At 61.8% G+C, this 57,671-nt stretch carries 46 protein-coding genes, 1 tRNA gene and 4 pseudogenes (2 of these 51 running past the window's edge); 36 read left to right on the forward strand and 15 right to left on the reverse strand.

The window, feature by feature from the left end; all coding sequences use genetic code 11:
- From KTJ77_RS01030 to KTJ77_RS01065, 8 genes are all read left to right on the forward strand, one after another.
- Positions 1-1,049, forward strand: partial view of a peptide ABC transporter substrate-binding protein gene (locus KTJ77_RS01030; protein ID WP_254367328.1) — the 3' portion only. It extends 769 nt beyond the left edge of the window; 1,049 of the gene's 1,818 nt are visible here — the last part of the coding sequence; its start codon lies off the left edge, out of view; its stop codon occupies positions 1,047-1,049.
- Between the two features lie 26 nt (positions 1,050-1,075).
- Entirely contained in the window at positions 1,076-2,083 is a 1,008-nt protein-coding gene (locus tag KTJ77_RS01035) for an ABC transporter permease (protein ID WP_217336672.1), read from the forward strand.
- Positions 2,080-2,970 carry an ABC transporter permease gene (locus KTJ77_RS01040; protein ID WP_217336673.1) on the forward strand — a complete coding sequence of 297 codons (891 nt, stop codon included), beginning with the start codon at positions 2,080-2,082 and terminating at the stop codon, positions 2,968-2,970. Before KTJ77_RS01035 ends, KTJ77_RS01040 begins: the two co-directional genes overlap by 4 nt.
- Positions 2,971-2,972: 2 nt before the next feature.
- Positions 2,973-4,643: an ABC transporter ATP-binding protein gene (locus KTJ77_RS01045; protein ID WP_217336674.1), complete on the forward strand. Its 1,671-nt coding sequence runs from the start codon at positions 2,973-2,975 to the stop codon at positions 4,641-4,643.
- Positions 4,640-5,377 carry a copper homeostasis protein CutC gene (locus tag KTJ77_RS01050; protein ID WP_217336675.1) on the forward strand — a complete coding sequence of 246 codons (738 nt, stop codon included), beginning with the start codon at positions 4,640-4,642 and terminating at the stop codon, positions 5,375-5,377. The genes KTJ77_RS01045 and KTJ77_RS01050 overlap by 4 nt, the downstream gene beginning before the upstream one ends.
- Complete coding sequence (locus tag KTJ77_RS01055; RefSeq protein ID WP_217336676.1) at positions 5,377-6,288, forward strand: ROK family protein; 912 nt, start codon at positions 5,377-5,379, stop codon at positions 6,286-6,288. The genes KTJ77_RS01050 and KTJ77_RS01055 overlap by 1 nt, the downstream gene beginning before the upstream one ends.
- Positions 6,289-6,431: 143 nt before the next feature.
- Positions 6,432-7,283 carry an alpha/beta fold hydrolase gene (locus KTJ77_RS01060; protein WP_217336677.1) on the forward strand — a complete coding sequence of 284 codons (852 nt, stop codon included), beginning with the start codon at positions 6,432-6,434 and terminating at the stop codon, positions 7,281-7,283.
- Between the two features lie 22 nt (positions 7,284-7,305).
- On the forward strand, positions 7,306-8,355 hold the full coding sequence (locus tag KTJ77_RS01065; protein ID WP_217336678.1) for a biotin/lipoate A/B protein ligase family protein: 1,050 nt from the start codon (positions 7,306-7,308) through the stop codon (positions 8,353-8,355).
- Positions 8,356-8,424: 69 nt separating this feature from the next.
- Here the strand turns inward: KTJ77_RS01065 and pgm are convergent, their stop codons facing one another.
- A complete protein-coding gene (gene pgm / locus KTJ77_RS01070; RefSeq protein ID WP_217336679.1) occupies positions 8,425-10,068 on the reverse strand; it encodes a phosphoglucomutase (alpha-D-glucose-1,6-bisphosphate-dependent) in 1,644 nt (547 codons plus the stop codon).
- Between the two features lie 89 nt (positions 10,069-10,157).
- Between pgm and pheA the strand changes: the two genes are divergently transcribed.
- Positions 10,158-11,114, forward strand: coding sequence for a prephenate dehydratase (gene pheA, locus KTJ77_RS01075; protein WP_217336680.1), 957 nt, complete (start codon positions 10,158-10,160; stop codon positions 11,112-11,114).
- Between the two features lie 17 nt (positions 11,115-11,131).
- Positions 11,132-12,823, forward strand: coding sequence for a helix-turn-helix transcriptional regulator (locus tag KTJ77_RS13635; RefSeq protein WP_217336681.1), 1,692 nt, complete (start codon positions 11,132-11,134; stop codon positions 12,821-12,823).
- 240 nt (positions 12,824-13,063) lie between these two features.
- Here the strand turns inward: KTJ77_RS13635 and KTJ77_RS01085 are convergent, their stop codons facing one another.
- Entirely contained in the window at positions 13,064-14,116 is a 1,053-nt protein-coding gene (locus tag KTJ77_RS01085) for an LLM class flavin-dependent oxidoreductase (protein ID WP_217336682.1), read from the reverse strand.
- 132 nt (positions 14,117-14,248) lie between these two features.
- Between KTJ77_RS01085 and KTJ77_RS01090 the strand changes: the two genes are divergently transcribed.
- The 4 genes from KTJ77_RS01090 (at position 14,249) to KTJ77_RS01105 (ending at position 18,919) form a co-directional block, all read left to right on the forward strand.
- Complete coding sequence (locus KTJ77_RS01090; RefSeq protein ID WP_217336683.1) at positions 14,249-16,780, forward strand: ATP-dependent Clp protease ATP-binding subunit; 2,532 nt, start codon at positions 14,249-14,251, stop codon at positions 16,778-16,780.
- A 78-nt stretch (positions 16,781-16,858) separates the two neighbouring features.
- Positions 16,859-17,362: an amino-acid N-acetyltransferase gene (locus tag KTJ77_RS01095; protein ID WP_217336684.1), complete on the forward strand. Its 504-nt coding sequence runs from the start codon at positions 16,859-16,861 to the stop codon at positions 17,360-17,362.
- Positions 17,363-17,456: 94 nt separating this feature from the next.
- Entirely contained in the window at positions 17,457-18,200 is a 744-nt protein-coding gene (locus KTJ77_RS01100; RefSeq protein WP_254367329.1) for a type II secretion system protein M, read from the forward strand.
- A gap of 326 nt (positions 18,201-18,526) precedes the next feature.
- Positions 18,527-18,919, forward strand: coding sequence for a dehydrogenase (locus KTJ77_RS01105; RefSeq protein WP_217336686.1), 393 nt, complete (start codon positions 18,527-18,529; stop codon positions 18,917-18,919).
- 29 nt (positions 18,920-18,948) lie between these two features.
- Here the strand turns inward: KTJ77_RS01105 and radA are convergent, their stop codons facing one another.
- Positions 18,949-20,313: a DNA repair protein RadA gene (gene radA / locus KTJ77_RS01110; RefSeq protein ID WP_217336687.1), complete on the reverse strand. Its 1,365-nt coding sequence runs from the start codon at positions 20,311-20,313 to the stop codon at positions 18,949-18,951.
- A 137-nt stretch (positions 20,314-20,450) separates the two neighbouring features.
- Between radA and KTJ77_RS01115 the strand changes: the two genes are divergently transcribed.
- The 9 genes from KTJ77_RS01115 to KTJ77_RS01155 all read left to right on the forward strand — a co-directional run bounded on the left by KTJ77_RS01115 (position 20,451) and on the right by KTJ77_RS01155 (position 28,289).
- Positions 20,451-21,521: an alpha/beta hydrolase gene (locus tag KTJ77_RS01115; protein WP_217336688.1), complete on the forward strand. Its 1,071-nt coding sequence runs from the start codon at positions 20,451-20,453 to the stop codon at positions 21,519-21,521.
- A gap of 35 nt (positions 21,522-21,556) precedes the next feature.
- Complete coding sequence (locus KTJ77_RS01120; RefSeq protein ID WP_217336689.1) at positions 21,557-22,621, forward strand: hypothetical protein; 1,065 nt, start codon at positions 21,557-21,559, stop codon at positions 22,619-22,621.
- A gap of 217 nt (positions 22,622-22,838) precedes the next feature.
- Positions 22,839-23,831: a siderophore ABC transporter substrate-binding protein gene (locus tag KTJ77_RS01125; RefSeq protein WP_367948789.1), complete on the forward strand. Its 993-nt coding sequence runs from the start codon at positions 22,839-22,841 to the stop codon at positions 23,829-23,831.
- 54 nt (positions 23,832-23,885) lie between these two features.
- On the forward strand, positions 23,886-24,869 hold the full coding sequence (locus KTJ77_RS01130) for an ABC transporter permease (RefSeq protein WP_217336691.1): 984 nt from the start codon (positions 23,886-23,888) through the stop codon (positions 24,867-24,869).
- Positions 24,862-25,878, forward strand: coding sequence for an iron chelate uptake ABC transporter family permease subunit (locus KTJ77_RS01135; protein WP_367948790.1), 1,017 nt, complete (start codon positions 24,862-24,864; stop codon positions 25,876-25,878). The genes KTJ77_RS01130 and KTJ77_RS01135 overlap by 8 nt, the downstream gene beginning before the upstream one ends.
- Positions 25,875-26,633: an ATP-binding cassette domain-containing protein gene (locus KTJ77_RS01140; RefSeq protein WP_217336692.1), complete on the forward strand. Its 759-nt coding sequence runs from the start codon at positions 25,875-25,877 to the stop codon at positions 26,631-26,633. The genes KTJ77_RS01135 and KTJ77_RS01140 overlap by 4 nt, the downstream gene beginning before the upstream one ends.
- A 204-nt stretch (positions 26,634-26,837) precedes the next feature.
- Positions 26,838-26,927, forward strand: a tRNA-Ser gene (locus KTJ77_RS01145).
- Positions 26,928-27,205: 278 nt separating this feature from the next.
- The gene (locus tag KTJ77_RS13640; protein WP_367948889.1) at positions 27,206-27,541 is read left to right on the forward strand and encodes a GNAT family N-acetyltransferase; all 336 of its coding nucleotides are present in this window, start codon (positions 27,206-27,208) and stop codon (positions 27,539-27,541) included.
- Positions 27,542-27,599: 58 nt separating this feature from the next.
- Positions 27,600-28,289 (forward strand): LPXTG cell wall anchor domain-containing protein, encoded by a 690-nt coding sequence (locus KTJ77_RS01155; RefSeq protein WP_217336694.1) that lies wholly within the window; start codon positions 27,600-27,602, stop codon positions 28,287-28,289.
- 285 nt (positions 28,290-28,574) lie between these two features.
- Here KTJ77_RS01155 and KTJ77_RS01160 read toward each other — a convergent pair whose 3' ends face one another.
- A complete protein-coding gene (locus KTJ77_RS01160) occupies positions 28,575-28,754 on the reverse strand; it encodes a helix-turn-helix transcriptional regulator (RefSeq protein WP_217338277.1) in 180 nt (59 codons plus the stop codon).
- Positions 28,755-28,792: 38 nt separating this feature from the next.
- The gene (locus KTJ77_RS01165; RefSeq protein ID WP_217336695.1) at positions 28,793-29,431 is read right to left on the reverse strand and encodes a hypothetical protein; all 639 of its coding nucleotides are present in this window, start codon (positions 29,429-29,431) and stop codon (positions 28,793-28,795) included.
- A gap of 284 nt (positions 29,432-29,715) precedes the next feature.
- On the opposite strand from KTJ77_RS01165, the pseudogene KTJ77_RS13645 reads away from it, so the two are divergent.
- Positions 29,716-29,964, forward strand: a pseudogene (locus KTJ77_RS13645) (sortase); the annotation flags it as partial.
- A 57-nt stretch (positions 29,965-30,021) separates the two neighbouring features.
- Here the strand turns inward: KTJ77_RS13645 and KTJ77_RS01175 are convergent.
- Complete coding sequence (locus tag KTJ77_RS01175; RefSeq protein ID WP_217336696.1) at positions 30,022-31,266, reverse strand: MFS transporter; 1,245 nt, start codon at positions 31,264-31,266, stop codon at positions 30,022-30,024.
- 111 nt (positions 31,267-31,377) lie between these two features.
- Positions 31,378-33,930, reverse strand: coding sequence for a LuxR C-terminal-related transcriptional regulator (locus KTJ77_RS01180; protein WP_217336697.1), 2,553 nt, complete (start codon positions 33,928-33,930; stop codon positions 31,378-31,380).
- 186 nt (positions 33,931-34,116) lie between these two features.
- Here KTJ77_RS01180 and KTJ77_RS01185 point away from each other — a divergent pair, with 186 nt between their 5' ends.
- Entirely contained in the window at positions 34,117-34,419 is a 303-nt protein-coding gene (locus KTJ77_RS01185; protein WP_217336698.1) for a hypothetical protein, read from the forward strand.
- A 67-nt stretch (positions 34,420-34,486) separates the two neighbouring features.
- Here the strand turns inward: KTJ77_RS01185 and KTJ77_RS01190 are convergent.
- Positions 34,487-35,664: pseudogene (locus tag KTJ77_RS01190) on the reverse strand (IS3 family transposase).
- 69 nt (positions 35,665-35,733) lie between these two features.
- Here KTJ77_RS01190 and KTJ77_RS01195 point away from each other — a divergent pair.
- From KTJ77_RS01195 to KTJ77_RS01210, 4 genes and pseudogenes are all read left to right on the forward strand, one after another.
- Positions 35,734-36,099: pseudogene (locus KTJ77_RS01195) on the forward strand (transposase); the annotation flags it as partial.
- Between the two features lie 601 nt (positions 36,100-36,700).
- Entirely contained in the window at positions 36,701-43,798 is a 7,098-nt protein-coding gene (locus KTJ77_RS01200) for a DUF11 domain-containing protein (RefSeq protein WP_217336699.1), read from the forward strand.
- Positions 43,799-44,143: 345 nt separating this feature from the next.
- Positions 44,144-44,449, forward strand: a complete 306-nt coding sequence (locus tag KTJ77_RS01205; protein WP_217336700.1) for a transposase — start codon at positions 44,144-44,146, stop codon at positions 44,447-44,449.
- Between the two features lie 5 nt (positions 44,450-44,454).
- Positions 44,455-44,655: a hypothetical protein gene (locus tag KTJ77_RS01210; protein WP_217336701.1), complete on the forward strand. Its 201-nt coding sequence runs from the start codon at positions 44,455-44,457 to the stop codon at positions 44,653-44,655.
- Between the two features lie 366 nt (positions 44,656-45,021).
- Here KTJ77_RS01210 and KTJ77_RS01215 read toward each other — a convergent pair whose 3' ends face one another.
- Positions 45,022-45,258, reverse strand: coding sequence for a PLDc N-terminal domain-containing protein (locus KTJ77_RS01215; protein WP_217336702.1), 237 nt, complete (start codon positions 45,256-45,258; stop codon positions 45,022-45,024).
- Between the two features lie 88 nt (positions 45,259-45,346).
- On the opposite strand from KTJ77_RS01215, the gene KTJ77_RS01220 reads away from it, so the two are divergent.
- Positions 45,347-45,904 (forward strand): DUF6434 domain-containing protein, encoded by a 558-nt coding sequence (locus KTJ77_RS01220; RefSeq protein ID WP_367948791.1) that lies wholly within the window; start codon positions 45,347-45,349, stop codon positions 45,902-45,904.
- 167 nt (positions 45,905-46,071) lie between these two features.
- Here the strand turns inward: KTJ77_RS01220 and KTJ77_RS01225 are convergent, their stop codons facing one another.
- Positions 46,072-46,326 (reverse strand): hypothetical protein, encoded by a 255-nt coding sequence (locus KTJ77_RS01225; protein WP_217336704.1) that lies wholly within the window; start codon positions 46,324-46,326, stop codon positions 46,072-46,074.
- Positions 46,327-46,386: 60 nt separating this feature from the next.
- Positions 46,387-46,809 carry an Hsp20/alpha crystallin family protein gene (locus tag KTJ77_RS01230; RefSeq protein WP_217336705.1) on the reverse strand — a complete coding sequence of 141 codons (423 nt, stop codon included), beginning with the start codon at positions 46,807-46,809 and terminating at the stop codon, positions 46,387-46,389.
- A gap of 114 nt (positions 46,810-46,923) precedes the next feature.
- Between KTJ77_RS01230 and KTJ77_RS01235 the strand changes: the two genes are divergently transcribed.
- Positions 46,924-47,187: a MerR family transcriptional regulator gene (locus KTJ77_RS01235; RefSeq protein ID WP_217336706.1), complete on the forward strand. Its 264-nt coding sequence runs from the start codon at positions 46,924-46,926 to the stop codon at positions 47,185-47,187.
- 5 nt (positions 47,188-47,192) lie between these two features.
- On the opposite strand, the gene KTJ77_RS01240 is transcribed toward KTJ77_RS01235, so the two are convergent.
- On the reverse strand, positions 47,193-47,678 hold the full coding sequence (locus KTJ77_RS01240; protein ID WP_217336707.1) for a GNAT family N-acetyltransferase: 486 nt from the start codon (positions 47,676-47,678) through the stop codon (positions 47,193-47,195).
- A gap of 129 nt (positions 47,679-47,807) precedes the next feature.
- On the opposite strand from KTJ77_RS01240, the pseudogene KTJ77_RS01245 reads away from it, so the two are divergent.
- From KTJ77_RS01245 to KTJ77_RS01255, 3 genes and pseudogenes are all read left to right on the forward strand, one after another.
- A pseudogene (locus KTJ77_RS01245) lies at positions 47,808-48,902 on the forward strand (tripartite tricarboxylate transporter permease); the annotation flags it as partial.
- A 173-nt stretch (positions 48,903-49,075) separates the two neighbouring features.
- Complete coding sequence (locus KTJ77_RS01250) at positions 49,076-50,698, forward strand: sodium-dependent transporter (protein ID WP_254367331.1); 1,623 nt, start codon at positions 49,076-49,078, stop codon at positions 50,696-50,698.
- Positions 50,695-50,829 (forward strand): methionine/alanine import family NSS transporter small subunit, encoded by a 135-nt coding sequence (locus tag KTJ77_RS01255; RefSeq protein WP_217336709.1) that lies wholly within the window; start codon positions 50,695-50,697, stop codon positions 50,827-50,829. Before KTJ77_RS01250 ends, KTJ77_RS01255 begins: the two co-directional genes overlap by 4 nt.
- A gap of 118 nt (positions 50,830-50,947) precedes the next feature.
- Here the strand turns inward: KTJ77_RS01255 and KTJ77_RS01260 are convergent, their stop codons facing one another.
- Positions 50,948-52,252, reverse strand: a complete 1,305-nt coding sequence (locus KTJ77_RS01260) for a malic enzyme-like NAD(P)-binding protein (protein ID WP_217336710.1) — start codon at positions 52,250-52,252, stop codon at positions 50,948-50,950.
- Positions 52,253-52,633: 381 nt separating this feature from the next.
- Between KTJ77_RS01260 and KTJ77_RS01265 the strand changes: the two genes are divergently transcribed.
- A complete protein-coding gene (locus KTJ77_RS01265) occupies positions 52,634-53,137 on the forward strand; it encodes a nuclear transport factor 2 family protein (RefSeq protein ID WP_217336711.1) in 504 nt (167 codons plus the stop codon).
- On the opposite strand, the gene KTJ77_RS01270 is transcribed toward KTJ77_RS01265, so the two are convergent.
- Both KTJ77_RS01270 and KTJ77_RS01275 read right to left on the reverse strand, forming a co-directional pair.
- Entirely contained in the window at positions 53,134-54,282 is a 1,149-nt protein-coding gene (locus tag KTJ77_RS01270) for a sugar MFS transporter (protein ID WP_217336712.1), read from the reverse strand. The two genes, KTJ77_RS01265 and KTJ77_RS01270, sit on opposite strands and share 4 nt — an antisense overlap.
- 63 nt (positions 54,283-54,345) lie before the next feature.
- A complete protein-coding gene (locus KTJ77_RS01275; RefSeq protein WP_217336713.1) occupies positions 54,346-55,254 on the reverse strand; it encodes a LysR family transcriptional regulator in 909 nt (302 codons plus the stop codon).
- Between the two features lie 124 nt (positions 55,255-55,378).
- Between KTJ77_RS01275 and KTJ77_RS01280 the strand changes: the two genes are divergently transcribed.
- Positions 55,379-57,671 carry the 5' portion of a bifunctional proline dehydrogenase/L-glutamate gamma-semialdehyde dehydrogenase gene (locus tag KTJ77_RS01280; protein WP_217336714.1) on the forward strand. It continues 1,163 nt past the right edge of the window, so the window shows 2,293 of its 3,456 coding nt (coding positions 1-2,293); its start codon is at positions 55,379-55,381; its stop codon lies beyond the right edge, outside the window.

Here is a 57,671-nt window from a genome sequence, read left to right on the forward strand (position 1 = left end):
GTCAGGTTGTCCTGACCGCAAACGAGGAGTACACCGGTACCGACGTTCCGTCGATCAAGACGGTCACCTTCGTTCCGTTCACGTCGGCTGACGCCGAGGTCAACGCTGTTCGCTCGGGTGAAGTTGACTACGGTTACGTCACCGCTGCCGACCTCGTCAACGAGGCGCAGTTCACCGACCTCGGCTACCGCGTTGAGCCGTGGGCCGGCTGGTCGATCACGTACATGCCTTACAACTTCGCTAACCCGGAGATGGGCGCCGTTTACAAGCAGCTCTACGTGCGTCAGGCACTGCAGCACGCCGTCGACCAGGAGACGATCTCTGACGTGGTCTGGCACGGCGCTGCAAAGCCCGGTTACGGCCCGATCCCGCAGGAGCCGGACTCGGACTACATCTCGGACACGCAGAAGAACAACCCGTACCCGTTCGACCTCGACACCGCGGCCAAGCTCTTCGCTGACAACGGCTGGACCGCTGGCAAGGATGGCACGCTCGAGTGCACGAACGCTGGCGCCGGCGCTGGCCAGTGTGGCGAGGGAATCGCTGCTGGTCAGAAGATGGAAATCGTCGTCACCACCCAGAACGGCTCGCAGGAGACCGACAACATGATGGCTGAGATTCAGTCGTCGCTCGCCAAGATCGGCGTCAAGATGACGATCGACGCTCGCCCGCTGGACGCCGTTCTCACCGAAGCACAGTCGTGCAAGACCGGTGAAGGTGCTTGCACCTGGGAGCTCACCTTCTTCGGCACCGCTGGTTCCTGGTACTTCCCGGCTTACCCGACGGGTGAGCGCGTCTTTGCTAAGGAAACGAAGTGGAACGCAGGCCAGTACGACAACCCGGCTGCGGAAGAAATCATCAACCAGATGACCGTATCGACCGACACCTCGATCTCGCAGGAGTACTCGAAGCTGCTGGCTGAAGACCTCCCGGTTATGTGGATGCCGAACCCGGTTTACCAGGTTTCGGTTGTCAAGGAAGGCCTCGACATCGTTGCACAGGACCCGGGCGCCGAGTTCTTCCCGCAGCGTTGGTCCTGGACCAAGTAATACCCCGCAAGTAAGGCAGTAAAAGCATGGTTACAGCAGCGCGAAGCGCGGTGAAACAAACCTCGAGTGCAGCCAGGTTCTGGCTGTTCCTCGCACGGCGAGTCCTGCAGGGACTGATCGTCATCCTGATTGTGACGCTCATCGTCTTCGCGTTGCTGCACCTTGCTCTGCCTCAAGGCCCGGCACAGGGTGTTCTGGGTATGGCCGCCTCCCAAGAGCAAATTGACGCGTTCAACAAAGAACACGGCTATGACCTCCCGGTGTGGCAGCAGTACTTCAACTTCCTCGGGCAGCTCGCCGTCGGTGACCTGGGCGATTCATTCAAACTGAATCGCCCGGTCGCCGATGCGATCGAGCAGCGTCTGCCCAAGACGCTGATTCTCGCGCTGATCTCCATGGCTGTCGCACTGGTCATCGCGATCCCCATGGGCATCTACCAGGCAACGCGTCGCGGCAAGGCAGGCGACTACATCCTGACCGCGATTAACTTCCTGATCTACTCGACGCCGTCGTTCTTCCTCGGCCTCGTTCTGGTGATCGTGTTCGCGCAGACCTTCAAGCTGGTTCCGGCTCTCGCCCCGCAGGGTGACACCGTCGCTGACGTCCTCAGCCAGCCGGCCAAGCTCATCCTGCCCGTCGCGACCGCCGCCCTCGGCATTATTGCGACGCTGTCGCGCTACATGCGCTCGTCGACAATCGACAACCTGTCAGAAGACTACGTACGCACCGCGCGGGCCAAGGGAACCCCGATGCCCGTCGTGATTCGCCGTCACGTTGTGCGCAACTCGCTGACGAGCGTCATCGCGATGCTCGGCTACTACCTACCAGTCATGTTCGGCGGCATGATCGTGGTCGAATCGCTCTTCAACTACCCGGGTATGGGGCTGCTGTTCTGGACCAGCGCGCAAAACTCCGACTATCCCGTGCTGATCGGCTGCATCCTTGTGATCGCCATCGCCACCGTTGTCGGATCGCTGCTCGCTGACATCGCACAAGCGCTTCTGAACCCCCGCACGCGAGGAGAACTGGCATGACCTCCACCGCCTCCACCCGCAACGACGTGAAAATCGATAAGTCACAGACGCCGTGGCGTCGCGGAATGCGCCGCTTTGTGCGCAACAAGCTCGCGATGTTCGGCCTCGCCATGATCGTCTTCTTCCTGCTGTTCTGCTTCGTCGGCCCGCTGTTTTGGCAGACCGACCAGGTGCACACCGATCTGAAGAGCGCGATGCTCCCTCCGGGAAGTCCTGGACACCCGCTCGGAACCAACGACCTCGGCTATGACGTGCTTGGCCGTCTCATGCAGGGTGGTCAGATCTCGATTCTGATCGGGCTCGCAGCCGGAGTGCTCGCGACCGGAATTGGAACCTTGTGGGGTGCGATTGCCGGTTACGTCGGCGGAGCGACAGACGCCATCATGATGCGCGTTGTTGACGCTGGTATCGCGATTCCCGCCACGTTCCTGCTGCTGATTCTCTCCACGATCCTGCAGCCCTCCGTCGGCCTCATGATTCTCGTGATCGGTCTGGTGTCGTGGCTGGTTCCGGCTCGTCTCGTGCGCGCAGAATCGATCTCGCTGAAGTCCCGTGAATACGTGATGGCGATTCGGGCCATGGGCGGCACCCACTCGCGTGCCGTCATCAAGCACATCGTCCCGAACACCGTCGGCACGATCGTCGTGAACGCGACCTTCCAGGTTGCTGACGCGATCCTCCTCGTCGCGTACGTCTCGTTCCTGGGTATGGGCCTCCAGGCTCCGGCCACCGACTGGGGCGCGATGCTCACGGGCGGCATGACCTACACGTACTCGGGTGCCTGGTGGCTGATCTTCCCCGCCGGTATCTGCATCGTCCTCACCGTGGTCGCGTTCAACGCGATCGGTGACGGCCTGCGCGACTTCTTCGATGTGAAGGGACTCTAACGGTGACTTCTGAAACCACCCAGCCCTTGCTGAGCCTGCGCAACCTTGCGGTGACATTCGCTACCGAACAGGGCCCCGTCGAAGCGGTCAAGGGCATTGATCTCGACATCAACCCTGGCGAAGTTGTCGCCGTCGTTGGTGAGTCGGGTTCTGGCAAGTCGGTCACGGCCATGGCGATTTTGTCGCTGTTGCCGTCGACGGCCACCCGCACGGGCGAAATCATCATGAACGGCCGTGACCTCACGACGCTCACCGAAAAAGAGCTCAACGGTGTGCGCGGGCAGGAAATCTCGATGGTGTTCCAGGAGCCGATGACGGCCCTGAACCCCACGATGCGCATCGGCGATCAGATTGCTGAGGCGCTGCTCAACCACCGCAAGATCAGCAAGAAGGACGCGGCGGCGAAGGCTGTCGAGATGCTCGCACGTGTCGGCATTCCCGACCCCGAGCGCCGCGCGCAGGGCTTCCCGCATGAACTTTCCGGCGGCCAGCGTCAGCGCGTTGTGATCGCCATTGCGTTGGCAAACGAGCCGAGCCTCATCATCGCCGACGAGCCCACGACGGCACTCGACGTCACGGTGCAGGCCGAAATTCTTGACCTGATCCGTACGCTTGCCGACGAGAGCGGCACCGCCTTCATGCTCGTCACCCACAACATGGGTGTGGTCGCCGATATCGCTGACCGCGTCGCCGTGATGTTCCGTGGCGACATGGTCGAGGTCGGAACCACGACCCAGGTGCTGAAGACACCGGAAGACGAGTACACAAAGAAGCTGCTGAGTGCGGTGCCGCGTCTGCCGGAAGGCCCCGGCCTCGGAATGACGCCGCCGCCGGCCAGCGACATCGCGGTGATGGAACTCATTGACGCGAGCGTCATCTATCGCAAGGGCGGCAACTCCTTCGCCGCTCTCGACAACGTGTCGGTGCAGATTGCCCCGGGCGAGATCCTCGGCCTTGTCGGCGAATCAGGGTCAGGAAAGTCGACCCTTGGTCGCTCGGCCCTCGGCCTCACGCCGCTGTCGAGCGGAACCATGCGCCTCTTTGGTGAGACGGTCGGCAAGGGCGGTTTGCGTGGCCGTGCCGAACGTCGCATGCGCGGCCGCATTGGCACGATCTTCCAAGACCCGGGCTCGAGCCTTGACCCGCGCACGACGGTGGGCGAAGCGATTGCCGAACCGCTGATCATTCACCGGGCTGACCGCCCGATGAGCGCGAAGGATCGCGCGGCCCGGGTGCGCGACCTGCTTGAAGCGGTGGAGCTGCCCGCGTCGTACGCACACCGCTTCCCGCACGAGCTTTCCGGTGGTCAGCGTCAGCGCATCGGTCTGGCCCGCGCCATCGCGCTGGAGCCGGAGCTGATCGTCGCCGACGAGCCGACCTCAGCACTCGATGTATCGGTGCAGGCTGCCGTGCTTGACGTGCTGAAGACGCTGCAGGAGAAGATGAACTTCGCGTGCCTGTTCATCAGCCACGACCTCGCCGTTGTGCACGAAATTTCGCACCGCGTTGCCGTCATGTTCGCCGGCGAGATCGTCGAAATCGGCACGACTGATGACGTGCTTCTAAACCCGCAGCACCCGTACTCGAAGAAGCTCCTCAGCTCGGTTCCGGTTCCGGATCCCGCGGTTCAGCAGGCTCGTCGCCTGGAGCGACTGACTCGGAGTGTGGCGTGAGACTGCAGACGGAGCTTATTGCTACCGATGCCGATGCTGTTCGTGTTGCGATCAGCATTGGCGCGCGTCGCGTCGAGCTGTGCTCGGCGCTGGCGCTGGGCGGGCTGACAGCATCGGCCGGAACCATTGCTGACGTCGTCGAGACGGCAGCAGGCGCGGTTGAAGTGCATGCGCTGATTCGTTCGCGTGCGGGTGGATTCCACTACGACGCTGACGAGATTCGCGTCATGACACGCGATATTGAGCTCGCGGTTGCCGCAGGCGTTGACGGCGTCGTCGTTGGTGCTCTCGGCGAAGACGGACTCTTTGATGAGCGGGCGATGCGCGAATTCGTGGCTGCTGCCGGTGGCGCCTCCGTCGCCGCGCACCGGGCGATCGACGTCGCGAGTGACCGCACCACGGCGCTGGAGCAACTCATTGATCTCGGTGTCGTGCGCGTGCTGACCTCGGGCGGTGCCCCGACGGCGCTTGCCGGTGCTGCCGGGCTCCGTGACATGGTGGCGCACGCTGCCGGTCGCATCGACATCATGGCGGGCAGCGGCATTTCCTCTGCCACCGTCGCTGAGGTCATGGCCACGGGCGTGCAGGCTGTGCACTTTTCGGCCAAGCGGCTCGTACCCGACGTGACCGGCATCAGCATGGGCGCGGCGAGTAGCGAAGGCCTGGGCCCGTTCGAAAAGGTTGACGCCGACGAAGCGCGACGCATCGCCACCATTGTGGCCGGTGATCACTAGTGACGACGCGTTACCTGCTCGGGCTGGATGTTGGCGGCTCGAGCATCAAATACCAGTTGGCGATGATCACGGACGATGACCGTCCCGTCGTTGTCAAACAAGACACGTTAGCGACGCCAGCAAGCGATCCGGTTGCTGCCTTCGCCGATATCGCGCGCGACATCGCGGGCGACGACCTCGCTGGTGTCGTCATCGCCATCCCTGGGCTCGTTGACAGCGATACCGGAACCGTGCTGCGGTCGGTCAACCTGCCGCACCTGGACGGCGTGCACCTTGGCGCGCGCCTCGGCGACATTCTCGAGGTTCCGGTCGACATCGTGAACGACGGTCGCGCCGCCGCTATCGCCGAAGCCCGCTGGGGTGCAGGTGACGGCCACAGTGACGTTTTCACCCTCGCGCTCGGCACCGGCATCGCGGGCTGTCACGTTGTGAACGGTTCCGTCGCAGCAGGCGCGCACGGCATTGCTGGCGAGCTGGGACACATCGTGGTCGAACCCGACGGCGAGCTGTGTGCCTGTGGACAACGGGGCTGCCTGGAAACCGTGATCGGGGCACCCGCGCTGCGTCGCGGGTGGCACGCGGCTGGGGGCGAGGGGTCGCCCCGCGACCTGCTCATCGCATACGAGAATGGCGATGCACGCGCACTGCCGATCGTTGACCGCGCTGGCCGTTCGTTGGGCGACGCACTCCTCACGCTGCTCGCGCTTGTCGACCCGGGTTGTGTCGTTATCGGTGGTGGCCTCGCGAGTGCCCCGCACCGCCTCGTGCAGTTGGCGGTCGCTCACGTTGACAAGAAGAAGACGTTCCACACCGTGCCGCCCATCGTCGCCGCTGAACTCGGCCGCTGGGCCGGCGCCGTCGGTTGCGTCGGCATTGCCGTTGACCGCATGGCTCGCACCGTCACCGCGTAGCCGTTCTGCACGAGCAGATGTCCCTTCGGGCTGAAAAGCACGGCGTTTCGCGGCGTTCTTGCCTTTCGATCGTGCACAACAGGAAGTCAGAGCGTTGCCGCCGGTCCGTGACCAATGCGAGTACGCCCCCTAGACTCGCGTGCATGGCTGAATTCATTGACGCACATGGCATCGCAATCGTTTATGACGTTCATCCTGCCAAAGGGGTCGCGCGCGGGGTCGTGCAACTCGCCCACGGGCTGGGTGAGCACGCCGGCCGCTATGGGGCATTGATCAGCGCGCTGACAGCTGCCGGATACACCGTGTACGCCGATGACCATCGCGGTCACGGACGCACCGGCATGAAGCAGCACAACGGCAATGTTGACAAGCTCGGCACGCTGGGCCCCGGGGGACTGCGGGCCACGCAGGCGGCGGTGTGGCAGTTTACGCAGCTGATTAAGGCGGAGAATCCTGGACTCCCCCTGATCCTGATCGGGCACTCGTGGGGTTCGTTCCTCTCGCAGTGGCTCCTCAATCACCATGCCGACGCTTTCGACGCCGTCGTGCTTTCTGGTTCCGCTCGCCTCTCGCCGACGACGCTCAGTCCACTCCCGCTGAACCGCGCATTTGATGGGCCCACCGCTACGGGCCTTGAGTGGCTGTCGACTGACCCAGAGATTTGGGCAGAGTTTCGCGCCGACCCGCTTACCACGGAGAAGCCGTTGCTGAAGCTTTTCGGTCTGGCCGATGCCATGCGCCTGTATGAGCTGCCAGCGAAGCACCTGCCTCGCGACGTTCCTGTGCTGCTGATGGTGGGTTCCAACGACCCGGTGGGTGGCCCCGTCAGCGTTCACAAGCTTGCGAAGGCGTACCGCGAGCGCTCCGGCCTCACCGACGTCACGACGCTGGTGTATCCCGATGACCGCCACGAAATCTTCAACGAAAAAGACCAGGAGCGCGTGCGTGCCGACCTGCTGGCTTGGCTGGATAGGCACATTCAGCCGGCGGGGTGAACCACGGCGCTAGGCTGGGTTTATGCACGGAGAATATAAAGTTCCAGGCGGAAAACTCGTCGTTGTTGACTTCGATGTGATCGATGGCGTCATCACCAACTTTCACCTTGCCGGTGACTTTTTTCTCGAGCCCGACTCCGCGCTGCTCGACATTAACGCCGCCGTAAACGGGCTCGATGAGAAGACGGATGCTTCCGGCATTGCCGCCACGGTGCGCGCAGCGCTCCCCGAGGGCGCTCAGCTGTTGGGATTCACGCCAGAGGCGGTCGGAACCGCGGTGCGGCGTGCGCTGGTTACGGCACCCGGGTGGAAGGACTACAGCTGGGAGATCGTGCACGACGAGGCCGTTTCGCCGCGCATGAACCTGGCCCTCGATGAGGTTCTCACCGGTCGTGTCGGAGATGGCCGACGCCAGCCCACCCTGCGCATTTGGGAGTGGAACGAATCAGCCGTCGTGATCGGCTCGTTCCAGTCGCTTCGCAATGAGGTCGATGCTGAAGGGGCAGCGCGCCACGGGTTTGACGTCGTCCGCCGTATTTCGGGCGGTGGCGCGATGATGATGGGTGCAGGCCAGATCATCACATACTCGCTGTATGTGCCTGCCGAGCTGGTGTCGGGTATGACCTTTGCCGACTCCTACGCGTTCCTTGATGACTGGGTGCTGCAAGGTCTGCGCGCGCTCGGCATCGATGCGACGTACCAGCCGCTCAACGACATCGCCAGCTCGAAGGGCAAGATCGGCGGCGCTGCGCAGAAACGCCTCGCCAACGGTGGCGTGTTGCACCATGCCACGCTGAGCTACGACATGGATGGTCAGATGATGACCGAGGTACTCCGTATCGGCCGCGAAAAGCTGTCAGATAAGGGAACCACGTCAGCGGCAAAGCGCGTCGACCCGCTTCGCTCGCAGACCGGGATGAGCCGTGACGACATCATTACCGCGTTGATTTCGACGTTCCAGTCACTCACCGGTGCGACGATCGGCCAGATCAGCGCAGACGAGTACGCCGACGCTGAGGCTCTCGTCGAGTCAAAGTTCTCCACCGAGGCCTGGCTCAAGCGCGTTCCGTAACAGGCGCTCCGTCCGTCTCGCTTCGCTCGCGGGTCGAGACGAAACGCTCAATGAGTGAACGTGACGGGGCTACGCGCCGTTGAGGGCGGCGGCGACAACCGCGCGGGCTTGCTCCTGTACTTCGGCGAGGTGTGCCGGGCCGCGAAGCGACTCAGCGTACAGCTTGTAAACGTCTTCCGTGCCCGATGGGCGTGCGGCAAACCATGCGTTCGCGGTCTGTACCTTGAGCCCACCAATAGCGGCACTGTTGCCTGGTGCGTGCGACAGTTTCGCGGTGATGGGCTCGCCGGCAAGCTCGACAGCTGACACGGCGTCGGGGGACAGCTGTCCGAGCACCTTCTTCTGCGCAGGCGTGGCTGCCGCATCGACGCGCTGGTACGCACTCGCACCGAAGCGATCCTCCAGCTCGGCATACAGCTGCGACGGCGTCTTTTCCGTCACCGCGATGATCTCGGCGGCGAGCAGACACAGCAAAATGCCGTCTTTATCGGTCGTCCAGACAGAACCATCGGCGCGCAAGAACGACGCACCGGCAGATTCTTCACCGCCGAAGGCAACGGAACCATCAAGCAGTCCAGGAACGAACCACTTGAATCCGACCGGCACCTCCCACAGGCGTCGCCCCAGTGATTCTGCCACCTTGTCAATGATCATGCTTGACACCAGGGTCTTACCGATCGCCGCATCATGACGCCAGTTCGGGCGGTGCGTATAGAGGTATTGAATTGCGACGGCGAGGTAGTGGTTCGGGTTCATCAGGCCCGCGTCCGGCGTGACAATGCCGTGGCGATCAGCATCGGCGTCGTTGCCGGTTAGTACGTCAAACTCGTCGCGGCGGGCGACGAGGGCTGCCATCGCAGAAGGCGAAGACGGATCCATGCGGATCTTCTCGTCCCAGTCGAGGGTCATGAATGCCCACGTCGGGTCCACATCCGGGTTAACGACCGTGATATCGATGTTGTGCACCTCGGCGATGTACGACCAGTAGTCGACGCTCGCGCCGCCCAGCGGGTCAGCGCCAACGCGCACGCCAGCGCCGCGGATCGCGTCGACGTCGATGATCGTCCCGAGGTCACGCACGTACGCATCGCGGAAGTCGTAGGAACCGGTGGCCCCCGTGGCAAAATCGGCGGTGCGCACGCGCTTCACATCGGCAAGACCCGCTTCGATGAGCGCGTTCGCACGGTCAGCGATCCAGCCGGTGGCGTCGGTGTCAGCGGGGCCACCATGCGGCGGGTTGTACTTGAAACCGCCGTCAGCAGGCGGGTTGTGCGAGGGGGTCACCACGATGCCATCGGCGCGGGTGGGATCATCGGCTGCCTTGCCCGCATTGTGGGTGAGGATCGCATGGCTAAGCGCTGGTGTCGGAACATAGGACTCGCGAGAATCCTGCAACACGGCGATTCCGTTGCCCACCAGTACCTCAACGGCGGTGCGCTCGGCTGGCAAGCTCAGCGCGTGCGTGTCGCGGCCGATGAACAGCGGGCCGGTGATGCCCTGCGACGCCCGGTAATCGACGATCGCCTGCGTCGTCGCCAGGATGTGCACCTCGTTGAAGGAGCCGTTAAATGCGGAACCACGGTGACCGCTGGTTCCGAATGACACGCGTTGCGAAGCAACAGTGGGGTCGGGAGCGATGTCGTAGTAGGCCGCAATTAAGGCGTCTACGTCAATGAGATCGGAAGATTGTGCCGGCTGTCCTGCGCGCGTCATGATGCCAGTCTGCCTGTCCTTCGCCTTGGGCGCATCTTCAATGACGCGGATCGTAGGAATGCACCGGGAATTCTCACTAGGCTGAACCCATGTCTGCTGAGTTTGAGCCCGGTCGTCGCACGTACAGCTACCTGGGCCCCGCCGGAACCTTTACCGAGGCGGCACTGCAGCAGGTTCCGGAGGCAAAAGGACAAAATTGGCGCCCCGTTCACAACGCGGGTGAAGCCTTCGCCGACGTGATTGAGGGGCGTAGCGACGCCGCGATGATCGCGATTGAGAACTCGATCGAGGGTGGCGTCTCCACGACGCAAGATGCCCTCGCCACACTGCCGAACCTCCGCATCATTGGCGAGTACCTGGTTCCGGTCAACTTTGTTCTGGTCGCCGCCCCCGGCACCAAGCTGGAAGACGTCACCACAATCGCGGCGCACCCGGTGGCATACGCACAGTGCCACCGTTGGCTTGGCGAGCACCTGCCACAGCACCAACACGTGCCCGCCGCAAGCAATGTGGCCGGTCCGATTGGTGTTCTTGATGGCAGCCTGCCGGCACAAGCGGCAATTGCCCCTCCCGGAATCACCGAACACTATGACCTTGAGGTGCTCGCCACCGACATTGGCGACAACACGAATGCGGTCACCCGCTTCGTGCTCGTGACGCGAACCACAACGCCCGCATCGCCGACCGGCGCTGACAAGACCTCGATCATTGCGGAGCTTCCTGACGACCGCCCTGGCGCCCTGCTTGCGCTGCTCGAACAGTTCTCGGCACGCGGAATCAACCTCAGCCTGATCGAATCGCGCCCGGTGGGCGACGCACTTGGCCGCTACCGATTTGTCATCGACGCTGACGGTCACATTAATGACGCGCGCATGGCTGAAGCGCTGATGGGTCTTCGTCGTTTCAGCCCCCGGGTGGTCTTCCTTGGCTCCTATCCGCGCGCTGACCGCGTCATCGTCCAGCACGAAGACGAGTTCTCCGACGACGTCTTCATCGAGGCGCGGGAGTGGTTGGACGCCCTTATGCGCGGTAAGCCGGTCGAGTAGGCGAAACCGGAGCACGTGTGGAACAACCTGATGAGGCCGTCCGCGATGACGCGATGAAGCCCCTCTCCGTTACGCAGCAGGAGAATGAACGCGACGTTCATGCCAGGCGGTACATCGCCACGATCATTGGTTTTCTCGACGCCGGTGACGTCGCTGGTGCTGAGCACGCGCTGCGCACCATCGCCTTTTCTGAGCTCCTCACCAACGCAAACGAACTTCACGCCGCGTTTCGGCAATTGTCGCTCGCGGTGCCCATCGGCACCCTCGCAACGCCAGAACGTCCAGCGCTCCTGTTAGCGATTGCCTTTGCGCGTCGTGAGGCCACCGGCCATCTGGACGCCCTGGTTCCGCTTCTCGTGGCAGCAGCCGCTGGGCTCCGCAAGCAGAGCGCGATCGCCCCGGAGGAGCGCGCCCGTGACCTTTCGCTCGCGGCGCTTTGCCTCCACCTCGCCCAGCAGACGCGCGAATGTATCGAGGTCACACGCCGCGCGGCCGACCTGGTGCGCGGGTTTACCTTCACACAGGATGACGGCGCGGCTGCCGTTGTCGGCGTTGCCGCAACTGACCTCGCGATTTCGTTCTTCCTCAACGACCGCGTCGCTGAGGCCGCATCGATGTGGCAGTGGGTGCGCGAGCACACGGTTGACCCCCGCGTGCCGAGGCTCATGCAAGCCGACTGGGGCACCTCCGTCGTGGGCGTGCTCATCGGCGACCGGTCGCTGGTATCGCCGCTGGCCGCGTCCACACTGGAGATGCCGCTCACGCCTGAGGAGGTCGTTGCTACTCCTCGCGATCCGTGGTGGCTCATGGTGGCAACGGCACGCGCCTGGACCGCCATTGATCGTGGTGACATCGCCGTGGCGCTCACGCTCACGCAACGCATGGTGTCGGCGTCTCCCACCCCGATGATCCCTGGCCCCCTCGGCCTCGTGCACTGCGCGGCCCTCATCTTCAACGACCGTGCGAGCAGTGCGTTGGTGTTCGTCGATGAACAGCTGACACTCCTTTCCGCACACGGCGCTGCGAACACCGCGCCACGGCTTGCCGCGATCGGAATCGTGGCCGCATCAATCGCCGGCGACCGCGCGTTGCAGACGCGGTTTGCCGACATGATTTCGGAGTACCCGGGCCCGCGGAACCTCGCGCTCGCGATGGCGGCGATGGTCACAAGTGACGAACGTGCCACGGTGAGCGAACCCTCGCAGTACTCCGAAGACGTGTTTGGCCCGCGCTGGCGCGCGCTGTACTGGACGATTTTCGCAGCCATCCACGCGCATCACGGCAACCGCGCCATGGCGATGGAGGGGCTCCGGAACCTGCTGCCGCTGATCGAGAGACATCACCTCGGTGCGTGGTTGCGCCTCATTCCGCAGCCGGCACTCGACACGTTGCACGTCACGGTCGCTGCCAGCGACCTTTCGTTCATCGCTGACCTGCTCCCTGCGCGCGCCACCATCACCGTGGTTCCGTATATCGAATTCACCGCGCGCGAAGAAGAAATCCTGCGCTATATCGGCCAGGGATTCACCAACGCCCAAATTGCCGCCGAGCTCTATATCTCGCCAAACACGGTGAAGTTCCACGTCGCGAAACTGTTGAAGCGCCTCGGCGTCTCTTCTCGAGACGAGGCGGCGACACTCGGCGCTGCGCTGTTGCGGCGACGTGTCGGGCGCATCGGGAAATCCGGCTTCACCACGCCGAAATACTGAAGCGGGTAGTCGGGGCGGGTAGTTTCTAAACGTCCGTGCCGACCGGTGAAATCACCGTGGTGTGATTGACTCACAAACGCGCGGAGAGCATTCCCGAAAGCTCCCGCGCATGCCGGTTCTGTCCCTGGGCTGGCCGGACTTAACAAGTCCAAACCCGATGCCTTCCCCCGCGCATCGGGCTGATCGACCCGCATCAACTCCCCCCTATTTGATGCGGGTCGATCCTCTTCTTCTCGGCGGTCAAACCCGAAGGGCCGACGCGCCGGCGATGAGGCGGAGCGTTTGTTCGCGGCCGAACGATGCCGCCCGGTCTTCTGCGCCGTAAGCGCCGGCAACCGGAACCACCATCACTTCGTCGACGCCGTGTTGCGTGGCAAATTTCGTAAGTTCCGCACGCACCGTCTCTCCGGTTCCGATCATCCAACGGCTTCGCACCAGAGCCATGGCCTCACGCTCGCGGTCGGTCACTGTCTCCAGCGCAGCCGTGGCGGCTTCGACAGTCTCTAGCGCGGTCAATGGCTGGTTCAGACGCAGTTTCGCAAACATGCGCATTTGCGGCAAGGCTCGTTGCTCGGCTTCATCCAGAGTCGGTGCGGCAACAACGTTTGTGGTGAGGAAGGTGCGCGGAGCGTCGAGCACGGCCGACGGCTGGAATTGGGAACGGTACAGCTCGAGCGCACGCTCGAGACCCTGCCCAGAGAAGTGGTTAGCGAAGACATAGGGGAGACCGAACTGTGCGGCCAACGTTGCCGAGTAGTCGCTGGAACCCAGAAGCCAGATCTCGGGAGAGCTCGCGGCATTGGGGGTGGCGTGCACGGCGTACTCGCCGCCGCTCGTGAAGCGCATTGTCGCGCCCTCTGGGCTCATGATCGCCGCGATGTCGGCAATGTGCTGGGGGAAGCGGTCAACATCGCTCGTCGCGCCAGACTGGCGAAGCAGATGTGTTACAACCGGGTCACTGCCAGGAGCCCGGCCGATACCCAGGTCGATACGACCGGGTGCCATCGCCTCCAAGGTCGCGAACTGCTCAGCCACGATCAGTGGCGCATGGTTGGGCAGCATGACACCGCCAGAACCCACGCGAATGCGCTGCGTGCGTGAGGCTGCGGCCGCGATCAATACCGCTGGTGATGTTGACGCCACTGCTGGCATGTTGTGGTGCTCAGCGAACCAGTAGCGCTCGTAGCCCAGGTCATCAGCGAGGGCGGCGAGCGCCATCGACGCGGCGACCGCCTGGGCCGATGTTTGGCCGGTGCGGACAGAAACAAGATCGAGAACAGAGAGGGTAACCATCGATCGGTGCAACGTCGCGGGAGAGGGATTGATTCCCGATCCGTTAGCCGACGGCGAACACCGGCTCAGCGGCTCGTCGGAGTGGTTACCCTCGTCATAAGGCGTATTCCGTTAACGCCCCGAGGAGTGAAGATGTTCGAGAGATTCACCGACCGTGCCCGTCGCGTAGTTGTGCTCGCCCAAGAAGAGGCGAAGATGCTGAACCACAACTACATCGGCACCGAACACATCCTGCTCGGCCTGATCCACGAGGGTGAGGGCGTCGCAGCCAAGGCGCTGGAGTCGCTCGGCATCTCGCTTGACGCAGTCCGTGAGCAGGTCCAAGACATTATTGGCCGAGGCCAGCAGCAGCCGACGGGCCACATCCCGTTCACGCCGCGTGCCAAGAAGGTGCTGGAGCTGTCGCTGCGCGAAGCTCTTCAGCTCGGCCACAACTACATTGGCACCGAGCACATCCTGCTCGGTCTCATCCGCGAGGGCGAAGGCGTTGCCGCTCAGGTGCTCGTCAAGCTCGGCGCCGACCTGAACAAGGTGCGCCAGCAGGTCATCCAGTTGCTCAGCGGATACCAGGGCAAGGAGCCCGTTGGTGTTGCCGCAGGCAGCGAGCAGCAGCAGTCGGCGCCCCAGGGTGGTTCCGCTGTTCTTGACCAGTTCGGCCGCAACCTGACGCAGGCCGCTCGCGACAACAAGCTGGACCCGGTGATTGGCCGCGAGAAGGAAATCGAGCGCGTGATGCAGATTCTGTCGCGCCGCTCCAAGAACAACCCGGTGCTGATCGGTGAGCCCGGTGTCGGTAAGACCGCCGTCGTTGAAGGCCTGGCTCAGGCGATCGTTAAGGGCGAGGTTCCTGAGACGCTGAAAGACAAGCAGGTCTACTCGCTTGACCTCGGTTCGCTCATCGCTGGCTCGCGCTACCGCGGTGACTTTGAAGAGCGCCTGAAGAAGGTCACCAAGGAGATCCGCACCCGCGGCGACATCATCGTCTTCATCGACGAGATTCACTCGCTTGTCGGTGCGGGTGCAGCTGAGGGTGCCATCGACGCAGCGTCGATCCTGAAGCCGCTGCTTGCTCGTGGTGAGCTCCAGACGATCGGTGCCACGACGCTTGATGAGTACCGCAAGCACTTCGAGAAGGACGCGGCTCTTGAGCGCCGCTTCCAGCCGATCCAGGTTGCTGAGCCGTCGATCCCGCACGCCATCAACATTTTGAAGGGCCTGCGCGACCGCTACGAGGCCCACCACAAGGTGCAGATTACGGATGGCGCCATCGTCGCAGCCGCAAACCTTGCCGACCGCTACGTGGCCGACCGTTTCCTGCCAGACAAGGCCATCGACCTGATCGACGAGGCTGGCGCACGCCTGCGCCTGTCGATCCTGTCGTCGCCGCCTGAGCTGCGCGAGTTTGACGAGAAGATCGCCAAGGTTCGCGAAGACAAGGAAAAGGCCAGCGAAGAGCAAGACTTCGAAAAGGCGGCCTCCCTGCGTGACGAGGAGAAGAGTCTGCTCGCTGAGCGCCTCCGCCTCGAGAAGCAGTGGCGTTCTGGCGACGTCGCGACGCACGCTGTCGTCGACGAGGGCCTGATCGCCGAGGTGCTCGCACAGGCCACCGGTATTCCGGTGTTCAAGCTCACCGAAGAGGAGTCCTCGCGTCTCGTCTTCATGGAGAAGGCTCTGCACCAGCGTGTCATCGGTCAAGACGAAGCCATTGCTGCGCTGTCGCGCACGATTCGTCGTCAGCGTGCGGGTCTGAAAGACCCGAAGCGCCCCAGCGGTTCGTTTATCTTCGCCGGTCCGACCGGTGTGGGTAAGACGGAGCTTGCCAAGGCTCTCGCGGAGTTCCTGTTTGACGACGAGGGTGCCCTCATTTCGCTCGACATGAGTGAGTTCAGCGAAAAGCACACCGTCTCGCGTCTGTTCGGTGCCCCTCCCGGATTCGTTGGCTTCGAAGAGGGCGGCCAGCTGACCGAAAAGGTTCGCCGCAAGCCGTTCTCCGTCGTGCTTTTCGATGAGATCGAAAAAGCGCACCCCGACATCTTCAACTCGCTTTTGCAGATTCTGGAAGAGGGTCGTCTGACTGACGGTCAGGGCCGCGTCATCGACTTCAAGAACACCGTCATCATCATGACGACCAACCTCGGTTCGCAGGCTATTGCTGGTGCTCCCGTTGGCTTCCAGATTGAGGGCAACTCGCAGACGACGTACGAGCGGATGAAGGGCAAGGTCGATGAAGAGCTCAAGCGCAACTTCAAGCCCGAGTTCTTGAACCGTGTCGACGACGTCATCGTCTTCCCGCAGCTGTCGAAGGAAGAGCTGCGTCAGATTGTTGACCTGTTCACCAAGCGTCTGGCTGAGCGTCTGCTTGACCGCGACATGACGGTGGAGCTGTCGGCTTCGGCGAAGGACCGCCTGATCGAGATTGGTTACGACCCGGCGCTGGGTGCACGTCCGCTCCGACGCGCGATGCAGCGTGAGGTGGAAGACCAGCTGTCTGAGCGCATCCTGCACGGGCAGCTGCACTCGGGCGACCACATCAAGGTCGACTTCGCTGATGGTGCTTTCGCTTTCGAAACCGGACCGCGTGGTGAAAAGGTCGCGCTTGCGGCCAACACGACGCCGGCGATTTCGGCAACGCCTGACATCATCGCTGGCGGTGACGTCGCGTAACGCGAAATTCATAGAACGGGCCCGACAACGTCGGGCCCGTTCTGCGTTTGTGCGGCATCCGCGTTCTAAACTTGAGGTGTGACTGAAATCATCGTCCGGCCCGCGCGCACTGCTGATGTGAAAGGTATTCGCGATCTTCTCGAGCCGATGGTGGAGCAACGCGTTCTGCTTGGCAAGGAGCTTGTCGCCCTGTACGAGTCCGTGCAGGAGTTCGTGATCGCCGAAACGGATGGCCGTCTCATCGGATGCGGCGCCCTTCACGTGATGTGGAAGAGCCTGGGAGAGATCCGCACCCTGATGGTGCATGATGACTGGGCACGCCGCGGCATTGGGGGCCTGCTTGTGGAATCACTCGAACTCAAGGCACGTGACCTGGGGCTGAAGCGCCTCTTCTGCCTCACCTTCGAGGTTCCGTTCTTCACCCGCCACGGATTCGAGCCGATCGGCGAGAAGCAGGTCGTCAGCGACGAGGTTTACGCGCAACTCCTGCGGAGCCCGGACGCCGGTGTCGCTGAGTTCTTGGAGCTCGCGCACGTGAAGCCCAACACGCTGGGCAACACCCGCATGCTCAAGACGCTGTAGGCGTGATGCATGCCGCGCTGGGCAACATGAGAGTCTCTGCGTTATCCGCCGTGCTGAGCCGGATTTCCGCGGGTCAGCGCGTACGATTTTGATGATGTCTACTCCACGTCCACGTCGCCACTCGCCAGCGGTGTATCGCCGTCGGCGCATTGTCGTGTTCGGTGGACTGCTTGTTTTCATTCTCGCCATCGTTCTGCTGATTTGGCAGCCGTGGAGCTCGGCCACCCCGTCGCCTTCACCGACGACAAGCGGATCGCCGTCTGCCACGGCGCCGGCTGACGCCGCAGCCGCCAATGACGGAACCACGGAGGCAAACGGAACCGCGGAGACAAACGGAACAGCGGATGGTGCGCAAAGCGCAGAATCCGGCGGTGAAGGCGAAACAACCCCCGTCGAGGAACTGCCCACTGAGCAACCCGAGGCTGAAATTGTCGCCTGCGGTCCGCAGGATGTCCGCGTAGATGCCTCGACAGACAAGTCTGAATACGGCGCGGATGAACTGCCGCAGCTGACGCTTTCGCTCACGAACCTTACGGCGCGTGACTGCACGATCGATGTCGGCACCGCCGCTCAATCCTTCACGATCACGAGCGGCAATGACGTATGGTGGCGGTCGACGGACTGCCAGGCCAACCCGACGAACCAAATCGTGACGCTGGCTGCGGGGCAGACCGCCGCAAGCCAGGTTCCGCTCGTCTGGGATCGGACACGCTCCTCGGTATCAACGTGCGCCGATGAAACACGCCCGCGTGCGGGCGGTGGCGGAGCGTCGTACCACCTCACGGTGACGATCGCTTCGTTTGAATCGCAGGGCAGCGCCCAGTTCATGCTCTATTGAGACCGACGTCGTTCTACGCCTGTTCGTCGCGCCGGCCGGGGCGGGGTGGTGCATGATCCCGGTGGTGTCGTATGCGAAAGAATTGAAAAACTTCCGCACAGGTATCGTCGTTTTGCCCTATGCATCCCTCGCCGAGGGAGATAGTCTGGGGGCTGGCTCCCGACGTATCGCAGACACGGTGAGCTGCCTCTAGCAGAGTCATCACGAGCGATCCCCCAACTCTCGTGACGATATCCCGGTCTCCGGGTGAGCCATGGCCCCTTCTGAATGTTTATCCCCCGTGAACATTTTGAGGGGGCCTCCCTTTTGCTCGGTACGCTGGAACCATGGCATCGTCGCGTTCCCGTAAGAAAGAGTTCCGCTCTGAGGCCCTCGCACAGGCCCTTGAGAGGAAGGACATGGCGGCCGTCGCGCTCGCACTTCGTAACGGCAATACCGTGCTTCCGCTGATGAAGCCAGCGGCCAAAGACAACCCGCTCGATCGTGGCGATGTATGGACGTATCGCGATGCTGAGGGAAACGTCGCGCTCCTGATTTTCAGCGACGCAAAGAACAAGCCGGCAAACCTGCCACCGGGGGTTGCGCTGTACTCACCCCTCTGGCTGAAAGACTTTCTCACCCGCCACCAGGGTGTGATCACAACGGTGTTTTTTGACATCGCTGGCCCGCACCCGATGCAGGCCGACCCTGCTGACATTCTCGCCGCGCTCGACGTGTAGCCGTCGCGTCGTTTGGCCTGGCTGGGGTCTTAGAACTGCGGTCCTTGCGGTTCTGCCGCGCGGGTGCGCGTGCGGAGATCGGCGAGTGCACCGCGCAGCGTCTTTGAACGGTCATCAATGAGCATGTCGTAGCCGAGGCGCTTTCCTTCCGCGCGGCGCTGTGCCACTTGCGTCACCGGCCGGATTTCGCCTGCGAGGCTCAGCTCACCAATAGCGGCGAGGTCTGACGGAACCGCGGTGTTCAAGACGGAGCCGGCGACGGCGATCGCAATCGCAAGGTCAGCAGCCGGTTCGGTAAAGCGCACGCCGCCGACTGTGGATACGTAGACGTCAAAGCCGGAGGTGCGGATGCCTGCCCGGCGTTCCAACACGGCGAGCACCATCGCGACGCGTGCGGCGTCGACGCCGTGCACGATGCGGCGTGGCGCCGGCCCGGTGGCTGCGACGGTGAGTGCTTGCACCTCGACCGGAAGTGCCCGGCGCCCCTCCAATGCGATGGCGACACAGGTTCCGGGTTCGGGGAGTCCCCGTGACAAGAACAGCGACGATGGGTCGGTCACTTCGATGATGCCTGCGCCGCTCATTTCGAAGCAGCCCACATCGTCGGTCGGGCCGAAGCGGTTTTTCAACGCACGGATGAAGCGCAGCGACGTTTGCCTGTCGCCCTCAAACTGGCACACCACATCAACGAGGTGCTCGAGCAGACGCGGCCCAGCAACCTGACCGTCTTTTGTGACGTGACCGACGATGATGATGGGTAGCCCGCGCTCTTTCGCAACCCGCACGAGGGTGGCTGCGACTTCACGCACCTGGCTGGGGTGGCCGGCTGCCCCCTCGGAGAGAGCGGAGGCGACCGTCTGAATGGAATCGATGATGACCAGCGCGGGCTGTACTTCGTCGATGTGACCGAGGATTGTCGCCAGGTCAGTCTCGCTCGCCAGAAAAAGCTCGTCGTGCAAAGCCCCGGTGCGTTCGGCACGGAGCCGTACCTGTGCGGGTGACTCCTCGCCGCTCGCATACAACACGCGTCGCCCCGCACGCGCCGACTGTGCGGCCACCTCGAGCAGCAGCGTTGACTTGCCCACACCGGGCTCACCCGACAGCAAGATCGCAGCACCGGGAACGATGCCGCCGCCCAGCACGCGGTCAAACTCGCTCACGCCGCTCGTGCGCCGAGGGGACTCCGTTGTATCAATCTGCGTGATGGGCTTTGCAGCCCGCTCAGCCGACGGTGCGAGAGCCGTCACCTTGGGCTTCGCGATGCCCGCCTGCACACCAAACTCAACGACGGTTCCCCACTGCTGGCATTCGCCGCAGCGCCCCGCCCATTTCATGGTGGTCCACCCGCACTCGGTGCATTTGAAGGAGACCTCGGTGGTTCGTCGGCTTGCCATGATTCCAGGCTAGGCGGTGCCTCCGACATTGCGTTGCGGCCAGGCAACGTGTGATGTCGGCGGCATGTAATCGTGTGATGTCGGTGGGATGTAATACGGTCGTGCATACAGGTTCGAGAACGTGCTCAAGGAGGAGTATGACTCTCAGTGAAAGTGCAATGCGCGCAGCGATTCGCACGCTCGGTGCTTTGCCCGAGCCGATACAACGGGTGATCGCGGGCACACCGACGGTCATCGACGGCAATCAGCTCTTTACCGAAGTGCAAATGGCATTGCGGGTGTTGAATGCGCTTCCAGGCAATGCATTCGAAGACTTACCGCTACCAGAAGCACGTGAACAGATTGACGCCGAGGCACGCATCTTTGGCAGCATGATTGACGTCGATACGGTGCGCGACATGGTGGTGCCCACGCGAAGCGGTTCGGTGCCTGTCCGCGTGTACCGACACGGTGAAAACGACGCACTTCTCGGCGCTGTCACTTACTTCCACGGCGGCGGGTGGGTCGTGGGCAGCCTCGACTCCACTGACGCGGTGTGCCGTTTCATCGCGCACCACTTGCGCGTCGTCGTGATCTCGGTTGATTATCGTTTGGCTCCGGAACATCCCTATCCGGCGGCAGTGGAAGATGCGATCGACGCCTACCGCTGGGTGCGAGAGCAACCCGAATGGGGTGACGTCGTCGCTGTCGCTGGTGACAGTGCAGGCGGAAACCTCGCCGCCGTGGTCGCCAACTTGACGCGCGATGACAATCCGCCCGACGCGCAGCTGTTGTTCTTCCCGGTGACCGACCTCTCCACCGAGCACCCCTCCTACGCGAAGTTTGCCGAGGGGTACTTCCTCACTCGCAAACAAATGCACTGGTACCGCGACCACTACGTGCCCAACCCTGATCAACGAACCGACCCCGCGGTCTCCCCGCTCTTCGAAGATCTCGGTGATGGTTCCGGAATTGCTCCAGCGCACGTCGCCGTCGCAGGCTTCGATGTGCTCCGTGATGAGGGCATCGCCTATGCGAAGGCGTTGCAGGCGGCGGGAGTGCCGACGACGCTCCAGGTCGTGCCCGGCCATATTCACGCGTTCACGAACGCGACGGGTGTTGGTAAGACCGGCAAGGCAGCGTTGGGGGAGGCTGTCAAGGGTCTTGGTCATCTTCTGCAACAAGCGCGTCGTAAAAATGGGGAGGCTGAGACAATGAAACCGCTCTGACCCAGCGCGTAGAACATCAGTAGAAAGAGATCGTCATGTCTCAGCCCCAGGGCGCCCTTCTCGTCGGCTCGGTCAACTACCCCGACGCGGAAACCACCTTCCGCACCGCGGCGACCGTGCTCGGCGGTCACCTGAAGCGCATTCCGGATGGTGAGGTGGGCAAGCGGTTCCACTGGATCATGTTCCAGCCTGACGTGCTGGGCCAGGCTGACGGCATCGAACGTATCGGTGACGAGCGCATTCCGATGCCCGCTGGTCTCGACGCGCGACCACTGCGTCTCGCTGAGGGTGTCGATGCCGCATCGATCGAACTGCCCGCACTCGGCTACGCCGACGCGGCGGTCGAGTCATACGCCGAGTTCGTGCGCTTGCGTGCCGAGGGTGTGATCGCTGAGGGCGTGCGTTTCCAGGTGTCGCTGCCGACGCCCCTCGCCGTGATCAGCTCGTTCTTCTTCGGTGATGACCGCGTTGCGATTGACTCGGTCTACACCGCCGCCATCCTGCGCGAGGTCGAGCAGATTGTGGCCGCGATTCCGTCCGATGACCTGGCGATTCAGTGGGATGTGGCCAGCGAGATGGGCATCATCGAGCGCGACGCAGGCTACGGCGCAACGATGGAGGCGTGGTGGCCAGGTGACCCGTTCGACGGCCTCGTTGAGCGCCTCGCCACCCTGATCGACGCGATTCCGGCCGGCGTCGAAGCAGGTCTTCACCTTTGCTATGGCGATGTCGGCGAAACCCACTTCGTTGAGCCGACCGACACCGCAAACCTCGTGCGTTTCGCCAACGCGATCACCGCTGCCGCCCACCGTGAGCTCACCTGGGTGCACCTCCCGGTTCCGATTGAGCGCGACGATGCCGCCTACTTCGCGCCCCTCGCCGACCTTCGTCTGGGGGAGAACACCGAGCTTTACCTCGGTGTCGTGCACCGCCAGGATGGCGTTGCCGGAACCACGCGCCGCATTGACGCTGCGAAGGCTTTTGCGCCGGTCTTCGGCATTGCCACGGAGTGCGGAATCGGCCGTGCACCGGCCGATGAGACCGCGGGCCTGCTCGCAATCCACGCCGATGTGGCCTCCGCGTGGGGCGAATCGGCGTAACATCCTCGGGAAATTTTCCTGACTTCACTGCCCGGGCGCGTCGTGACACGTTTCACGGCGCGTCCGGGCTTTTTCTTTACTGCCGCGGAATGGTTCCGGAACTAAGAAATACTCGGAGCCGTCACAAATCATCTGACGAAGTTTGCAACTCAGGTAAGGCTTACCTATGTTGGAAGGGTGGCACTCGCCGCACACCCCAACTGAATGGAGTTCACTCGTGTCTGCACGCCCTTCGATCCGTCGCACCACCGTGTTCGGCGTCGCTGTCGCATCGCTTGCTCTGCTTGCTGGTTGCGCATCGACCCCGGCCGCTGCACCCGAGAAGACGGAATCGGAAGCGCCCGTCGCAACCGAGGTGACCATCACCGACAACCACGGTGAGATTACGGTTCCGGTGAACCCGAAGACGGTCGTCGCACTCGATAACACCGCCATGCAGACGCTGTCGGACTGGGGCATCACGCTCGCCGCAGCGCCCAAGGGCGTCATGGGCACCGTGTGGCCCGAGTACACCGACGACGAGAACGTGCTCGACATCGGCAACCACCGCGAGCCGAACTTTGAAAACGTCGTCGCTGCCGCGCCCGAGCTGATCATCGGTGGCCACCGCTTCGCGAGCCACTACGACGCGCTGAAGGATCTGGCGCCCACGATCGAGCTGACCCCGCGCGAGGGCGAGGAGCACATCTCCGAGCTCGTTCGTCAGACCGAACTGCTCGGCCAGATCTTCAACCACGAAGACGACGCTGCCGCGCTTGTTGAGGCGCTCGAGACCGCGGTTGCTGACGCAAAGACCAACTATGACGGCACCGCAACGGTTGCTGGACTCATCACGTCTGGCGGCAAGATCAACTACGCCGCTCCCGGCGAGGGTCGCGGCGTCGGCTCGCTGTTCGCAACCCTCGGCCTGGTTCCGGCGATCGACGCAGAAGGCTCGACCGACCACACCGGTGACGAAATCTCGGTGGAAGCGATCGCTGCTGCCAGCCCCGAATGGCTGATCGTTCTTGATCGCGATGGTGCCTTCCAGGAGGACGGCTACATCGCAGCGAAGGAGCTCATCGAGGGCTCGGAGGCGCTGAAGAACGTTCCGGCCGTGCAGAAGGGCCAGATCGTCTACCTCGACGCCAACTTCTACCTCACCGAGGGTATCCAGGCGTACACCGACCTGTACGCCGCGGTTGCGGAGGCTTTCGCTGACGCGAAGTAATTCCACGATGCTGGCCGGGCAGCTCTCTCTGCCCGGCCAGCGTCTCGGTCTGTCATGAGCACAACACGTACCCCCACTCCGACGCGCCTGCGCCTGCCTTCGTGGCTGCCGTTGACGCTCGGAGTTGTTGGCGTTGCGGGCCTCGCGTGGCTTTCGCTGAACATCGGCGCGTATGACCTCGCGCAAGACGAGTTTGGTCAGGAACTGTTCTTCATCACGCGCGTGCCTCGTACGCTCTCGCTGATTCTCGCCGCCTGCGCAATGAGCGTCGCGGGCCTCATGATGCAGTTGCTGACGCAAAACCGGTTTGTCGAGCCGACAACGATCGGAACCACCGAGTGGGCATCGCTCGGACTGCTCATCGTGACGATCATTGCGCCGCAAATCGGGATTCCCGGGCGCATGTTCGTCGCAAGCATCTTCGCCTTTATCGGCACCATGATTTTCCTCGCGGTGCTGCGCCGCATCAGCCTGCGGTCATCGCTCATTGTTCCGCTCGTCGGCATGATGTTGGGCGCCGTGATTTCCGCGCTCACCGCCTACATTGCGGCATCCACCAACCTGCTGCAAATGCTCGGCACGTGGTTTATGGGCTCGTTTAGCGCCGTGGTGCGTGGCCGGTACGAGTCGCTGTGGATCGTCGCGATCGTTGTCGTGATCGTGTGGATCGCCGCCGACCGGTTCACGGTTGCCGGCCTCGGCAAGGACGTCGCAACGTCGGTCGGGCTCTCGTATGAGCGCATCGTTTTCATCGGAACCGCGTTGGTTGCGATCGCGTCGGGCGTCACCACCGTCGTCGTCGGCTTCCTGCCCTTCCTCGGCCTCGTGGTTCCGAATCTCGTGTCGATGGTGCGTGGCGACAACCTGCGCTCCAACATTGCGTGGGTGTGCATCACCGGGTCGGCGCTGATTCTGGTGTGCGACATCATTGGGCGCTTGATTCGTTTTCCGTTCGACATTCCGGTGTCGATGATTTTGGGCATGGTCGGCGCGGTCGCGTTCATCGCCATGCTGTTGAGGATGCGTCGCCGTGGCTGAGGTTCAGGTGGCTGGTCGCGCGCGGCGTGTGATGGATGCCGAAACGCGGCGGTGGGCGAAGCGGATCACCGCGCTCGCCGTGGTTGCCGTCATCACCGTCGTGCTGGTGCTGACATGGAACATCACGGTGGAACCATTCAGCGCGGGCTTCTACAAGATCGTGGAGATGCGTCTGGCGACGGTCGTGACGATCATCCTGGTCGCGTGCTGTCAGGCGGTCGCCGTTGTGCTGTTTCACACCGCAACAGGCAATCGCATTCTCACGCCGTCAATCATGGGTTTTGAGTCGCTTTATGTGGTGATTCAGACGGCGATGGTGTTCTTCTTTGGCGTCGAGACGCTAAATGCCACCGACGGCGTCGGCAAGGTGCTCGTGCAGAGCGCCATCATGGTGGCGTTTGCGACCGTGCTGTACGGCTGGCTTTTTGGCGGCAAGTTCGGCAACCTGCACATCACACTCCTCGTGGGACTCGTGCTCGGAACCGCCTTCGGAACGCTCTCTGCTTTCATGCAGCGCATGCTGGTTCCGGCCGATTTCGACATTCTCTCTGCGCGCCTTTTCGGCAGCATCGCGAACTCTAACCCGGAGTATCTTCCGGTCGGTTTCACGGTGCTCGCAGCCGCGCTGTTTTTCGTGTTTGGCAAGCGGCACCGCCTCGACGTGCTGGCGCTCGGGCGTGAGACGTCGATCAACCTCGGGCTGTCGTACAAGCGCGAGGTGCTCACGACGCTCATTCTGGTGGCGGTACTGATCTCGATTTCGACGTCGCTGGTGGGGCCGATGACGTTCTTCGGATTCATCGTCGCGACGCTGGCGTATCAGCTTGCCGGTTCGCAGCAGCACAGGCACGTGATTCCGTTCGCGATGCTGCTGGGCGTGGTCACGCTGCTCGGGTCGTACTTTGTACTGCACCACATTTTCCGAGCTGCGGGGCTGGTCACGGTCATCATCGAGTTTGTTGGCGGCATCCTGTTCGTCATTCTTCTGTTGCGAAAGGGATCGCTGTGATTCGCTTCACCGACGTCGCCAAGTCGTACGGAGACCAGCAGGTGCTGGGTCCCGTCACGCTCGATATTCCGGCGGGCGGTGTCACCGCACTCGTCGGACCGAATGGAGCAGGCAAGTCCACCCTGCTGACGATCGCTGGCCGCCTCGGCGACGCGAGTCGTGGTTCCGTGACCGTTGGCGGTCTCGATGTGGCGAAGACGCCGAGCAAGAAGCTCGCGACCGTGCTGTCGATTTTGCGGCAGGAGAACCACTTCATCACGCGGCTGACCGTGCGACAGCTGGTCGGGTTTGGGCGGTTTCCGTATTCACAGGGCCGGCTGACGGCGGCCGACAACGTGGCGATCGACCAGGCGCTGTCGTTCTTAAACCTGGAGGATCTGCAGGACAGGTTCGTTGACGAGCTGTCGGGTGGCCAGCGTCAGCGCGCGTACGTCGCGATGGTGCTCGCGCAAGACACCGAGTACGTGTTGCTTGACGAGCCGCTGAACAACCTCGATATGAAGCACGCGGTCGCGATGATGGGGCAGCTGCGTCGCGCCGCCGATGAGCTTGGTAAGACCGTGATCATCGTGCTGCACGACATTAACTTCGCTGCCGCCTACGCCGACCGCATCGTTGCGCTCGCCGGGGGAGAAGTCACGCACGTTGGTACGCCCAATGAGATCATGCGCCCCGAGGTGCTGGAAGAGATCTTCGGAACCCCGATGCAGGTTTTGCGCGACGGCGACTACCCCGTGGCTGTCTACTTCCGGTAGGCGGCGGGTTGAGGCGTTGGGGCGTTGGGGCGTTGGGGCGTTGGGGCGTTGGGGTGTTTCGGGTGTTCGGGTGTCCGGGTGTTCGGGTGTTCGGCGGTTTGTGAGCGGGCGTAGCGCGACGAAACGGCTGTCGCGACGCGCCCGGGGTGCGGCGCGCGGGGGCTCAGTTTTGAGTGAGGGCTTGAGTGTCGTAAGCTAGTGCGCGGTGACGTGTCCGAGCGGCCGAAGGTGCAACACTCGAAATGTTGTGTAGGTTCACCCCTACCGTGGGTTCAAATCCCACCGTCACCGCCACTGAAAACCCCCGGTAAAACGGGGGTTTTCGCTTTTCCTGGGATGCGCGTGGTGCAGATTTGGTGCACATTTCAGCGGTGATCCACCCAAGTAGAGAAGACAAAGTGACTTCCATTGAGATGCGCAGACTTGCGCAGAGCGATCGCCGAGGCTTTATCACGCGTCTCCAGGAGGCGTTCCAGGTAGGCGCGGCAGCCTATGAGCACGGCCAATCTCAATCGTCGATCCGCGGGGAACAGGATGAGCCCGTAATCTCCGAGGGGGAGGTTGCCCAATCGATGGATCACGCCGGCGCCGACGCCTGGGAGGTTCTGGACGGAGGCCGTGTTGTTGGAGGTGCAGTCGTCGTCGTTGACGGCCAAGGTGACCGTGCCTCTCTGGACCTGCTGTTCATCGACGTGGGCGAACATGGGCGCGGCATTGGCGTGAGGGTCTGGAATGCGATCGAGGCCAAATACCCCGACGTTGAGGTATGGAGAACGATGACGCCGTGCGAGGACGTACGGAACATCCACTTTTATGTGAACAAGTGTGGGTTTCGAGTCGTCGAATTCTTCCATCCCGGCCACCCTGACCCGCATCAGCCTTCGGGGCCAGAGGAGGGTGCGATGTGAAGACCATTGTGACCGGTGCCGGCGAGATGTACCTGGCGCGGACAGTGATCCTGAGCGGATGCTCGAGAACGTTGCGTGTGTCCCCGTGAGTCAGGTGCTGGAAGGCACCGAAGCTTGTGCTGAGGTCATCATCCCGGGTTCAGAACTCACCATGTGGAAGACCTCTGAGGTCTCCGCTGAGCCACTTGTAGCGGGCGATCACGTTGACTACACGCTGTGGTTTGAGAACACCAGCGAAGTCGCTGCAACCGTCACCGCCACCGACTTCCTCGGTTACGTTACTGATGACGCAGAGATTATTGAAGCCCCTGCGGCTGGCCTCGGTGACTTGGATGTCACCGTCGACGGTGAATGGATCTCGATCAATGGCGAAGTACCTGCCGGCGAGCTCTACTCGGTCACCTATCGAGTTCAGGTCAAGGCGGCAGTTGACCGCGGCGACGATCTTCTCGTGAATCACCTGATCCCGAGAGACACCGATACACCGCCTGCACCTCCAGCGCCGGGGGACGTGTGTGAAGACGAGGCTCCGTACGTTACCTGTGACCCAGTCACTGAGGTACCTGACGAGCCTGTTGTGCCGAACGAGCCTGTCGTGCCGAACGAGCCGAACGAGTCGAACGAGTCGAAGCTCGCCACCACCGGTAGCGACAGCTCACTTGCTGCGCTGCTGATCGGATCGGTACTCCTCCTCGGTGGAGGCGCGGCCGCACTCGTTGCCACGAACCGCCGAAAGATCAAACAGTAATACAGCGGCTGACCCGGGCGGGTATCCCTCGTCAGTGTCAGTGTTGTAACGCATAACCGAAACTGCTCGCTCGTAGATCACCAATCTGCAAGCGGGCAGTTTCTGCGTATGTAGGGGTGGACATTTTTAATCGCACTGAGTCCAAGGAAGACCCATGCACAGTGATAACCAGAACTATGCACGACTCCTGCTCGAAATAATAGAGAAGACCTTCCCTTAAACGGATAACGCCAGAACCCCCAGGGCCTCATCGGCCTCGGGGGTTTCTGTTTCTTTATGCGTTCCTCAGGATGCTTCGCGGGTGATGATGTCTCCTGGCTCGCAGTCGAGTGCTTCACAGATCGCGTCTAGCGTCGTGAACCGAATGGCTTTGGCGTGATTGTTCTTCAGGAGGGACAGATTCACTGTCGCAACCCCTACTCTTCGAGACAGCTCCACGAGGGTCATCCCCCGCTTTTCTAGCATCTCATCGAGTCGGAGCCGCACCTTCGTTTGCGCAGCCACTACACCACCCCAAATGAATCTTCAGCAATCTTTCCTGTGCCCCTAAGCGACCAGCCAAATATGACGATCGCGACTCCAACCACCACGGGCAAGAAGCTGACTCCTGAAACAAAACCAGGCTCCATCCAAACCCCGTCACTCACGTTGAGCTCTGTTGCCAGGGACTCCGCTGCCGTCGTGGAGAGGCTCTGCGCGATGAACGACCCGACTGCTACAATTCCTCCGACAATGATCACATTGGTCGACAAGGCATTCCAGTGAAGCTTGCCGCCGAAGAGCGCTACCGCGCTCCATGCGACAAGAACCAAAGTGGCAAGGGCCACGATGGCCGCTACGACTGAGGCGAGCGTGAAGTCAGCGACGACGCCAGGGTCAACGTTTGAGGCACCTACTGTGGCAGACCCGTTGACGATGAAGTCGACTCCAGGGTTCCATTCTGCTGTCATCGACTCGAGGTCAGCGTCTTGGAGTGGGATCTCGGCAACGAGAGTCCCTTCCGCGCCGCTGAGCTTAGAGACTGCAGATATCAGCGCCCGCCCGAAGAACCAAATTCCGGATAGAAGCGCGATGACCGCCGCCGAAATTGTTGCGCGACTGCGTTGAACTAAAACTGAACCATTATGTTTATCGTTATGCATATCATTACGTTAATCGTTACGCTGATGGGTTGTCAACCCGGTATTGAAAGTTTCTTGTCTCACCTGTTCTGTCTCAGAAGGGAAGGAGTGAGCCCCCGGCGCCCAGCCAAGTCATTTCGCACGGAGAGTGCGGACGAGGACTTATAAGGGGTAGGGGCGCCGGGGGCTCAGCTTATGTGCTGGGACTTAATGAATGGCTACACTGACGTAGCGTTCACCTCCTCGTTCTCACGGCGACGGCGCTTAGCGGCCGCTACGAGGAACAAACCCAGCAATGTGAGAACGCCAGCCATTCCGGCTACGCCCCAGGCCATCTACCCGTCGGTGGAGAATCAATACGATCCGTCATCACCGCACAGCGAGGACTGGCAAACTCAACGATGTTCACAAATCTCGACAAGGTTGTCGAGGGCAATCGCTTCGTGATTGAGAACATGGGTGAAGCTTTCGTGTACCAGGTCGTCTCAACCGACGTGATCGAACCTCATAACACTGTGGGCCTTCGAGTGACGCCCAGTCATATGGAGCAATGAAGCGTTCTGAGCTCTTCAGCTACTTTGTGGTTCTGTGCTCCGATCCGCCGATTCTTTCTAGAGATCGGTCGGCATTCTCGTCGTCCCATACACCGATTCTGAAGCTCTGGGCCGAGTCATGGTGGCGACGAGAGTGACCCACACAATTGGGAGAAGCGCGAGAGCGAAGAACAGCGGCCCGTAGCCAGCATCAGGCTCGAGCATCCGGGCAATACCGAGAATGCCGAGACCTGCAAGCGGCCCAATGAGTTGCCCAAGCGCTCCGGCGGCGCTGAACGCACCGATGAACCGGCCTGCCCGGCGAAGTGGGGCGGTTTCAAGCGCCATCGACAACAGTGCGGAACTGTTCAGCCCAACCGCGACGCCGCTCAAGATCGCCGCTGACGCAACCAGCGGAAGCGGCTCGCATACGGCGCGCATCACCAGTGATACCGCAAGGAGCGTTCCGCCAATCAGAATGATTCTGCGGCCATTCGCAAGGAGCTGTGGGTGCCTCAGAAGCGTGACGCTCGCAGCGATAAGCCCCACAATGGCAGCGACCAGCACCCACACGCTGGAGCGTACCGGAAATTCGACGTCGGCAGCGACGCGATCGGCGAGGTCGAGCGGATGGTAACTCAGGAACGCGGCCATCACTGTGTGAGCGGCGCATTGAATAGCGAGAAGGGTGACTCCTGAGAGCTGCTTCGTCGGTCGGACATCGCGGTGCAGCTGTTCGGGAGCAGTCATGGCGGGTACGCCCGGCGAGCTGAGCTGGGCGAGTTCTCGTCGTGTCCATATGAGAAAAAACATGGGCACGGCGAGGCTCAATGCAGAGAGACCAAAGGTCGTTTCCCAGATTCGTCCGGGCAATAAGAGCAGCACGATTAACGGAATGAGGATTCCGGCGTATCCTCCGAGCACGGCAACGACTGCTCCTCGGCGCCGGTGCCTGGGAAGAGAGGTCGCGAGGATGACCCGCAGCACCGCCATGGCCCCCGAATATCCGAGCTGGGCCACCCCCCACCCCGCTACGAGAGTGAATCGGCTGTCGCCAATGGACAAAACTGTGAGGCCAACGGTGCCGATGCCGGTTCCCGTGAATACCCACATCCAGCGAGTACGTAGCGTGGAACCGTAAAGATCAGAGAGAGCGCCGAGCCCCAGCGCACCTATGACAGCACAAATCGAACCGATGGTCGCAGTTACGGCGACGATGGCGGCGACGTCAAGACCGGCACCAAGTTCGGTCGCGCGGTGTGCGATCCCAGCAACAGCGGGCGGGGTTAGCGCTGCTAGCAACAGCAGCTTGGCAAGGTTCACGGAAATCGCGTTTCGGCGCGAGTTTTTCTCCAAATTTGACAAGCTTCCCCCAAAGATCCCCTGCTTGGTTCATACCCAACCGCAATAGACTGAGCAGCGCAAAGATGGTTACTACTGCGACTCTTCCCGGACGTCGTCGAGTAATCCTGCTTCGTTTGTTACCCGAATTGCCTCGGCGCGGCTCCGCACACCCAGTTTTTTATAGACCTGTTTCATGTACCCCTTGACTGTGTCAGGACTCAGATACAATGACGCAGCTGCCACCCGAACACTCCCCATTTCGATCACCGCTCGGAGCGATTTGCGTTCGGCTTCAGTCAGCGGCGTTACCTCTCGAGAGCTCCCCTGGGAACTATGAGCGACCGGCAGGTCGGGTACGAACAACGCGAGTTGGCGCGCTGCTTCACGAGAAACCACGCGCATGGGCAATGTGAGGTCATGCTCGTGCATGAGAGACGTTGCGCGTCGAACAGAGTCTGTTGCCGTTCTTATATTCTCTAGTCTTCGAGCGCTCTCTGCCTGTAAAAGTAACAGTTCGGCCCGGTTGCGCGGGTTTCCTGCGAGCGAGGGTAAGCGCGAAAGTTTTGTAGCGAGCCCGAGAGCTACATCATTCTCTCCTCGGCTCAGCGCGATGTACACCGAAATTTCGTCATCATGAGATTTTCGTTGTCTGGGAGGAAGTACCTGGCCGGATTGCCAGAGTAGGCGAGCTCTGAGTGTCCGCAACATTTTTTTAGAGAAAGGCTGTGTTGCGAATCTTCCACGTCGCCGATGGAGCTGTCGATTCAGGTAGTCGAGACCCCCGTCCGGCCCCATTCGTGATTCGGCAACGAGCGTTGCGACATAAGTCATAGACGGCCAATGTTCAATCGTAGGCTCGTGTTCGCTGAGTGACTCCAAATGGGAAAGAGATCGGTCAGGGTCACCCTGCTCGAGTGCACTCAACGCCGCCGCAATGCGGAGTCCTGCACCAATATACGAATCGTGCCATCCAACTGGGACACCGAGGCTGAATCCCATTCCAATAAGCTGTCGGCCTCGTTCCATATTGCCTTGCCAAACACTCGACCAAGCAGCTAATGCCGTGGTGTGAGCGAGGTTCCTCGGGAGCATGTCACTGTCGCGAGCAATGAGCGGTTCGATCAACCGGTCAACATCACTGAAACGACCTGAGTGCAAAAGTGTGATAGCGGTTTGCGTCCAAGCCATTTCAATCGAGGAACTCTGAAATGCCGGATCGTCATGTGGGATCTGATTCAGCACCTCCTGCACTCGTTCGGTCATCTGCACTGCGAGGCTTTCGTTTCCGCTGAGGCGCGATGCGACCATGCGCAGGGTCGCGGCTGCAACCCCCTCAAGACCAGACTCTTCCGATTTCTTCGCAAGTCTTGGGCCGGCGAGGAGTTTGAGCCCAGCAGTCACCTGCCTATATCTGCCTGAAGGAAATGCATACTCGTCAATCAAAGCGAACGCTGCAATCACGGGATAACGCTCCCGGACATCAGTCGGGATGCTGCCCATCCCGACTGATAGCCGTTCCCTGCCGAGTGAAAGGTGCATCGGATTGATGAGGAGATCTGACAGGAGTTCCCATGCTTGTGCGAGGATCGCGGCCTTTCTAGCGAATCGTGGACGTACAGTTTTCAAGGCGGACACTGCACGCATATAAATATCGTTAAGCGAGGCGGCACCAATAATAGTCTCGGCGCGCGATCGAAGCTCCGCTCGGATCAGATCATGGTGTCGATACCATCTCGTGCCGGTGTCATCTACCCAGAACCCGAAGCTATGTTCGAACGCGTTCTTGAGGAGATTGTCGGCTTCTTCGGTCGATAGATCGAGCATCGCTCCCAGAGCTTCAGCGGAAACCTCTTCGAAGATCGCTGAAGCACATAGGGCGACCTGGACGTCAGGCTCGCTTGACTCAAGTAGTTGACTGACAAACTCGCGTATGAATGAACCATGCCTGGCCCCACCCGTATCACTGTGACTCAATGCACTCTCAACGACTAAAGCGTGCGCGGCAAGGGGCCAACCCCGACTGTTTTGGTAAATTGATTGAGCCAAAGAAGCTCGATGCTCAGGATCGAGCTTCGGGAACCGGATGCGTAGCAGTTCGTTAATTTCTTCTGGAGAAAGAATGAGGTCTCGCTCATTGAACTCTCGGACAGAGACCCGCATGTGCGCACTCGTTGACGAAAGATGGGGCAGAGAATGTCGGGTGGTGAGGAGGACTGTCAGTGTTGGCACCAGTGCGACCACATCGAGTAGACGCTTCTCCGTTTTTTCAGTCACAATGTGGTGGGCGTCGTCGATCACTAGGAGTAGCTTGCCGGAGCACTCGGAAAGTGCGGTGGCGATGCTGGCCGTCGAGGCTGTAGAGAGCCCGCCGCGAACAAGGCGTTCAGCCAGTGAGCTCCCAGCTAAAAGCCCTGAGTCAATGAGGTTTTGAAACACTCGCAACCAGAAATGTTGGTCGCTGATGTCATCCGGGTCAAGTCGAACCCATACTGCTACCGCATTCGGAGGTGTCGAAAGGTTGTCGGTAGAACGGGGCGCGGCAAATGCGCGTGCGATCTGCGTAGCAGCGATTGTCTTTCCGGTGCCTCCGCCGCCTCGCAAAATAATGAGAGCGGGGTCGTCATGAAGCGCGCTCTCAACCACTCGCGGACGAGGAAGAGGGGGATGCCGTTGCACTGGAAGAAAAAAACATGAAGTCATCATTGGCAAAATTCATTCTATCCTTGTTTTGGGGGGTCTTTAGGTGATCGGCGTACCTTACGTACATTGATCGCGTAGCCAGAGTCGTGCCTCACATACTTTGATCGCGTGCTCCTACGCTGAACCGGTATGAACAAGGGTGTGGTGTCAATGCCGACACGTATCGAAGTCACCAAGCAGCTCAAACAGGCCTATAAAACGGCGACCCGATCCGAGAAATCGAAGATCTTGGATCAGTTCTGCGCGACCACCGGCCTTTCTCGGGTGTCAGCCAGGCGTTATCTCACCAACCCGCATTTGGGTGTGAAGAATGTCTCTCTCATCGATCGGCGCCGTTATCGCCCGACGACGTACTCTGCAGCATCGAAACGGGTGCTGGTGTGGCTGTGGCGGGTCATGATGTACCGTGCGGGAAATACATGCACGAGATGATCCCCGCGTGGATCCCCCGCCTCGAAGCCCATAAGGGCGTGAGGAACGAAATGGTGACAGGTGTGGTTTAGGCCGCGAGTGTGAGCGGCTCGGCTAGCTTCGCTTCGAACTCGATGGGCGTCAAGCCGCCGATGGTGTCCTGGGCGCGCTGGCGGTGGTACTTCCGCTCGATCCAGACGACGATCGCGAGTCGCAGCTCCTGCCGTGTGTCCCAGCGCTGCTGGTTGAGCACGTTCGTTTGAAGAAGCGACCAGAAGCTCTCCATGGCCGCGTTGTCCCCGGCGGCACCGACTCGGCCCATCGATCCGACCATGTCGTGACGGCGCAGCTCACGGGCCATCGCCCGGCTGCGGAACTGGCTACCCCTATCGGCATGCAGGATGCATCCGGCGACCTCACCGCGGCGCGCGACGGCGTTTCTGACGGCGTCGACGGCGAGCTTCGCGGTCATCCGGTCCGAGATCGAATAGCCGACGATTCGGTTGGAGAACACGTCCTTGATCGCGCAGCAATAGAGCTTGCCCTCGCTCGTCCAATGCTCCGTGATATCCGTGAGCCAGAGCCGGTTCGGCGCGTCAGCGCGGAACACCCGCTGGACGTGGTCGTCGAACACGGGCGGGCCGGCCTTCTTGCCCTTCCCGCGCCGTCGGCGCTGCGCGGACGAGAGGATCCCGGCCTGCGAGCACAGCTTCCACGCCGTCCGCCTGCTCATCCGCCACCCCGCCCGGCGGGCTTCGTCGGCGAGGTATCGGTACCCGAACGTCGGGTCCTCGTGGTGCGCGTCGTGGAGCGCGTTGATCCGATACGCGCGGAGCACGTCCGCGTCCCGGACGGGGTCGTTGCGCCACCGGTAGTAGGGCTGGCGGGCGAGCTTGAGGACCCGGCACGACACCGTCACGGGAATCCCCGCGCCGGCGAGCTCAGATACGAGCGGGTACGTCATTTTGGGGAGCCGCCGAGGCGCAGGTTCGCCTGCGACAGATATGCCGCCGCACGGCGGAGAACCTCGTTCTCCTGCTCCAGCAACCGGATCCGCTTCTTCAACTCCCGAGCCTCGGCCGCGTCCGCCGCGGTCTGACCGGGACGGTTCCCGTCTTCGACATCGGCCTGGCGGAGCCAGTTCTGCAGGGTCGCTTCGCTGATACCGAAGTCGGTGGCGATCTGTTTGATGGTGACGCCGCTCTCGCGGCGACGAGCGACCGCGACGACGTCCTCGCGGAACTCTCTGGGATAGGGACCGGGCATGATGACATCCTCCCCGTCAGCGCCTCCCGGCACTAACGATCAGTTGTCACCGATCCGTTCCTCACGCCCGATGCGCTCACGGCTGCGTGGCGTGCGCGTGGCGGTTATCTTCAAGAGGCTGTGTTTCACAGCGACCACGGCTCGGTCTACACCTCGAAAGCGTATGGGCAGCTGTGTAAACAGTACGGGGTGCGCCAGTCGATGGGGCAGGTAGGTTCGTCTGCCGATAACGCGCTTGCGGAATCGTTCAACGCGGCACTTAAGCGTGAGCTCCTTGAGGGGCGGGCCGCGTTTGCTGATCAGGCGAGTGCGTATCGGGCGGTGTTCAGATGGGCGAACCGGTACAACACCAGGCGGAGGCATTCAGCGATCGGGAATATTGCACCAAACGAGTACGAGCGGCGTGAAGCGGATATGCTTCGGAGCGCGGCATAACTATGTGAACAAGATGTCCAAGATCAAGGGTCAAGGCCCACTCCATGAAACCCAGGGCACATCACCAGTCCGCTGCTCGTTTCATGTGTGCCGCGCTCATCCCGCGGATACCTGTGCCTCCGTCACACACCACCACTGTTGGGGTTGGAATCCGTGATAAGCGCCGCCTATGCGGCACTGGATTCTCTTGCAGACCACTGCCAAGCAAGAACCTGGGCATCAGCTTCAGGAATATCCAAACTGTTGGGCAAGTCGCCGGTCCAATCAATCCCTCAGCCGGCCCGGTCCTTTTCTCTGGGGGGGGGGGAATTGGGGGGGTGTTTGGGTTTTTGCCACGGTTTCATGTCACCGTAAATATCAACGACTGCGAGAACCGTGTGCATCGTTTTCGATGTGCGTTGGCGATTAGCGGTTTTGGGTAAGGGGGAATGATGCCAATACTGAGGGCAAAATTTACAACAACAGGAAGATGTCGACCATCTGCCAGGGGACCCTATCTGCAATCAATACTCGTAGGGCTCGGCTGCACGCTCGCCCACGGGGAGGAGAAACGGTGAAGTTTAAACGGAAGCTTGCATCGAGCAGGTCTCGATCGAGAGCTATGGCTCTCCTGGCGACTGTCATCGCCGTCGCGTTTATTGGTGGAGGGCTTGTTGCAGCTCCCGCAGCAATGGCTGCACCAGGCGACGGCACGATGACGGTAGCACTGACACCCGTCGCCCCAAACGGTGACGCCATCACCACTACGGCGCATGGCCAGAACAACAACCAGGTGTCGTTCCGCGTGAACTACACCTGCTCGGTCGCCGACTGTGAAGACGTGCGTGTAGCATTCAGCCCGACCCAGCTGGACCCGTACGGGTTTGGGAAGTCGCTGCTGGCCTACAACTCGTGGACGCGCCCCGATACCTCCCCGACGACGAACAATACGTTCGGTGATGACGAGACTGGCCGCACCTTCCTGCTTGGCAATTTGCCCGCGGGTACCTCTGGTTCATTCATGGTGACGTACGATATCTCGCCCCGGTTGACAGCTGCCCCCAACATGAACCCAGTGAACGCTCAATACTTCCCGAGCGGTTTCGGTATCGAGATGTCTGCGGCGATGAGCGGTGAGAACACCGTGGGCACCGCGGCAGCTACGTCGTCACCCTTGACCTGGACCAGCGTGGTCCCAGAGCCGGCCATCCAGGTGAACGCGCCGGCAAACGGTGCGAAGCCTGATGAGTCGACGCCGTTCACAGTGGGGATGGGTTCAGGCTCATTCGACAGGATCGACGCCACTCGCGTCGGCGGCAGCTCACAGTACGTTGGAGCGGGTAACCACACGACCGTGCTGCAGCTTCCTGCTGAGGCTGTCCCCACGCTACCTATCGCAGACGGTGGCATCTACGACTCCGCGACACATACGATCACCTGGACTACTGGCAGCGAGGCTGCTCCTGTCGACAACGCGACCGGTGGGTGGGGTAGCGCGGACACCTCCGGCTGGGCGAACCGTGGCGTATACCACCCGCGGAACCTGGCACTGACCTTCCCTGCAGCGAACTTCCCCGAGTCGGATGTCAACGGCTGTAACTTCACCAAGGTGTTACAGATGACCGCTGAGACCTCGGTGACCTACCTCGATGCAGATCGCACGACGAAGACTGCAACGAACACCGCTGACGTGGTGGTGTCCTGTTACGAACCCTACATCGGCTCAGATTTCACCAAGGACACCAACACAGGTCTCCTCACCGGCGCGATCCGTAACCTCCCGATCCCGGTCGAGGGTAGCTCAGACTTCTGGTGGGTAACCTCGACCAACAACCGAGGGAATATTCCGATGACCTCGGTCGTCTCGGACACGTTCAACCACGGAGAACTGAAGGTTACTCGTGCGATTTCGACGTACCGTGCAACGTTTGACTACACGCTGGATAACGGTGCTACCGGATCCGCCACGGGAACCGCATTTGATGCACCCGCTGGGCGCCACATCACCTCTATCGTGGTGACGACCCCCGATATTCCAGCTACACGTATCGCACCGGGTGATACTGGCTCGACGTTCAACCGGGTGAACTTCCGATTCTCGGTGGACTCCGCGATGATCCCGGGAACGATGTACACGAACACCGCGACAACGACGGTGTCGTGGCCTGGCCATCCAGACTTTGGCACGCAGGACCGTATGGCGAATCGCCAGATTCGACTCGTCGACGCCGCTCCTACGATTGATGCGACCATCAACCATGCGGTCGAGGGTGGTGGCCAAGCAGTACCCGGCCGCAACGTGACCTTCAACATCGGCGGCAGCGTGACGAACTCGCCCGTGGGTTTCGAACCTGAGTACGTGTTCATTGCACCGGCTGGCTGGAACATCACTGATGGATCAGCAGCGTTCGACGAAACTGCCCCGGCTGGTGCAGAGTTCGAATACCGCACCGCCACGATCAGTGGCACTGAGCGACAGGTCGTAGTTGCGACCTGGCCTACTGGGACTGGGTTCAGCCCGGTTGAGCCGCTTCCGGTGATGAGCGTCGTTGCACAGCCGACATACGCCAACGCCGCGGGTTCAACCTCGGTCGCAAACGGTTGGATGGGTGACGCAAGCCGCACCTGGGTCGCAGGTAACAGCACGTACCGTGTACCGGTGACGAACACCAACAATGTCGACGGCTCGGGCGACACGACCGCGGTGTTTGCTTCGGCAAACACCGGTGTTCCGATCTCGGCGGCTGACAGTCTCTCCGTTGTTAAGGAGATCTGCCAGCCTGACGAAGACGACAACTGTGTCTGGACGAGTGATTCGAGCGAGCCTGTGCAGGTTCCCACCTCGAGTGGTTCCATCGGATACCGCATCACGATCCAGAACACCGGCAACACGGCGCTGACAGACGTGGTCGCCTACGATGCGCTACCGCATATTGGCGACACTGGTCTGATCGATGCCACCAGCTCGGTACAGCGCGGGTCAACGTTCGAACAGCATCTGGATACGGTCTCGAATGTGTCGAGCAACCTCGCTATGACGTACTCGGATTCCACCAACCCGGCACGCCCTGAGGTGAACTCGACGGCAACTGGAACGACGAACGATTGGGCTGCAGGCGCCCCGACCGGAAAGGTCGCGATCCGCGCGGCCGTCACGGGTAACCTCGCACCCGGCGCTACCGCGTCGTTCCAGTATCAGGCGGCTGTAGTTGCTGGCTCGGCGTCTGACGCTATTGCCTGTAACTCAGTGGCAATCTCTTCGAACCGCACTTCGCCTTCTGAGCCGCGCGCGGTGTGCGCGTCGACGGCTGAGGCTGACCTCGAGGCGAGCTCGGTCGCACAACAGAACGTGCAGCTGGATCGTCCAGCTAAGGTTCCGTTTACCTTCGAGAACCTGGGTGGCTCGGCTGTGACACCGGCTACAGTGTCGTTCGATATTCCTGCTGGTGTGACCGTGCGCGAGATCAACTTCCCAGGCTTTGACTGTGACGTGACAAGCGTTTCCGGTCCTGCGACGATCGAGTGCATAAGCGCGACTGATCTGGCACTCGATGTCTCGGTGACGGCTGAGCTTGAGGTTATTCCGACCGCGACTGGCACGTCGATCACGGCGAGTATCAGTGGCCCCCTCAGTGACCCGAATCTCGCAAACAACGAGACGGTCACTGAACTGGTGGCGGCAAACGCTGCGAGCACGATTTGGATCGCCAAGACGGATAACCTCACGGGTGCAATTACTGGGCAGGAGATCACCTATGTTGTGACGGTGAACAATCCGCTCGAGTACGAAGAACTCGTCGATGTTTCGGTCACCGACACACTGCCTGCGAGCCTCACGTTTGTCGAGGCATCTCACGGCGGCACGTTGACGGACGGCACGGTGAACTGGAACCTCGCGTCCATTGCGGCTGGTAGCCAGGCGTCCGTGACAGTGAAAGCTGTTGTGAACACGGGGGCCGTTGGCTCGTTCGTGAATTCCGCATCGGTGACGGCTCAGGATCCTGGCTTCCCCGCCGAGACCCTGACGAGTACCGCGACCGACACCACGGGTATTGACTCGATCACCCTGATGAAGTCTGCTTCTGTCGCGACCACGGGGGACCCCAAGGCTGGCGACATTGTCACGTTTACACTCACTGCAACGAACACCGGCGTGAATGCGCTCTCGTCCGTCACGCTGGTCGACACGCTGCAAGGACTCTCCACGCTTGCGCCGATCTGGCCTGCATTCACGATTCCAGGCGTGCTCGGTGCGAACCAGCAGGTCACCGCGACTGCAACGTACGCGCTGAAGCAGGCCGACGTTGACGCAGGGTTCATCGCGAACACGGCAATAGTGTCGGGTGCATCACCCGGTGGGGCCCTGGCGATAGCGGAAGCAAGCACCAACACCTCGCTGACGCACAGTGCCGCGATCACACTCACCAAGACGGCCCCCGCTGTGGGGCCGGCTGTGGGAGAATCCATCACTTACGGCTTCAGTGTCGTGAACTCGGGTAACGTCACCCTCACGGGGGTAGCCCTCACGGACGAGATGGCAGACCTGTCGCCGCTGACGCTCGAGTGGCCTGGCGATGCGGGCACACTTGCGCCGGGCGAGACGCTCACGGGCACAGCGACCTACACGGTCACCCTGAGCGACGTGAATCGCGGAAGCGTGATAAACGATGCCAGTGTTGAGGCACTCGGTGCTGACGGAACAAGGGTGGAAGACACCAATACGGTGATTACTTCGTTCACACAGAACCCTGTGCTCTCGCTCGAGAAGACTGGTTCACTCGCTGACCCGGAGAACGTTGCCGAAGGCGATCTGGTCACCTTTCAGTTCACTGCAACGAACGATGGGAACGTCACGATCACCGATGTCGCGTTGAGCGACACGATGGAGGGTCTCTCTGCCATCGGTGGTTACACGTGGCCAAGCACACCGGGCACTCTTGAGCCCGGTCAGAGCGTCACCGCTCAGGCAACGTACGCAGTAACCGCTGCTGATTTGGATGCCGGCTTCGTTGAGAATGCCGCGTCAGTGGGTGGCTCCGCACCGGGCGGAACTCCTAGCGGCAGCGACACTGTAACGGTGCCGTTGGCTGCAGATCCGCAGCTGACCTTGGAGAAGAGCCACTTGCTCAGCATGGAGGGTGACAACCCTGTTGCGGGTGACACGATCACCTACGATTTCACAATTGCGAACGATGGCAATGTCACCGTGACCGGGATCGAGCTGATTGACGAGATGGCTGGTCTGTCTGACATTGAGTTCGGCACCTGGCCTGGCACTGCAGGGCGCCTGGCTGCTGGACAGGATGTCACCGCAACGGCGACCTACACGGTCACTCAGGCGGATGTCGACCGTGGTTCAGTGGTCAACACCGCCAACGTGACCGGCACCGGTCCAGGCGACAGCCCCGCTGCTGCTTCGGACACAGTGACCGCGAACTTTCCTGCCGCACCTGCTGTCTCGTTGACAAAGTCGAGTGACTTTGACGAAGACCGTCCGGTTGAAGGCGACACTGTCACCTTCGAGTTCACTGTCCGCAACGAGGGTAACGTGACACTCACTGGTGTGAGCATCACGGACCATCTCGAGGGTTTGAGCGCTGTGACCTACGGCACGTGGCCGACGGCTACCGAGGGTGCGCTTGCACCGGGTGAAATCGTCACCGCAACTGCAACACTGGCACTGACGCAAGCAATGGTCGATGCCGGTGAAGTGGAAAACACCGCAACGGTAAACGCGACTGGTGTTCGAGGTGGCGCAGCCACTGACGATGCTGACGAGACGGTGCTACTTCCTGCAGTGACCTCGGCGGAGTTCACCAAGACTGCCGTTTTTGAGGGTAACCCCGCGAAGCCGGTGGCTGGCGACACAGTGATCTATACGCTCGATGTGAAGAACACGAGCAACGTCACGATGAACCGGGCCGTCTTCGCTGATTCGATGCCTGGGCTCGTCGTGGGCGAGACTCGCTACGAGAGCACTGACGGGATCGCTCTGCCGGGTGAACACATCATTCAGATGATGAGTTACACCCTCACGCAGGCCGACATCGACAGCTTCGACCAGCTGCACAACGAGGCAACGGTCAACGTTGGTTGGGTAAGCGGCGACAGCGACAATCTCTCTGCTGAGAACGATCTCTCGGTGGCTGCTGCTCCTGCAGTTGAGTTCACGAAGACCACTTCGGTCGACGAGAGCACGCTCGAGGTAGGCTCCACGATCACCTACGACTTCAGTGTGGTGAACACGGGTAACGTGACGCTCCACAACGTCGACGTAGTCGATCAGCTCGATGGAGTCTCTGATGTGACGATCACCACCTGGCCCGGCACGGCAGGCGTACTTGCTCCGGATGCCAGCGTTACCGGAACCGCCACTTACACGGTCTCCCAGGCCGACGTAGACGCGGGTATCATCGTCAACACCGCTACGGTCACGACGGATCCTGCGCGCGGTGACGATCCCGAGGCAACTGACAGCGTCACCGTCACCGTCCCAGGTGAAGCAGCGCTGGCGCTCGTGAAGACCGGCGAACTGCCACTCGGCGATGACAGTCGCGTCGGTGACATCGTAACGTTCACCTTCTTGGTCGAGAACACCGGCGACTTAACAGTGAACAACATCGCTATCGAGGATCATCTCGCTGGTGTCAGTGCGGCACAATTCACCGCGTGGCCGAACCCGGCAGCAGCGGGTTCCCTCGCACCCAGCCAGACCGTAACCGCAACAGCCGAGTACGAGCTCACGCAGGCTGACGTTGATGCAGGAGTCGTACAAAACGCTGCGACTGTGGCCGGCGTTTCGGCTCGTGGCGACAATGTCTCTGCTGATGCAGAAACTGATGTCAGCGTTCCCGGCGAAGGCCGCCTCCTCTTCGAGAAGGCTGGCGCTTACATGGGTGCTGGTCCGGCAACAGAGGGTGACCTTGTGGAGTTTTCCTTCATTGTTCGTAACACCGGCGAACTTACGCTCACTGACGTGGCGATCGAAGACAGCCTGACCGGGCTGGACGAGATCCAGTACCAGTGGCCTAATGCTGCCGGTGTGCTCGCTCCGGGCGCCGTGGCAACTGCAACGGCGGATTATGAGCTCACGCAGGCTGATGTTGATGCAGGGGAGGTTGTTAACGCCGCTCGGGCGTCCGCGACACCGTCACGCGGCGACCTGGTCAGTGGCCTCGCGGAGACCACTGTGAGCATTGAAGGCGCCAATGGTCTCGCACTCGTGAAGCGTGCGGTCATCGACGGTGGCAACTCCGACGGTATCGCTCGCCCTGGCGACACGATCACGTTCTCGTTCGAGGTGACCAACACGGGCACCAAGACCGCGAATGACGTCGTGATCAGCGACCCGATGGTCACGATGACTGAGCCGATCAAAACCCTGAAACCGGGTGAGACGGCGACGGTATACGCAGTGCCGTACACCGTGACTGAACAGGATGCTCAGGCCGGCGTGGTCGTCAATACCGCGATTGCCGAGGCCGTGGATATGCAAGGCGACGATCTTTCGTCGCCGAGCAGCACGGTCGAGGTTACCGCCGAAGAGCATCCTATTCCGCAGGCGCCAGAGACTCGGAAGAAGGGTCTCGCGCTCACCGGTGGCCAGATAGCCTGGAGTGTAGTCGGACTGGCTTGTGGGCTCACATTGCTGGGTCTGTTCCTCGTGACGACTACTAAACGTCGTCGTGAAGATGAGGAAGTGGATGCTACGTTCGTGTAGCTATTCGCTGAGTCCCAGCTCATAAACTGAGCCCCTGGTGCCCACACTCCCATAAGCCTAAGTCTGCATCCCCCAATGCGAAATGACTCGGCCGGGCGCCAGGGGCTCGCCCCTTCCCCTTTTGTGCCAGATGAGGTGAGACAAGAAACCTTCAATACCGGGTTGATAACCCATCTGCATAGCGATTAAAACAATGCTACGCGTAACGACAAACATTGATTTGGCCTGGGTTTAGTTCGGACCGGTTTGTCCGTTATGTTATGTCGCAAGACATCGGTGACAGTTCTGCCTCAACACTGAATCGGCCTGGGTTTCGTTCCGTTCTTCAAGCAAGGATGGAAGACGATGAACAGGAAGTACTCGCCGGAGATGCGTGAGCGGGCGCTGCGGATGCTCGCGGAGACGCGGCCGTCGCACCCGACGATGATGAGCGCAGTCCGCCATGTTGCCGGGCTGCTGGGGATGAGCCCCGAGACGCTGCGGCTGTGGCAGCGCCGGGCCGAGGTCGACGCGGGCGTGAACCCCGGGCTGACAACCGATGCGGCGGCGGAGATCAAGCGGCTGCAGAAGGAGGTCTCGGAGTTGCGGAAAGCGAACGAGATTCTCAAGGCTGCGAGCGTGTTTTTCGCGAAGGAGCTCGACCGCCCCTGACCGAGATGATCCGGTTCATCAATGAGTACCGGGATCGTTTCGGGGTCGAGCTCATCTGCCGGGTCCTCCGACCGGCAGTGCAGGGCTTCCTCACCTCCCGCGGATACCGCTCCGCCGTCGGCCGCGCCGCCATCGTTGCCGTGGCCACCGTCGCCGCGAGCGTCGGCGCAACCACCGCAACTGCCGTGTTCCCCAGTTATGCATGAGCCTTCTCAGTTCTGCATGAGTGAAGTGCCGTCTGGGCCTCGACACACCGCGTTTTCGCGCTGGTTGAGCGTTTGGCTCATGCATAACTGGACTGACTCATGCATAACTGAGTCAACTCATGCAGGGCGGCGTCGGGGGAGTTGTTGGCGTCGACGGCTCTCAACAACGAAATGCACCTTGCGGTGGTGCCGATCATTCTCGGTCGCGGTGAGCGGCTGTGGGACGGACTTGAAGGCTTCGAGGAGCGCTTCAACGTCGAATCGATTGCCTCGCCGAGCGGCGTCGTGCACATGAAATTCTGGCGGTGCACAGCGAAAGGGTGACGGTCGCAGGCGGTCTGGTGCGACCCGACGGTGTCGACAGCGTCAGTCCTGGGCTCGCGCCGCGGTGGCTCGGCGGCCGGCGACCAACCAAGCGACGGGACCCACGACCGGCAGAAAAATCGCGAGCAACACCCACACCAATCGTTGCCCCGCGGTGAGTGACGAGTCGCGGCCGATCGAGACCAGTGCGATGACAAGCAGAACGACACCGACGAGCGCAGCGACCGACCAGGCGATGTCGTATCCCGCGGGAATCAGGGGATTAATCGTTTCTGTCATATATCGCTCCGCTCAAGGTGAACCCGGGGGGCGGCTAGTATTTCACAGCGCCGCGTCAATGTCGGTGGCCCGGCCTATGGTGGCGAATGTGAGTGCAGAACAGCGCCCCGATCTCGCGGCGATCATGGGCGGGGCGGAGCTTCGTCGCTGGTATTGGCTGAAAGAGGAGTTGCAGGGCTTCGCCCGGAACCTCGGGGTCAGTGCCGCGGGCGGCAAAGAAACGCTCACCGCGCGGCTCGTCGCGCACCTCGATGGTGAGCAGTTCACCGAGCCCGCGCCATCCCGCACAGGTAAAACGGCCCAGCTCACTGGCACGCTCACAGCCGACAGCGTGATTCCGCAGGGCCAACGCTGTAGCCAGGTCGTGCGCGCGTGGTTCGTCGAGCAGGTCGGGCCATCATTCGGCTTTGACGCTGCGATGCGAGAGTTTTTCGCGCACACCGACGGCACCCAAACGATGCATGACGCACTCGAGCACTATCGAGCAACGCGGGATCAGACGAACAAGCCGATCGACGCTCAGTTTGAGTACAACCGCTTCACCCGCAACTGGCATGAGGCTCACCCCGCTGGCACCCGTAACGAGTTGCTCACCGCGTGGCGTGAGTACCGCGCGCAACCGATTGACCAGCGCGGCCGGATCTGACCCGCCGCGTTGGCCGGCCAGCCAGCCTCTCATAACAGGCGCGGCAGGGGTCATCACAGCCCAGCCCGAAGGTTAAAGGCAGTGGAACGTCGGTAGTGCCGGAGGAGTGGACGAAATCGTTGCTCGCCGGCGGGCAACGGGATCGGCGTTGAGATCGTGGGACGCGATCAGCTTTTGCTGAAGCCCACCCAACAAGAGTGCGCGGCATCGAGGGATGGGAATACCGTCTCGGCGGGAGCGGGCTGATTCAACCAGAGGACATCAATCTCGCCCGTCGTCATCTCTTCGGCGTAGGCGATGAGACGCGACGCATCAGTAGCGTCGAGGCGCGCGTCACATATGCGCCAACTCCTTTCGTCAAGCTGCAGAACTTCCCAACGGTCCCAGGCAGACTCCGTCGGGTTAATCGCCAAGAGTGTCATGATGTGTCCCCAAGGGTGAATACGTGGGCTGAGGTGTGCGAACACCCCAGCCCACGAGGGTTATGCGGAGATCGATTGCTGGGAGGGGGCAGCGTTAACCGCGATCTTTCGCGGCTTGGCTTTCTCACTCACCGGAATGTGCACGGAAAGAACTCCTGCTTCGTACGATGCGCTGATGTTCTCGACGTCGATTCCGTCGCCCAGAGTGAACTGTCGGAGGTACGAACCTTCCCCCCGTTCACGTGCAAGCCAGCGAACACCATCGCGCGAGTCTGCCGTGCGCTGGGCCCGGATTGACAGCTGTGATCCGTCGACGTCGACGTCGATTGAACCCGGGTCGACGCCGGGGAGATCCGCATTAAGCACATAGTGGTCGCCTTCTCGGAAGAGGTCGACGGGCATGTGCCTCGGCGAGCGAACTGCATCGATCACCGACGCCGTCAGCCGGTCTAGTTGGGAGAAGGGGTCAAATGTCATTGCCACAGTCGTATCCTTTCTCGAAACGGATTATCAATCACCAGCTACAGAAGATCTGCATGTTCTGGTATAGGTTTTATAAACCAAGTCGATTCAGAATGCAACCCGCTTGAAAGTGACATGATGCAGCGCTCTAACGTTCCTCTGTATGGCATCGCGGTCGCCGCCACGCTCGCCGAGTTGCCGATCGCGACTCTGCGTCTTTACGAAGCAAAAGGAGTGCTTCGGCCATCTCGTAGCGGAGGGGGGACCCGAAGGTACAGTGACGAAGACCTCGCTCGGCTGGCGCGGGCCAGCGCGCTGCGCGATCGCGGTGTGAACATGGCTGGCATCAAAATCATCCTCGAACTCGAAGATGAGATTGCGCGGCTGAAAGCGCGGTAGTGCGACTACCGCGGCCGTGGAGCGAGTGTCTTGCGCATGAATATCTGCGCGGTTCCGTCGTCCTGTTCGATCCGTTCGCTCTCGCGATACCCGAGCGATGTGTATAGCTCAAGGTTCGATTTGCTTAAGCTCCCGGTGAAGAGTTCGGCGCGGGCGCATGAAGTACTTTCTTCCAAGGTAGCGAGCAGTCGCGGGCCGATCCCACGGCCCTGCTGGTCTGGCGCGACAGCGATGCGACCGACCAGTAGTACATCGTCGAGCTCGCGTGCCCGGATTGCGCCCACGATGCGGTTATCGATGACCGCGACGAAACCGAGAGTATCGCGCAACTCGGCCTTGAGCTGGTCGAGCGTCTGGGTGAGAGGGGGCGTGTTTGGGTCGCGATAAATTTGCGCCTCAGAGACGAACGACGCGCGCTGGAGGGTGAGTACCTCACCGGCGTCAGCAGGCGAGATAGGTCGAATGACGACGCGTTCCTCATCGAGCACCATGGTGACGACAGTCTAAACGGGTCTTGCTGGTTCCACTCGCTAGATTGAGAGCGCGCCCAAAACCCGCACCAGTCCGCACTGGCCAGACGGCCCATCTCGATGGCGCCATCGATCGGCTTTGACACCGCGCGCGGCATGATCTCCCTGGCTTTGGGCATGGCGATCTCGTTGATCGGTATCGATTTTCAGAGCGGCCAGCCGCGCCTGACGTTCGGGCTTCTGCCCCTGTTCGATGGCATCGACGTCGTTGTGCTGATCGTGGCCCTGTTTGCAATTGGTGAGCTCTACTATGTTGTCGCGCACCAGAGCACGACAGTTTTCAAGGTGCTCCCCTTCTCCGGCAAGTGGATGTCTAAGGATGACTTCCGACGTTCTTGGAAGCCCTGGCTGCGCAGAACCGCGATTGGATTCCCGTTTGGCGTGATTCCCGCTGGTGGGTCTGAGATTCCGACCTTCTTGTCGTACTCGGCAGAGAAGCGACTGTCGAAGAACCCGGAAGAGTTCGGTCACGGTGCCATCGAGGGCGTCGCCGGGCCGGAGGCTGCGAACAACGCGAATGCAGCCGGCTCTCTGGTTCCGCTTTTGACGCTCGGTATTCCAACGTCAGCAACGGCGGCCGTTCTGCTCGTCGCTTTCCAACAGTACGGAATTCAGACCGGACCGCAACTGTTGAGCACCCAGGCGAACCTGGTGTGGACGCTGATTGCCAGCCTCGTCGTTGCGAACCTCCTTCTGTTGCTGCTCAACCTGCCGCTCGTGGGCCTCTGGGTAAAGCTGCTGAAGATTCCGAAGCCGTACCTGTTCGCGGGCATCGCCACGTTCGCCGTTCTTGGTGCTTACGCGTCAAGCGGATCCACGTTCGATGTGATCCTGCTCGCCATCCTCGGCGGGGTTGGCTACCTCATGCGTCGTTTTGGTTATCCGGTATCGCCCATGATCGTCGGCGCGATTCTTGGACCGATGGCGGAAATTCAGTTCCGTCGAACGCTGGACATTTCAGCCGGCGACCCGGTCGCGTTGATCTCGACGCCGTTTACCTGGGTGGTCTACGGAGCGCTTGCTATCGCGCTCACGCTTGGCGTGCTGCTACGCAAGCGTCCGACGAAGCAAGAGGTGCTGGAGGACATTGCAGCACTGCCGACTTCGACAGTGCGTACCGTCACGGCAAGCACGCGCGCTCGCGCGGAAGCGGGAGCCTCGGAGCAGTCTAAAGATCGGGAGTAGCTTCGACGCATCAGCGTCGGAATGATCCGCAAAAATGGCGGCCTGGTACCAATGGTGCCAGGCCGCCATTCTGCGTCTCGGACGGTGACCAGCGCACGTATTGCGGTTGCATGATTTGACCGGCAACGGGCGCATCCTCGATACCCGGCACCGCCTCGGGTATGGTCACAGGCATGGCGAATGCAAAGATGCAATCAACTCAGCAGCCGACCAACCGTCGCGAAGCCTTCGGGTCACGCAACGTGTTCATTCTGGCCGCAATCGGCTCTGCCGTCGGACTCGGAAATATCTGGCGATTCCCTTACGTCGCCTATGAGGGCGGCGGTGGCGCGTTCCTCATTCCGTACCTGTGCGCACTACTCACCGCAGGCATTCCGCTCCTCTTCCTGGACTATGCGATCGGCCACCGCTTCCGCGGATCAGCGCCGCTCGCGTTCCGGCGTATGCACCGAGCAGCGGAACCATTGGGCTGGTGGCAGGTGCTGATTTGTGTCGTGATTGCCGTCTACTACGCCGTCATTGTGGCGTGGGCGGCGATGTACACCTGGTTCTCCGCACAGCTCACGTGGGGTGCCGGTAATGAGAACGACTTCTTCTTCACCGAATTCCTCACGATGAGTAGTCCAGACGACGGGCTGTCCACGACGTTCGTGCCGCAGGTCGGGGTTCCGCTCGCCGTCGTGTGGGTGGTGGTCATCGTGATCATGGCGCTCGGCGTCAAGCGCGGAATCGGCACCGCCAACATGATTCTCATGCCACTTCTCACCGTGATGTTTGTGATTCTTGTGGTGCAGTCGCTCTTTCTGCCGGGTGCGCTCGACGGCCTGACCGCCTTCTTTGAACCCAATTGGGACGCGCTCGCTAACACGGCTGTCTGGGCCAGCGCCTACGGTCACATCTTCTTCTCGCTGTCCGTGGCCTTCGGAATCATGGTCACCTACGCGTCGTACCTGAAGCGCAAAACTGACCTCACTGGTTCCGGTCTCGTTGTTGCCTTCGCCAACTCGTCGTTTGAGATCCTCGCAGGCATCGGCGTCTTCGCGGCACTGGGGTTCATGGCGCAGGCGGCGCAGACCGATGTCTCCGGCGTCGCGACGAGCGGCATCGGCCTCGCCTTCGTTGCCTTCCCGACGATCGTCTCGCAAGCAACCGGTGGTTCCATCATCGGCGTGCTGTTCTTCGGAGCCCTCGTCTTCGCAGGCATCACGTCGATGATCTCGATTCTCGAAGTCATCGTTTCGGCGCTGCAAGACAAGCTCGGCTGGACGCGCCTCAGCACGACGCTTGTCGTGTCGATTCCGCTTGCGGTCATCTCGATGGCGCTGTTCTCGACAACGAGTGCGCTCGTCGTGCTCGATACGACGGACGCATTCGTGAACTCGTTCGGCATCATGGCCGTCGCGTTCGTGACAGTGGTCGTGGTGTCGTGGGTGCTGTTCAAACTGCCGACGCTGCAGGAACACCTCAACCGCCGCTCGAGCTTCCGCATCGGCATGATCTGGCGCCTGTTGGTGTCTGTGCTCGCGCCGCTGATTCTCGGCTACCTGCTGTTCAGCGAGTTCCAGACGAAGCTGGCGGAACCATATGGCGGCTACCCGGGATGGCTGATCGGAACATTCGGATGGGGCATGGTCGTCCTGCTCATTGTCGGTGGCGTGTTGCTGTCGCTCGTGCCGTGGAGCGAGAAATCGCACGCGAAGGATGACCCGGGCTACGACGAGTTCTTGACCGTTGAAGCGTACGAACCCGACCCGGAAACCGGGGCGGTACGCGTGCAGAAGGGAGCGCAGCGATGAGCAGCGAAGCAATCATCATGATGGTGGTCGCGATGGTCACGGTCTGGGGCGGACTCGTCGCCGGCATCGTCAACCTCGCCCGCCACCCCGAGGTCGAAGACACGGAACCACTGCCGCCGGTTGAGCTCTAGTCCTCTGTTCGGGCGCCGGGTGAGCCCGCTGCCCGGTCGTTGAACGAGCGAAGCGAGACGAAACGTGTGCCGTTTCGTCTCGCTCGCTGCGCGCGCTCAGCGCCCTGCAGGTTACGGACTAGCCGAAGCGAATGTCCTCGGTGGACATGAGGGGATAGTGCGCGGGGTAGGGGCGCTGAGCAACTCCGCATTCCACGGCGGCGCGGGCCACAGCGGCAGACACGGTGCCGAGCAGGCGCGGGTCGACGGGCTTGGGCAGAATGTACTCCGGACCAAACTCGAAGTGTTCGCCCTCATACGCCGCTTCCACCTCAGCGGGCACGGGCTGACGGGCGAGGTCACGCAAGGCAAGCACGGCTGCGACCTTCATCTCCTCCGTGATGGCCGATGCACGCACGTCGAGTGCGCCACGGAAGATAAACGGAAAGCCAAGCACGTTGTTGACCTGATTCGGAAAGTCGCTGCGTCCCGTCGCGACAATCACGTCGCTCCGCACCGCCTTCGCGACATGCGGCAAGATCTCCGGGTCGGGGTTGGCCATTGCGAAAACAATGGGGCGTTCGGCCATTGAACGGAGCATGTCTTCGCTGAGTACACCGGGCCCGGACACGCCGAGGAATACATCGGCACCCGCGATCGCATCACTCAGCGTGCGGTGGTCGGTGGTGCGGGCGAATTCGCGCTTGAACTCGTTGAGATCAGTGCGGCCGGCGTGCACGACCCCTTGACTGTCGATGAGTGTCAGGTGCTCGGCCGGGAAGCCGACCGACCGCAGCAGCCGGAAAGTCGCGATACCGGCGGCACCGGCGCCCGCGCACACAATGCGCACGTCGGCCATGTCCTTGCCCTGAATATCGATCGCGTTCAGCAGACCGGCAACAGCGATCACCGCGGTGCCGTGCTGGTCATCGTGAAACACCGGAATGTTGCACCGCTCGATGAGGCGCCGCTCAATCTCGAAGCAGTCAGGGGCGGCGATGTCCTCCAGGTTGATGCCGCCGAACGTCGGTGAGATGGCGGCCATCGCGTCAACAAACTTGTCGATGTCACGCTCCTCGGTCTCAATGTCGATCGCGTCGACGCCCGCAAAGTGACGAAACAGGAGTGCTTTGCCCTCCATGACCGGCTTGCTCGCGAGACCGCCGAGCGCACCAAGCCCGAGGATCGCTGTGCCGTTGCTGATCACGGCGACGAGGTTGCCCTTGTTCGTGTAGCGGTAGGCGTCGTCGAGGTCGGCGGCGATCGCGCGCACCGGAGCTGCGACGCCCGGGCTGTACGCGAGCGTCAGATCACGCGCGTTCTCGGCGGGCTTGGTGAGCGTCACCGCCAACTTTCCGGGGCGTGGGTGCTCGTGGTATTCGAGCGCGTCGATCGTGAGTTGCTCTGCGGGTGTCGTGGTGCGGGTGGGGTCAATGATCGTCATGTCGGAGTCCTTGCGGGCGGGGCGAGATCGCCAAGAATGCCGCAGCGCGGCAGTGAAGGATTTGAACCTGACGGCAGATATCGCGTCAGGTTCACCGACGAGAAGAGTGAGCCCCATCGGCGGGTGAGCGGTCAGATCGACCGGGCACCGAGCCAGCGCTGTTGAGCGCGTGAGAATCACCCTAGGGGGAAATCAGGCAAGAGTGTGGCCCTTTTGTTCGGCAAGTGCGAAGAAGATCACCCCCGAGATCACAGAATAGAAAAAACCAGGGTTCTTGCGCGGGGTGCGCGATGAACGCAGATGACAGTGGCCGCGACACCCGGGTGCTCAGCCACCGGGACGAGGCACGCGCGCACAGACATCGCCGGGTAGCGTGTGGGCATGACGCTTGTGGAGATTCCCGCCTCAGATCGCACCGACATTGCCGCCCTTGTCAACGCGTACGCGTACGCCGTTGACGCTCGCGAAGCTGCCACCGTTTCGACGCTCTTCACCAATGATGGCGTTCTCATGGTTCCGTCGGCTCCTGAACGGCTCACCCCGACGCGTGAACTTGTGGGGCGAGCCGAAATTGAAGCAGAACTCGCCCAGCTCGACGCGTTTGTCGTCACGAGCCACGCGATCACCGGCCACCACCTCAGCGCATATGACGGCGACACTGCGCGCGGCGTCACGCGGTGTGAGGCGCATCACATTTCACGGTCACGCCGCGACGACAGCCTGCGCGATTTGGTGTGGATTCTGCGGTACGCCGATGACTACCGTCGCACCGCGGCAGGCTGGCTTTTTGAACGGCGCGAAATCACCATTGACGTCGTCGACCGACGCACGATTCACGATGCCACTCCGCGTAAGGCGGCGCGCTCGCGCGACACCGAACGCTAGCGGGTCGCCACCACCCGGTCGTTCAAAATACGCATCAGCGGCAGACACGCGATCGCAACCACTGCCGGGAGCAGAAACGCCAAGCTGAGCGCGGCAACTTCGGCGACGATTCCGGGAATCACCGCTCCGACGAGCGCGGCAGCGTAGTTAAACAGGTTGACCCGTGCGATAACCTCATCGCTGCGCTCAGGCAGAATTTCTCCGGCGTGCCCGAACGCGATGGGTGTGAGCGCGCCCGACGCGACTCCCGTCAGTGCAATACCGACAAGCGCAAGCGTGACGGGTTGTGAAAGCACCATGAGCGCGCACCCGATTGCGCCGATCGTCGCGGGCGCAACAGCGATCCGACGGCGACCGAAGCGGCGCAGCAGCGGGTCAAGCACGAGGCGCGTCACGAACACAGCGCCGAGGTAGAGCCCGAGGCAGAGCGGGGCGAGGTGAGCCGCGACCTGCAGGTCGTCTTCGGCATACACCGTCGCCCACGTGGCAAGCGAGGCGTCAATCACGAACGATGCAAACACGATCATGCCGACAGCAATAATCGCGCCCCGCGGCAACGGCGAGCGCTTCCGCGACGAGTCGTTGATCACCCGCGCCGCGCGTTCCGGATCAAACCAGCGCACCGCGATCAGACCGGCGGCGAGATAGATGGCGGCGGCCACGACCAGCGGAACCTGCCCCATCAGTCCGGCGGTCAGTGCGGCCGACGTCACGACGGTGGCAATAATGCCACCCATCGTTGATGACGCGAAGAATCGCCCGAAGAGCGGAGTGCCATGGGCGCGCTCGGCGAGTGAGCCCTGCATATTGCACGCCGCGTCGACGAGACCTAGCCCCACACCGTGCAGAATCAGGATGGGGATGATGATGGCGGGCCCCGCTCCCACGGCAACGCCGGTCAGCGTGCACGCCTCGGCGATGAGCCCCACACGCAACGCCAACCTACTCCCGCCGCGCACCGCCAACACATCCGCAAGCATCGACCCAACCGCGGCGCTCACGACGATGCACAGCAACACGATCGACAGCCCGACATCGTCGAGTCCGGTGCGTGCGCGAAGCGAGGGCAGTGCGGTCACCAGGGCGGCATAGCCAAAGCCCTGGGCGGCGAACGCTGCGCCGACCGCGAGCGGAGTTCGGGTCATGGATCGTAGTTTGCCGCTCCACCACATGCGCGGCAAGATGAAAACCCAAACCTGACCGAAGCTTTACCCAGCAGGCACGTGCTCACGGGCGACGGTCTCCAGCGTTGCCCGCAGTGCCGCAATCGCCGGACGGCCGGCGCTCGATTCGCGCGCCGACGTAAAAATGGTGCGTCGCGGCTCGGTCGGTAGGTCAATAAGCGCGCACGTCGGGCTCTCGCCCGCCCACTGCAGATCCGGGATGAACGCGACCGCGTTGCCCGACCGAATCAGCCGAATCTGCGCCTGCAGGTCGGCGGTTTGGTACCGCACGTCGGGCTCAAACCCCGCGCTCCGGCAGGCTTGCTCGGCAAAGTGTCTGGACGCTGCTCCCCGAGGTTCCATGACCCACGGAACCTCGGCAGCGTCGCCGAGGTTCCGGAGCGGCCCGAAGGCGCTTGCGCCTGGCGGTACAGCGAGACGAATCGCGTCACGCAGAAGTTCGCGGCGGTCAAGACCGGGATGCCACGCTGCCGCATGCACCGGATACTGCTCGGCAACGACGAGGTCGAAGTCGCGAGCCCACGTGTCGGCGAGCGCCGTCTCGGGCTCATGCTGGGTCATTTCAACGCGCACGTCTGGGTGCGCTTCGCGCATCCGCGTGAGAGTGGCGGGCAACAGCGCCAGCATGGCGGACTGGAACACCGCCATGCGCACCGTTCCCGAGGTGGTGGTCAGCGAAGACGAGAGATCGGCCTCGGCCCGCTCCAACGTGTCGAGCAGCTCCTCCGTGTGCCGCGCCAGAATTTCTGCCTGCGGTGTCAGTTGCACTCGCCGTCCGACGCGGCGCAATAGCTCGACACCCGTCTCTTGCTCCAGCAGGCTGAGCTGTTGCGAAACCGCAGATGGCGTGAAGTTGAGCGCCTCGGCAGCCGCAGCGATGGTTCCGCGCACCTGCACTTCGCGAAGCAATCGCAATCGACGTACATCCAGCACGGTGGCCTCCTCATTGATGGTTAATCAAGGCTAACTATTAATGATTAGTTTTCGTCGCTTTTGCTTATGCGTCGGGGTGCTCATACTCAGAAACACGTACCCAATGCCACTTCTGAGGAATGACATGACTGCCGTTGCTAACCCGAGGCACTCCGGAGCCGCCGGACTCACCACCGACGAACGAAACGCGCTCGCTGACGATGCCATCGCGCTTGTTCAGCGCTGGCTACAGACGGCGGCGTCGATCCCGCCTGACGTTTCAGGTCAGCGTCTTGCCGGTGTGCTGAAAGACCCGCATGGGCTCGACTTCACCGTCGGTTTCGTTGATGGCGTTGTGCGTCCAGAAGATCTGCACGTTGCCGCCCGCAACCTCCGTCGGCTCGCACCCCAGGTTCCGTCGTTCCTGCCATGGCCGTTGCGTGCCGCTGTCCGTCTCGGCGGCGTGACGGCACCTATTCTCCCCAGCGTCGTGGTTCCGATCGCCCGCACGGTGCTGCGAAAAATGGTTGGCCACCTCATCGTGGACGCGACCGACGCCAAGCTTGGTGCCGCGATCGCGCACATCAAGAAGCCAGGCATCCGTCTCAACATGAACCTCCTCGGCGAGGCTGTGCTCGGGAGCAAGGAGGCAGGACGCCGACTGGCCGGAACCATCGCGCTTGTCGAGCGCGCCGACGTCGACTACGTGTCGATCAAGGTGTCATCTACCGTGAGCCCGCACTCCCCGTGGGCATTTGACGAAGACGTGGAACACGTCGTGCAAAGCCTGACGCCGCTGTTTCAGCGTGCGGCAGCGGCGACGCCAGCGAAGTTCATCAACCTCGACATGGAGGAATACAAAGACCTCGACCTCACGATCGCGGTCTTCACGAAGCTGCTTGATAAGCCCGAGTTCACCAATCTGGAGGCAGGCATCGTGCTGCAGGCCTACCTGCCAGATGCACTGTCGGCGATGATTCGCCTGCAGGAGTGGGCTGCCGTGCGCCGCGCCAACGGCGGCGCGGGCATCAAGGTGCGCGTCGTGAAGGGCGCGAACCTCCCGATGGAACACGTTGATGCCTCCCTCCACGGGTGGCCAGTCGCGACCTGGCACACGAAGCAAGACTCTGACACGAACTACAAGCGGGTACTCGAGTACGCGCTCGACGCGGAACGAATTCGTAATATCAAGATCGGTGTCGCCGGTCACAACCTGTTCGACATCGCGTTTGCCTGGTTGCTCGCCAAGCAGCGCGGCGTCAGCAACGGCATCGACATCGAGATGCTTCTCGGCATGGCGCAGAGCCAAGCGGAGGCGGTCAAACGCGACGTCGGCGAGCTCCTCCTGTACACCCCGGTCGTACACCCGCAGGAGTTCGATGTCGCCATCGCCTACCTGATTCGCCGCCTCGAAGAAGGAGCTAGCAGCGACAATTTCATGTCAGCCGTGTTCGAGCTGAGTGAGAGCGCCGACCTCTTTGAACGCGAGAAGAACCGCTTCCTCGCCTCGCTCGCCGCCCTCGATACCGCGGTTCCCGCACCGCACCGCGTACAAGACCGCACGCAGCAGGCAGCAGCGGCACCAACCGACCACTTCGAAAACACCCCGGACACCGACCCTGCCGTTGACGCCAACCGCGGCTGGGGTCGCGCGATCCTCAGCAACGTTTCCACCAGCACGCTCGGCACCGCAACGGTCGACGCGTCGATCATCTCAACCGAGGATGAGCTTGACGCCGTCATTGACCGCACCACGGCTGCCGGAACCGCGTGGGGCGCGATGAGCGGAGCCGAACGCGCCGCGATTCTGCACCGCGCAGGCGACGCACTTCAGGCACGGCGTGCGGAACTCATGGAGATCTCTGCCGCCGAGGCAGGCAAGACACTTGACCAGTCAGACCCCGAAGTCTCCGAAGCGATCGACTTCGCGCACTACTACGCCGAACTCGCAAAAGAACTCGACGACGTCGACGGCGCCGTGTTTACTCCCGCGAAACTAACCGTCGTGGTTCCGCCGTGGAACTTTCCCATCGCCATCCCCGCAGGTTCTACCCTCGCCGCGCTCGCGGCAGGCTCCCCCGTCATCATTAAGCCGTCGCGGCAGGCCCGCCGCTCCGGCGCCGTCATGGTTGAAGCGCTATGGGAAGCGGGTGTGCCGCGCGACGTGCTGTCGTTCGTGCAACTGGCAGATAACGCGCTGGGCGAGCGCTTGATGTCCCACCCGGCGGTGGAGCGTGTCATTCTGACCGGCGGCTACGAGACGGCGGAACTGTTCCGCTCGTTCCGTAAGGACCTCCCGCTGCTTGCCGAGACGAGCGGTAAGAACGCCATGATCGTCACTCCGAGCGCCGACCTTGACCTCGCGGTGAAGGATGTCGTGTACTCCGCCTTCGGTCACGCCGGCCAAAAGTGCTCGGCGGCCTCTCTCGTCGTGCTCG

It is taken from the genome of Microbacterium sp. NC79 (assembly GCF_019061125.1).
GTDB lineage: Bacteria > Actinomycetota > Actinomycetes > Actinomycetales > Microbacteriaceae > Microbacterium.

What these genes read in the sequence shown, in the direction of transcription:
- KTJ77_RS01065 (WP_217336678.1), top strand. Translation starts at nt 7,306, where the DNA reads ATGCACGGAGAATATAAAGTTCCAGGCGGAAAACTCGTCGTTGTTGAC.
- KTJ77_RS01085 (WP_217336682.1), bottom strand. Translation starts at nt 14,116, where the DNA reads ATGGTTACCCTCTCTGTTCTCGATCTTGTTTCTGTCCGCACCGGCCAA.
- KTJ77_RS01100 (WP_254367329.1), top strand. Translation starts at nt 17,457, where the DNA reads ATGTCTACTCCACGTCCACGTCGCCACTCGCCAGCGGTGTATCGCCGT.
- KTJ77_RS01210 (WP_217336701.1), top strand. Translation starts at nt 44,455, where the DNA reads ATGATCCGGTTCATCAATGAGTACCGGGATCGTTTCGGGGTCGAGCTC.
- KTJ77_RS01090 (WP_217336683.1), top strand. Translation starts at nt 14,249, where the DNA reads ATGTTCGAGAGATTCACCGACCGTGCCCGTCGCGTAGTTGTGCTCGCC.
- KTJ77_RS01155 (WP_217336694.1), top strand. Translation starts at nt 27,600, where the DNA reads ATGCTCGAGAACGTTGCGTGTGTCCCCGTGAGTCAGGTGCTGGAAGGC.
- pgm (WP_217336679.1), bottom strand. Translation starts at nt 10,068, where the DNA reads ATGACGCGCGCAGGACAGCCGGCACAATCTTCCGATCTCATTGACGTA.
- KTJ77_RS01105 (WP_217336686.1), top strand. Translation starts at nt 18,527, where the DNA reads ATGGCATCGTCGCGTTCCCGTAAGAAAGAGTTCCGCTCTGAGGCCCTC.
- KTJ77_RS01120 (WP_217336689.1), top strand. Translation starts at nt 21,557, where the DNA reads ATGTCTCAGCCCCAGGGCGCCCTTCTCGTCGGCTCGGTCAACTACCCC.
- KTJ77_RS01235 (WP_217336706.1), top strand. Translation starts at nt 46,924, where the DNA reads ATGATGCAGCGCTCTAACGTTCCTCTGTATGGCATCGCGGTCGCCGCC.
- KTJ77_RS01115 (WP_217336688.1), top strand. Translation starts at nt 20,451, where the DNA reads ATGACTCTCAGTGAAAGTGCAATGCGCGCAGCGATTCGCACGCTCGGT.
- KTJ77_RS01215 (WP_217336702.1), bottom strand. Translation starts at nt 45,258, where the DNA reads ATGACAGAAACGATTAATCCCCTGATTCCCGCGGGATACGACATCGCC.
- KTJ77_RS01255 (WP_217336709.1), top strand. Translation starts at nt 50,695, where the DNA reads ATGAGCAGCGAAGCAATCATCATGATGGTGGTCGCGATGGTCACGGTC.
- KTJ77_RS01260 (WP_217336710.1), bottom strand. Translation starts at nt 52,252, where the DNA reads ATGACGATCATTGACCCCACCCGCACCACGACACCCGCAGAGCAACTC.
- KTJ77_RS01040 (WP_217336673.1), top strand. Translation starts at nt 2,080, where the DNA reads ATGACCTCCACCGCCTCCACCCGCAACGACGTGAAAATCGATAAGTCA.
- KTJ77_RS01060 (WP_217336677.1), top strand. Translation starts at nt 6,432, where the DNA reads ATGGCTGAATTCATTGACGCACATGGCATCGCAATCGTTTATGACGTT.
- KTJ77_RS01225 (WP_217336704.1), bottom strand. Translation starts at nt 46,326, where the DNA reads ATGACACTCTTGGCGATTAACCCGACGGAGTCTGCCTGGGACCGTTGG.
- KTJ77_RS01185 (WP_217336698.1), top strand. Translation starts at nt 34,117, where the DNA reads ATGAACAAGGGTGTGGTGTCAATGCCGACACGTATCGAAGTCACCAAG.
- KTJ77_RS01035 (WP_217336672.1), top strand. Translation starts at nt 1,076, where the DNA reads ATGGTTACAGCAGCGCGAAGCGCGGTGAAACAAACCTCGAGTGCAGCC.
- radA (WP_217336687.1), bottom strand. Translation starts at nt 20,313, where the DNA reads ATGGCAAGCCGACGAACCACCGAGGTCTCCTTCAAATGCACCGAGTGC.
- KTJ77_RS13640 (WP_367948889.1), top strand. Translation starts at nt 27,206, where the DNA reads ATGGATCACGCCGGCGCCGACGCCTGGGAGGTTCTGGACGGAGGCCGT.
- KTJ77_RS01205 (WP_217336700.1), top strand. Translation starts at nt 44,144, where the DNA reads ATGAACAGGAAGTACTCGCCGGAGATGCGTGAGCGGGCGCTGCGGATG.
- KTJ77_RS01130 (WP_217336691.1), top strand. Translation starts at nt 23,886, where the DNA reads ATGAGCACAACACGTACCCCCACTCCGACGCGCCTGCGCCTGCCTTCG.
- KTJ77_RS01240 (WP_217336707.1), bottom strand. Translation starts at nt 47,678, where the DNA reads ATGGTGCTCGATGAGGAACGCGTCGTCATTCGACCTATCTCGCCTGCT.
- KTJ77_RS01160 (WP_217338277.1), bottom strand. Translation starts at nt 28,754, where the DNA reads ATGCTAGAAAAGCGGGGGATGACCCTCGTGGAGCTGTCTCGAAGAGTA.
- KTJ77_RS01265 (WP_217336711.1), top strand. Translation starts at nt 52,634, where the DNA reads ATGACGCTTGTGGAGATTCCCGCCTCAGATCGCACCGACATTGCCGCC.
- KTJ77_RS01250 (WP_254367331.1), top strand. Translation starts at nt 49,076, where the DNA reads ATGGCGAATGCAAAGATGCAATCAACTCAGCAGCCGACCAACCGTCGC.
- KTJ77_RS01200 (WP_217336699.1), top strand. Translation starts at nt 36,701, where the DNA reads ATGGCTCTCCTGGCGACTGTCATCGCCGTCGCGTTTATTGGTGGAGGG.
- KTJ77_RS01270 (WP_217336712.1), bottom strand. Translation starts at nt 54,282, where the DNA reads ATGACCCGAACTCCGCTCGCGGTCGGCGCAGCGTTCGCCGCCCAGGGC.
- KTJ77_RS01165 (WP_217336695.1), bottom strand. Translation starts at nt 29,431, where the DNA reads ATGCATAACGATAAACATAATGGTTCAGTTTTAGTTCAACGCAGTCGC.
- pheA (WP_217336680.1), top strand. Translation starts at nt 10,158, where the DNA reads ATGTCTGCTGAGTTTGAGCCCGGTCGTCGCACGTACAGCTACCTGGGC.